Here is a 57,671-nt window from a genome sequence, read left to right on the forward strand (position 1 = left end):
TGAAGAATTGTACCAACTTCCAATGCATTCTTGTTTCATGAATTAGAAAATATATTACGAAACCAGCTTTGAATAATTAGAATTGTTCAATCCTAAATGTTCCCAGAAAAGCTAACTTTCTGGGGCATTTTTTTTGGTTTAAATTGTGCAATAGGCCGTTTTGCGTTAATTTAGTAAAATGAAAATCGAACTGAAACAATCTTCTTTTCTTGAAAAGGAAATCAACGAGCCTTATTACAACATTTTGATGTTTGATGGAGAAGCTTTATTTTCTGTCGATTTAACTGATTACGAATGCAAAGGAAAATGTCTTTTGTTTTTAACGCCATATCAATTATTACAGTGGAAAAGTTCGACAGCACCTTTCATCAATATTCTAAGTTTTCATGGGGATTTTTATTGTATTGAATACCATAAAAAAGAAGTGGCATGCAACGGAATTTTATTCAATGATATTTATAACGAACCTTTTGTAACGGTTTCCGATTTTATTTACGAAGAAATCACGAGTATTATCGAACGAATGAAAAGGGTAGAAGACTCAGAACTCGATTATGATAACTCAATTCTAAAATCGTATTTGCAAGTTATTCTAGCCTTAAGTAGCAAAGAAAAACAGCTGAAAATGCCACCTCAGATTCAGGAATCTATTGGAAACGCCGATATTTTGAAGTTTCAGCGTTTATTGGATACACATTTTCTGGAAGCAAAAGAAGTAGCTTTTTATGCATCTAAATACAATTTGAGTGTGAATACTTTCAGTAAAAGAATCAAAAAGCATTTCGGAAAATCGCCTTCTCAGCTTATTCAGGATCGCATTGTTTTGGAAGCTAAGAAACTACTGCATTTGACAACCAAAACGATAAAAGAAATTGCAGACGATCTTAATTTTGAAGATGAGTTTTATTTCAGCCGTTATTTCAAAAAAAGTGTAGGCATTTCTCCTAAAGAATTCAGAAAAGAAGTCGGTATTTCTATAGTGGCAAAATAGTCCATGAAAACTCCTTTACGTCCATTTTTATTCAGATAGCTCTAAGGTAATTTTGATGTGTATCAAAAACATAATCAAAATGGAAAAAATTATAAGATTTATTGCTGGTGGACAAAATAACTTTATTCACTTTTTAAGAATTGCCATATTTGTTGTAATGGCATGGATTGGCGGATTAAAAGCCTTTAAGTATGAAGCTGACGGAATTGTTCCACTTGTTGCTAATAGTCCGTTTATGAGTTTCTTTTATAAAGATGCCAATAAACAAGTTTTGAATGAGGATGGTAAAACCGTAAAAGCCTACACACTTTACAAAAATGTTGAAGGAAAAACTGTTGAGAAAAACATCAAATGGCACGAAGCAAACGGAACTTATATTTTCTCTTACGGATTAGGAACTGTTATTGTCACTATAGGTTTATTGGTTCTTCTAGGAATTTGGTTTCCTAAAATTGGTTTTGTGGGCGGACTTCTAACATTCGGAATGGCATTTGTAACCTTATCATTTTTAATAACAACGCCAGAAGTTTACGTTCCGAATTTGGGCGGAGATTTTCCAACACCAGAATTTGGTTTTCCATATCTTTCTGTAGGAGGCCGTTTGGTTCTCAAAGACATTATCATGATGAGTGGCGGATTGATTGTAGCTTCAGATAGCGCAAAGAAAATTTTAAAAAGATTTTACGCTTAATAAAAAATAAAAAAGCTGTGCAAGGGCTCAGACTTGCACAGCTTTTTAACTAAACTTAAACTAATTACTCATATTTTAAATACTTCAGCACATCTACTTTTGTTGCCTGATAGGCTTTTGCTAAAACAATGCATAATGTTAGAAATAATAAAAGCAAAAATGAAAGTAGAAACGGCAGCAGCGGAATTTCGATTCTAAAGGCAAAATTATTCAGCCATTTCTGCAATAAAACATAGGCAGGAAATACAGCAATAAGAAAACCTATTGCACAATACACTACATATTGTTTAGACAGTTCTTTCAATAAGATATTGGTCTCTGCGCCCAAAGTTTTTCGAATCGCAATTTCTTTCATTCTTCTTTGAATGGAATAAGATGCGAGAGCAAAAAGTCCAAAAAGGGCAATAAGAATCACAATAACATTGAGCAGAGAAAAAAGATTCTTCTGTTTTACGTAAGATTCGTAAGTTCGAGCGTATTCCTTATCGGCAAAATCATATTGAAAAGGATATTCGGTATCGACCTTTGTTTTCCAGAATTTTTCAATTTTAGCAATAGAGCTTTGAATTTGATCTGCTTTCAATTTTACGTAAATGCGATTCATTTCGTTAGCCATATCCAGAGATTTTATATGATAAAAAGTAATCGCCGGAACATCGACTTCTGGACTTAATAGATTAAAATCTTTTACCACGCCAATAATCCTCATTTTCTGATTTCCAATTTTGATCTCTTTACCAATTGGATCTTTTATCTGCATTAAACTCAATGATTTTTCATTAACTAAAACAGAATTTATAGTGTCTGAAGCTATATTTGGACTAAGATTTCTGCCTTTTATTACTTTTATATTAAGCAGATTTAGCATGTCATAGTCAAGCCCGATGGCTTTTTGTTTGAAAAGCACATCTTGATACCAAATTGGCCATTGCGAATCGTCGGCTCCGTCAAAAGAAAGAAGACCGGTTGAAACATTTTCAACGCCTTTAATTTTTGAAAGTTCTTGTTTTATAGTGTTATATCTTTCAAAAATATTCTTTCCAACATTTTCTCCCTGATAATAGGAAGACGGAAGATTTAATGAAATTGCCATAACCTGATCGCCTTTAAAACCAAGATCTTTGTTGTTTAGATATTTAATTTGCTGATAGACAATTACAGAACCAATAATAAAAAAGGACGCAATGGCAAATTGAAAAATCAGCATTCCATTTCTAATCCAAACGCCGCTTTTACTTCGAGCATAATTGCCTCTTAAAACTTTTAAAGTCTCAAAATTAGCAACATATAAAGCAGGAAATATTCCAGCAAAAACAATGGTTATAATGAAAACTAGTATTAATTGAAGATAAAATTGACTTTCGACTATTCTTAGATTTTTTTCTAAAAAAGAATTGTAATAAGGAAGTGCAATTTCTACAATCATTAACGCTAATAAAACCGAAAAAGCAGTCATCAAAACGGTTTCAAAAATGAATTGCCAAACAATCTGGTTTTTGGAAGCGCCCAATACTTTACGAACTCCAACTTCCTTAGCTCTTTTAATCGAATTTGCCGTTGCCAAATTGATATAGTTGACAATAGACAGAATAAGAATTAAAACTGACAAGCATGCCATAATTACCAAAAACTGATAATTTCCTCTTCCTTCAGGATAACCGTCGGTTACAGAATGCAATCTGGCAGATGAAAGTGGTTCCATCAAAACCTTGAAACTTCCCATTTTCTTGACCATTTCTGCAGGTGTAAAACCCGCTTGTTTGGCGGTTCTTACAATAACCTCGTCATAAAACACTTGATCCAGCATTTTTCGAGTAGATTCTACTTTTGATGGATCTTTTAGTTTTACTAATACTTTTAGAACAAAAAGACCCGGATTTTTAGCAGGATCTGCCAAGTCTTTCATGCGGTTTATCACTATGTTTGGTGCGATCGATGAGTTTCCAGGAATGCGATAAACACCTGAGATTGTAAACGTAGAATCCAAACATTTGATTTGTTTGCCTATCGGATTTTTATTTCCAAAAAATCGCTCTGCAAATTTCTCTGAAATAGCAATACTATTTTCGTCTTTTATAGCCGATTTGGCATTTCCATATATAAATTCAAAAGGAAAAAGAGAGAAGAAATCTTTTTCGGCATTTATGATTTTGTCTACAAATTCCTTTTGTCCATTGTAAACCACTTTATCTTTTTGATACCATTCATCTGCAAAAACAACAGCTTCTACGTTGGGATCATTTTCTAAATGAGGTTTTAAACGCACAGGATTATTTGCAGTAACTGGCATATCACTTAATTGCGCTAATATCTGATAAACATGATCTTTTTCTGGATTCCAGGCATTATAGCTGTGTTCGTCGTTCCAGTACAGAAGCGCAAAAATTAAACCTGAAATTCCTATTGATAATCCGAGAATATTGAGTGCAGTAAATAATCTACTGTGTTTTATTTGATAGATAAATATATTGATCCAGTTTCTTAGCATATTATTCGTATTTCAAATATTTTAAAACATCTACTTTGGTCACTTGATAGGCTTTTGCTAAAACTATGGTCAATGTTAAAAATAACAGCGAAACAAAAGCAACTAGAAAAGGCAGGAACGGAATATCGATTCGAGAAGCAAAATTCTCTAGCCATTTCTGCATTAATAAATAAGCAGGAACAATTCCGATTAAGAAGCCTATTACACAGAAAATAACATACTGTTTAGACAGCTCTTTTAGCAAAATATTGGTTTCAGCGCCAAGCGTTTTTCTGATGGCAATTTCGCGTAATCTTCTTTCCATAGAAAAAGAAGCCAAAGCAAATAATCCGAAAACGGCAATTAAGATTACCACAATATTCAGTAAAGCAAACAAGTTTCTCTGATCTTGATATTTTTTATAAGTTCTCGCAAAGTTTTTATCTACAAACCCATACTCAAAAGGATATTCTTGATCGACTTTAGATTTCCAGAATTTCTCAATTGTGGCGATAGTTTGGGGCATTCCTTCAGCCGATATTTTAACCGAAATAAATCGTAAATAATCTTCCATCCACGGTACAGATTTAATGTGAAAGAAAATCATAGGCGCCACATTATATTCCAATCCGATGTAATGAAAATCTTTGACAATGCCGACAACTTTATATTTTTGACCACCAAAAGTAATTTCTTTATTTATTGGATCTTTTACCATTAGCGTTTTTGCCGCAGTTTCGTTCAATAAAGCACTTGTAATACTATCAGTTGCCAATTTGCTGTTTAAATCTCTTCCTTTCACTATTTTGATTCCCAGTAAATCTAACTGTCCAAAATCAAGTCCCAATTGCTGCGTAATAACTTCTTTATTAGATTTATAATGAAGCCCTTGCCAAGAATTTTCATTGCTTCCAATAGAAAAAGCTCCAGTAGAGACCGCTTCAACACCTTTTATTTTTGAAAGTTCTTGTTTAATTGTTTTATATCGATCGTACTGAACTTTTCCTTTTACAGGTCTAAAAACAATATCCATAACTTGCGCGCCATCAAAACCTAGATCTTTGGCAATCATATAATTTACCTGTTTGTGAACGATAAAAGAGCCTATGATAAAAAGCGTCGCAATCGAGAATTGTAAAACCAGCATTCCGTTTCTAAGCCAAACGCCACTTTTACTTCTTGAAAAGTTTCCTTTCAGTACTTTAAGTGTTTCAAAATTTGAAATGTATACCGCTGGAAATATTCCCGAAACGATAATTACAAAGAAGAAAATCAAGATAAGTTGTAAGTAAAATTGAGTTCCGATAAGCGTTAAATCCTTTCCTAAAAACGAATTATAAAATGGTAGTGAAAGTTCAACAATTACCATTGCTAACAAAACAGAAAATAAAGTTATAAGCGTGGTTTCAAAAACAAATTGCGCAATAATTTGATTTTTCGAAGCGCCAATAATTTTGCGCACGCCAACTTCTTTAGCTCGTTTCACCGCATTTGCCGTTGCCATATTGATATAATTGACAATCGATAATAGTAAGATTAAAATCGATAATCCCATCACGATTTTCAAGAACTGTAAATTGGTATTTTGTTCAGGAAAAGCATAATTTCCTTGACGAAGCCTTGATTTAGAAAGCGGAAACAGTCTTGCTTTTATCGGGTCTCCGTATTGTTTAATGAATTCATCGAGCGAAAGTCCAACTTCTTTTGCTTGTTGTTTATAGTTTTTTTCAAGGAAAATTTGATCTAAGTTTTTAATTACGGCAGTTGTATCGCTTTGTTTTTTTAGCTTTAACATTAATCCATAACTAAAGCCCCAATTGTCTTTGTTGCTTTCTAGTTCGTCCTCTACAATAGGAGTGATGACATCAGGCAATATAGACGATTTTTTAGGCATTTTGTATACACCGCGAATAACAAATATTTTATCCGCATATTTTACTTGTTTCCCCATCGCGTTTTCATTCTTGAAAATCCTAGCGGCGGAGGCTTCTGAAAGTGCCATACTGTTGCGATCATGAAGAGCTGTTTTGATATTTCCTTGAACAAATTCAAATGGAAAAAAAGAAAAGAAACTTCTTTCAGCAGAAAAAATCTTATCAAACAATTCAATTTTTCCCCTGTACTGAATTGTTTCTGTCGTATAATTTATTCTGTAATAGCAGTATTGGTCTAAATAAGGAGTAGTTGCATTTAACGTTCGAGCTGTAATAGGAGAATTTGTCGTCCAGATATTTCCGCCACCAAAATCGTTCATTACACTGAAAATTTTATCTTTCTCAGGATTCCATTGATCATAAGAATGTTCGTCGTTCCAGTATAGAATTGCAAAGATTAAACCTGCAATTCCTATACTTAAACCCAATATATTAAGGGCTGTAAAAAATTTGTTGTTCTTTATATGATAAACAAATATGTTTGTCCAATTTTTTAGCATGACCTTAGTAGTTTGAATTTACCAAAACATCAACATTTCTATGATTTACTTTTTCCGAAAGGATTTCGCCATCTTTCATTAAAATAGTTCTTTGAGAAAAAGAAGCATCATAATCGGAGTGCGTTACCATCAAAATTGTCGATCCGCTGGCATGAAGATCGGTTAGTAATTCCATTACTTCGTTACCGTTTTTACTGTCTAGATTTCCTGTTGGCTCATCGGCCAAAATAATTTTCGGGTTATTGATTAAAGCTCTCGCTACGGCCACACGCTGCTGCTGTCCGCCCGAAAGCTGTTGCGGAAAATGTTTCAATCTATGAGCTATTCCTAAGATTTTTGCCATTTCGTTTACTCTTGATTTTCTTTCGGCAGAAGGAACATTGCTGTAAATTAAAGGAAGTTCGATATTATCAAAAACTGATAATTCGTCAATTAAGTTAAAGTTCTGAAAGATGAATCCGATGTTTTCTTTTCTGGTTTGCGATTTCTGTTTTTCCTTTAAACCAACCATTTCCTGATCTAGAAGCTGGTAACTTCCGCTTGAAGCACTGTCTAAAAGTCCAATAATGTTCAATAAAGTAGATTTTCCGCTTCCAGACGGTCCCATAATAGAGACAAAATCGCCTTGATTGATGGTTAACGAAATTTCACTTAATGCTTTAGTTTCTAATTCCTCAGTTCTAAATACTTTTGAAAGTTTTGTAATGGTAATCATAATTTGACTGTTTTTGATTTTTGATTGATTATTGTTTTACTTTTTTTAATTGCATTTTGATTGTGTCTTTATACAATACCATATTCCACTGCATAGAATTGCTGTCGAAATTATTAATTAGAACAGGAATTGTATCAGGATTTTGCAAGTTTCTTTCATACGAAATTACTTTAAAGGTATTTTTTACATCATCAAATCGATATTTCATATAAATAGAGGCGCTGTCGACATACATATTTGGATTTGGGCAGAAAAACATCTTTTCTCTTTCTTCAATATAAATAGTTTTCCATGCAGAACTATCTTTTTCCCATGCATTGTCAGGAATTATTTTGCCATTGCGCGATATGCTTTCAACTTTCCATTTTCCAAAATATCTTTTAGAAAGCTGAACTTTATGGCTATAATAAAGTACAAATAAACATGGTATTATAATGCAAAAGGCTCTTGTTGCAATACGCAATGCTTTATTTTTTACCATAGAATAAGCTTTTGAAGAAGTATTAAAGAGAGCAATTATGTTTTCTTTATATTGCCATAACAAATAAGCTAGACCTAGCATAATTATTATTGAAGTAAAACAAGTAATTGGGCCAATATTGTAAAATATATTAATCAGTAAAATATTAAACATTACTGGCATTAGCAATACTAATCCGAGTAAAACAGATCGTCTGAATAGTAATGCGATACCTCCCGCAATTTGTAATAGGGCAACTATTATAGAAAGACCATAAGAATAGCCATAATATTTCCAAGTTAGTTCTTGGCCTGTTAGCGTGCTTGCCAAAGAATCATTTATATGATAAGAAAAAGAAAAGTTAACGTCTATAATCTTTTCAAAACCAAAAATGCAAACATGAAAGGCAATCCAAAACCGTAATAATGCAATAAGTAGAGTTTTGTATTTTTCGGAGCACGTATTGTTGCTTTTTTCTTTATAATTCCAATAGAATGAAAAGAGAAGCGAAAACAGAATCGCCAATAACAAACTCAACATTCCAGCTACATTTATAAACTTTGATAGATTGTATGGGAGAATAGGTAGTATCACAAAAAGTAAAGCGTTTACTCCGCCTACGATTGAGAGGAAACTTAAATAAAATTTTGATAACCAGCTAGATTGAATTGTTGAATGATTGGTGGTCATAAAAGATAATGGTTTTAGTTGTTTTATTTTTTAGGTTTTAAAATATTTGCAATGTGTAATCGCTATTTATTTTGTTATTTTTACTTCCGAAAGAGGTTAATAATTAATGATTTACAAGTTTTAATGTGATTTTCGTGCCAGTAAATTAAACCTTGTAAACACCTTGTTTTTAAGGGATTATTTTTCTGAATAAATTTAAACTGTCCATAAGTGGACACCTTTCGTCCAAAACTGAACAATAATGAAAAAGACCAACGCATCTATTTTAATCATCGACGATCAGGAAGACATTCTTTTTGCATCAAAAGTCTACCTGAAAAAGTATTTTGAAAACATTTATACGCTCAATAATCCGAAAAATATTGTCGAATTACTGGCAAAAAATGCTATTGATGTTGTATTGTTAGATATGAATTATCGATTAGGATTTGAAGATGGAAGGGAAGGTTTGTATTTATTGAAAGAAATAAAAACGCTTTCGCCCAAAACGATAGTAATTCTAATGACTGCTTTCGGAAAAGTAGAAACGGCCGTTGAAGGCTTAAAATCGGGCGCTTTTGATTATATTCTGAAGCCTTGGGAAAATAAAAAGCTTTTAGAATCGGTAAAACAAGCCGTAGATAAAGCTCGAAAAGAACAGAAGAAAAATAAAGACGTTGAAATAAAAGAAGACTTTTTTGTTGGAAGTTCTGAAATCATAAAAAAGGCTTATTCGTTGGCAGATAAAGTGGCAAAAACAGATGCAAATGTTTTGATTTTGGGCGAAAACGGAACAGGAAAATTTGTTTTGGCACATCATATTCACACACAATCGGAAAGGAAAAATCGGCCGTTTATTGCTGTGGATTTGGGTTCTTTGAATTCTAATATTTTCGAAAGCGAATTGTTTGGTTATGCCAAAGGCGCTTTTACCGATGCTAAAACGGATACGGCTGGACGTTTTGAAATGGCGCAGAACGGAACCATTTTCTTAGACGAAATAGGAAATGTGCCGCTTCATTTGCAATCAAAACTATTGCAAGTTATTCAGACCAAAACGGTAACAAGATTGGGCGAAACAAAAGCAAGACCTTTAAACGTTAGAATTATTACAGCGACCAATTTGAACTTAAAACTAGAAGTTGCCGATAAAAGCTTCCGTGAAGACTTGTATTATCGTATCAATACAATGGAAATTGTTTTGCCTCCATTAAGAGAACGCCATGAAGATAAAATTCCGCTTGCAGAATATCTTTTGGATAAAATGATTGAAAAATACATTCGTGACGAAATTACTTTTGATAAAAAAGTCTTGGAACAGATTGAAAAACACGCGTGGAATGGAAACATTCGCGAAATGGAAAATAAGATTGAACGTGCCGTTATTCTCTGCGAAAACAATACCATCACGGTTTCTGATCTGGATTTAGAAACGATAACGCCTTACGAGGAAAACTCAGATGATATTCAGCTTTCTTCGGTTGAAAAAGCAACGGTTGAAAAAGCACTTCTTAAAAACAACAATAATATCAGCAAAACTGCCGAAGAACTTGGTTTGTCAAGAGGCGCACTGTACAGACGTTTGGAGAAATTTAATATCAATATCGACTAATTATGCTAAGGACTTTACAAACTTACAAACTCCTTTTTCTGCGATTAATTTTTATTGTGATCGGAATCGAATTGTCGCTGTATTTCTTTAGAATTGGTTTGCTTTTTACTGGAATTTTTGGACTCTGCATGGTTTTTCTGTTGGGAAGGGAAATGTATTTTTATGTTAGAAATATGGTCTTGATTTATAATAAAACCATTTCTTCGATATTGCAGGATGATTTTAGTTCCGATTTTTCTAAACATAAATTCAATAGTACTTATAATGAGTTGTTTACTTTGTATGAAACTTTAAAAAGTAAGCAGAATGAGCAAGTTACGAGAGATATTATTTACCGTTCGATTTTAAACAATATAGAATCGGGTGTAATTATTTTGCAGAAACAAGAAAGTGATTGGAGTATTTTTTTGATGAACGATTATTTTTCGAGCCACTTTAATGTTCCGAAAGTTTCTAAATGGAAATATCTTAAAAATCAGCTGCCATCTTTGTGTGAAATAATCGAAGAAGATGATTTTCATGAAATAAAAACTTCAATCGAACTTAGCATAAACGAACAAAGCAAACAGACGTTTGTTTTGCAGGCTTCTCGTACTGAAATTTTTGGACAGGATTATTTTATCGTTTTGTTGGATTCCATTCAGAATGTGGTTGAGAAAAAAGAAAAAGATGCATGGATTAATCTGATGAAAGTGATTTCGCATGAATTGCTAAATTCCATAACACCAATTCGTTCAATCTGCCAAAATTTGGAAGATTTAGTAGAACAAGATTCACTTTCGACAGAAGACTTAGAAGATATAAAAAACAGCGTTCAGACGATGCTGAGACGTAGTGACCATTTGCAGAAATTTGTGGAAGGGTATCGAAAACTAGCTATGTTGCCTTCGCCTAAAAAAGAAAAAGTAGCATTGCCACAGCTGGTTGAAAATTGCATTCAGGTTATGAATCCGTTATTTAGGAAAAGTAATATTGAAGTCAAGAATGCCGTTACCCAAAACTATCTGATCAATGTCGATTCGCAGCAAATAGAGCAGGTATTAATTAATTTATTGACCAATTCGATTAATGCTTTAGAAAACAGTGATCCAAAGCAAATTTCGATTTCGGCGGAAGCCAAAAACAATCGTATTTTTATAAAAGTTTCGGACTCAGGAAAAGGCATTGAAAAAGAAATTGAAGAAAAAATATTTCTTCCGTTTTTTACGACCCGAACCGAAGGAGCAGGAATTGGACTTACTTTGTCTAAAAATATTATTGAAGCGCACGGCGGTTATATTTCGCATAAAACTGAAGGCGGAAAAACATTTTTTGAAATTAGTTTAATTGAAGATTGACAGAATGACGGTTAAAAAGCATTTTTAAAATTCGGCTAATTTTTTTTGTTTAAATTTGTGAAAGAGGAGTTGCCAATTGACTCTTGTAAATAAATAATATTAAAATAATGAGCACAAATCCAACTTCTTCAGTAGCTTCAAGCTTTCTTAATGATCTAAAAACACGAACTGCTGATTCTCATAAAAAATTAGAAGAGCTTCCGGTTTCCATGTCAATTATGTCTCCCGATATGAAAATTGATGAATATGCAAAATACTTAAATCTGATGCATGATGTTCATCAAGATACAGAGGAAACGATTTTTCCTTTATTTGCCAATAAAATCGACGATTTAGAACAAAGAAGAAAAAAACAGCTTATAGAAGCAGACCTTTCATTTTTAAATTACGAATTAACTCCTTTTGAGACAGTTTTTAAGACCAAAGAAATTTCGGTTCCTTTTGCACTTGGTATTTTATATGTTGTTGAAGGTTCAACATTGGGCGGAAGATTTATTTTAAAAAATGTTTCAAAAGTGCCACAACTTTCAGGAGATAAAGGCGTTTCTTATTTTAATGGTTATGGAGAAAAAACAGGAAGTTTCTGGAAAACTTTCTTGAGTTTTCTTTCTGAATATGAACAAGAAAATAATTGTGGAGATGCTATCATAGAAGGAGCTGTATTTGCTTTTGATAGTATTTATAATCACTTTGAGAGTAGATAAAAAGAATGAAGATTAAGGATATAGTTAATCGCGATATCGTTACGTTAACCAACTGTGAGCATGAGCCTATACACATACCAGGTAAGATTCAGCCTCACGGTTTTTTAATTGGTGTTACTTCCAATTGGAAAATAGATTTTTGTACAGAGAATATTTCAGTCTTTTTAGATTTGCTTCACACGCAGGTTTTAGGAAAAGATTTCGCGGCTGTGTTTGGTGCAAATGCAGAAAAGCAAATTCTAGAATATATTAATGAAGATAAAATTCAGGATGTTTTTCCGCTAGAAATAGAGCTCTTCAATAAATTATTTCAAATCAGCATACATAAGAGTCATGATATTTATGTTTTAGAGGCTGAACCTCAATTTCCTGGTAAAGAAAAACTGGCAGACGTTTATACACAGACTATTCAGTTTGTGACGCAGATGAATAATACCAAATCGCTCAAAGATTTGTGCGCACTTGTCGCACAGGGAACACGCGAAATTACTGGTTATGACCGTGTCATGATTTATCGTTTTGACGAACAGTATAACGGCGAAGTTTTTGCTGAAAATTGCCGAGAAGATTTAGAACCTTTTTTAGGATTGCATTATCCGCATACAGATATTCCAGCTCAGGCGAGAGAATTATACATTAAAAATCAGCTTAGATTAATTGTAGATATTGATTATAAGCCAGTTCCTATTTATACCGTTGATGATAAAGAAGGAAAAAATCTCGATTTAAGCCTTTCTATATTAAGGAGCACATCGCCGATTCACGTAGAATATCTAAAGAATATGGGAGTTGGCGCAACCTTGACAATTTCATTAATTCACCATGATAGATTATGGGGATTAATTGCCTGTCATCATTATTCAGAAAAGAATATTTCGCCAGAAATTAGGCTTGCCGCCAAACTTCAAGGGCAATTTATTACGTCTCAAATTGATATTCGCCAATCAAATGATGAGAATATAAATGCGCAGAAAACCAATGTGGCATTCGAACAGCTAACCAGTCTTGATCTTCCGATTTTACAAAATTCATTGGAAACAATTGCGGCAATGCCTCAATTGCTAGAACTTTGTAATGCTGCTGGTGTTTCTATTGTATCCAGAGAAAAAATCTACAAAAACGGATTAACGCCTTCTGATGAAAAGATTATAGCGTTGATTGAAGCTATTACAAATAAATTTCCGAACGAAATCTTTGTAACCAATAAAATCAGCGATGATTTTTCTGAAACAGTAGAAGATTCCAGTTTTGCAGGTATTATTTATCATTCTTTAGGAAATAATGATCATATAATATGGTACAGACCAGAGACCATTTCTGAGATTAATTGGGGAGGCGATCCTGAAAAAAGTATTATAAAGGACAGTAACGGACTTCATCCGAGAAATTCGTTTAATATCTGGAAACAGATTGTCAAAAACCAAAGCAGTAACTGGAAACAATACGAAATTAATGCGGCGGTTAAGTATGCGCATGCTTTACACAATCAGCTTATTTTGATTATGTTGAGTGAAGAAGAAGAGAAATACCGTAGTCAAAGCGAACTATTAAAAGAAACCAATTCGGAACTTGAAAACATCAACTGGATAAGTACACATGATTTGCAAGAACCGTTGCGTAAAATTCAGCTCATTACTTCGAAAATGCTTTCAGAATTGGATGTTATATCTACAGAATCAATTTCAAATTCTTTACAGCGAGTTTCTAAATCTGCCAACAGAATGAGCGGTTTGCTGGAAGATATCCTGAAATATACCCGTATAAAAAACACAAGGGACAAGCTGGAAGAAGTAGATTTAAACAAAATACTGAAGTCTACAATTAAAGAAATGCATGAAACAATTGCAGAAAGTAAAGCTATTATCGAACATGAAAATCTTCCCGAAGTTCACGCTATTAGATTTTTAATGCGCCAGTTGTTTATTAATATTCTTCAGAATTCAATAAAATATGCTTCTTCAGAAAGACAGCCTAAAATTGTAATAACGGCTTCTCAGGAACCTGTTTTGATTCATGACAGATACAAAGTATATTGCCATTGGGTTTGTTTTTCTGATAACGGAATTGGTTTTGAACAGCAATATGCAGAATCTATTTTTAAAGTTTTTACAAGGCTCCATACGCAAGAACAATATACAGGTTCGGGCGTTGGACTTGCTTTATGTAAGAAGATTATGCAGGCAGTTGGAGGAGATATCCGTGCAGAAGGAAAACCAAATCAAGGTGTCGATATTATTATTTATTTCCCTTGCGATCCCGAAGATACACTTTTGGCTTTGTAAACAAATTTTTTTCACGCAGATTCAGCGGATTTAAGCAGATTTTAATAGATTATAAAATAGAATCTGTTTTGATCTGCTTAAATCTATTTAAATCTGCGTGAAATCTTTTAAAAATATTAGCTTTTTCTAATCAGCATTTTTAATTTTTTACTTTTAAAATTGACTTCAGAAATAATAGTCGCTGAGAAAATTAAAGTTCCGCCCAAAAGCAAGCGCCAAGAAAGGTTTTCTCCTAAAATGAAAAACGCTCCAATTGCCCCGAAAACAGGTTCAAACAAATAAATAACCGCTACACGTTCTGCCGATAAATAGCTTTGTGAAATGTTTGAAACCGTGTACATAAATGCTGTAGAAAACAAAGCGCAATAAACGGCACCAAGCCAAAACGTATCGTTTTTAGGAAACCAAACGGCTTGCGAATCTGTGAGGGCAATACAAAAAGTAAATAAAGCGCAAAACGCAAACATAGGAACAATCGAGTACAAAAGATTTTTGGCTGCCGAATGTTTTTCAACCGAAATCAAATAAACCGCAAAAGCAAATGCACCAGAGATGGTAAACAAATCGCCAACGTTTATGGTAAATTTATCGGTTATAGCAATAATAAATAATCCTGTTAAAGCAGTGAGAGCGGCAATCCAGATTTTTAAAGGAGTATTGGTTCTGTAAATGGCTAATTTCAACATCGGAATAATAATTACTGTTAGTCCTGCGATGAAAGAACATTGTGAAGCATCGGTATATTTGAGTGCAGTTGTCTGTAATTGAATCCCTAAAAACATTGGAACTGCAAGCACAAAACCGGTTTTAGTAGCTTCTCGATTGATGTCTTTAACGTATTTCCAGAAAACAATGCTCAATACAGCGACTGCTAACAAGAAACGATAAAATAAAAATATATTGAGCGAATAATTGCCAATTGCCATTTTGGTAACCGAGTAAGAAACTCCCCAAAAAGCAGTGCCAAGAATTAGCAGAAACAATAAAAGCTGTCTTCTTTCCATTTTAAATCAATACTTTTTTCATCATTAAATCAGTTTGTTCATCGTCACCTAATCTAAAAATATGAGTGTCAAATTGTACAAAACCATTTTTAGTATAAAAACTTACAGCTCTGAAATTCTTTTCCCAAACACCAAGCCACATGTATGTTACTTTTAATTCTTCGGCGATTTCTTCTGCTTGAGCATATAATGCCTGAGCCACTTTTTTACCATGAAATTCTTTAGCAACATAAATGCGTTCTATTTCTAAGGCATTTAAATCTTCTTTTTCGGTTTGGGCATCGGCTGTGTTCAATTTTAAGTAACCGACTATTTTTTCATCTAAAACAGCTAAATAGAAATACGATGACGGATTATGCAATTCGGCTGTTAATTTTGCTGTTACAAAGCTTTCATCCAGATATTTTTTCATGTTTTCTTCGCTGTTTACATCGGCAAAGGTTTCAGAAAAGGTTTGTTTGCCAATTGCTTGAAGCTTTAAAACGTCATCAGTTGTGGCTTTGGTTATTTTTAGCGTGTTCATTTTTATTTCTTTAATGCGTTTAAAGCTGTTTTTTATTCTTGATAAATGCGTAAATTGCATCAATGGATTTACAGCAGATAAAATATTTTTTGGCTTTGGCCCGCGAACTTCATTTCTGGAACACCGCCGGAAAAATGAATATTACACAATCAGCACTTAGCCGTCAGATTCAGTCTCTTGAGAATCAGCTTGGCGTGCAGCTGTTTGAACGCAATAAACGCAATGTCAAACTTACTGCAGCTGGCCAATTCTTAAAAGAAAAATGGGAGGTAGAAATGAGTAAATTGGAATTTATTCATCAATCTGCCCGCCAGATTCAGTTGGGGGAGAGCGGTACGATTACCATTTCTCATCCCGATTCTATTTCGGCTTCTCTAATGCCCGAAATTTTGTCGCGCATTTCAGAAGCTTTTCCAAAATTAAAAATCAAGCTGGTTCAGGTGCTGTACGAGAATCAGCAGGATTTTCTGCGAAATTATAAAATAGATCTGGCGATTACCAGAGATATTAATAATGCAAAAGATATTCAATCTCAAAAAATCTATACCGATCACTTAGCAGTTGTTGTTCCCGAGAATCATCCGTATCAAACATTTGAAGATTTAAATAAGGAAACCCTCGCTTCTCAGAAATTTATTTTGCCAACCAATGACGAAGGAAGCAGTTACAGCGACCTTATTCAGAGATTATTCAACTCTTTGGAGAATGCGCCAGAACCTTATCTTCAGTCTGAATTTGGTTCTTCGATAATCGCTTTGGTTCGAAAAGGACTCGGAATCGCAATTTTACCCGATTCATATGTCTTTCATGAAATTCCAGGAATCCGATTTATCAAATTACCGCTAGAAACTGATTTATATGTCAATTGGAGAACCGAAGATCATAATCCGGTACTGGCCAATGTTTTGAAATTGATTATTCCGTAAATATTAAGCTCTTAGCATTCCGATATGCGGAATTCCATCTTCATCATACACTTCTCCTTGTTCTGCAAAACCTAACGATTGATAGAATTTAGAAAGATGATATTGGGCACTGATTCTAATCGGACATTTTCCAAACTTTTCTTCGCAGCCCGCAATCGAAGCTTCCATTAGTTTTACTCCTAAACCTAATCCGCGGTGAGATCTTGCAATTACAACTCTTCCTATTGAAACTTCATCATACGAAACTCCTTTTGGAAGTAAGCGCGTCACACCTGCCAATTCGTTATCGACGTAATACAATAAATGAAAACCTTTTTGGTCTTTATTGTCTAAATCAAGATATGGACAGTTTTGTTCGACCACAAAAACGTCGCTTCTCAATCGGAGCATATTGTATAATTCGTGATTGGTTAATTCATCAAAAGATTTAATGGAATGGCTGAATGTCATTTTTTATTTTAGGCTTTAATTTTTGACAAAGATAAAAGAGAGAATAATGATTAAAAATGCTATTTTTTTATCATGTGATGCTGAAATTGCATTAGTCGTTTTAAATTCCAAGATGAAAAGACAAAACGAATGTGGAAACTTTGTAAAAGTTTAAAACTTTGACAAAGTTCAAGATACAGTTTGTCATTCCGAGGAACGAGGAATCACACTAGAAACTCCGCACAGAATGTCTACAATCTTTGGCGAATCCCGTGTGCGATTCCTCGTTCCTCGGAATGACAAGATTGTGGTTATGAGTAATGGAAAAAAAATAGGGTAAATAATATGTTTAAAAAACAAAAAAAACTTTGTCAAAGCTTTAAAACTTTGACAAAGTTGTATCCAATTCGTGTAATATATTTTTTAGTGAGAAACTGCCTTTAACCCAACAATAGAACCAACTAATGTTGCCAAGAAAAACAATCTCCAGAATGCTGCAGGTTCTTTAAAAATAAAGATTCCAACTAAAACAGTTCCTACAGCGCCAATTCCTGTCCAGACAGCATAAGCAGTTCCTAGCGGAAGGGTTTCTGTAGCTTTCATTAGTAAAAGCATACTTACAGTTAATGAAATAAAGAAACCAATATACCAATAGTACATTTCTGTTCCTGTTGTTGCTTTTGCTTTTCCGAGACATGAGGCGAAGGCTACTTCAAATAGACCTGCAATGATTAAGATAATCCAGTTCATATAGTTAAATTTTATGCTGCAAAGTTCTTTTATGGAAATCAGAAAAAAATTAACAAATGATAAAAAATGAAATTATTTTAATTCTGCACGTATTCTACTTAAACTGACTTGTGTTATTCCCAAATAAGAGGCAATATGTCCTAATTGTACTCTTTGCAGTAATTCAGGATGATCTTTCATTAATTCCAAATAGCGTTCAGATGCATTTTTGAATTGTTTAGAAATCAAACGTTCTTCGGTTTTTATCAATTCTTTTTCGGCAAATTTTCGTCCCCAATTGGCAATGTGAACATCTTCATTAAAGAGTTTTCTCAGATTTTCCGTTTTTAGTTCGTATAATTCACAATCTTCCAAAAGCTCGATGGTTTCATATCCGGGCTGATCTTCGACATAACTTTTCATTGAAATGATGGTTTCGCCTTCTTTTCCAAACCAGAAAGTAACTTCATTATCTCTTTCTACATAAGCTCGCACCAATCCTTTTTTTATAAAGTAAATATTCGATTCTACTTTATTGGCTTTTAGCAAAATATGCCCTTTAGCAAAAGCAATTTCAGTAACATTGTTTTGCAAAGCAAGCTTAGATTGTTCAGGAAGTTGGTGTATGTAATCTAGAATTTTGGAAATATCCATCAACGGAATTTTAGTATTTTGGAATAAAGGTAAAAAGTAAACGGTAAAATGAGTGTTGGTTTTATAAAAAAAAATCCCGTTTCAAAATAGAAACGGGACTTAAAAACAACCTCTGCGATGAGCTATTATAAACAGAAGCCATTTTTGACCAACATATAAACTAATTTATTCCTCCGCCTAAAGCTTTGTAGAGCAATACTTGTGAGTTTGCATTTCGAAGTTGGATATCAACAAAATCCAATTCGGCCTGCAATTTATTTTTTTGCGCATTGATGATTTCCAGATAATTGGCATAACCGCTCAAATACAAATCGTTTGAGACATTTACGGCAATTTCTAGATGATCAATTTCGTTCAATTTATATTTTAAAACATCTTCGTAAGCTTCGTTTCTATGTAGCAAAGCACTTAACTCATTGAAAGCTGTCGTCACTGCATTTTGATATTGAAGGAATGAGATTTCCTGTCTTCTGTTCGAAACATAAAATTCCTGTTTGATTTGTCCTTTATTGAAAACAGGAGCCGTTAATCCGCCCAATAATTGCCAAGCAAAAGAACCTGCGTCAAATAAAGTGTTGAACGAAAACGAATTGAAACCTGCATAACCGCCCAGATTTACAGTTGGGAAAAAGGCAGCGCGAGCCGATTTAGCATCTGCGTTACTTGCTAATAATTCGAAGTAAGCTTCAGACACATCTGGTCTTTTATGAATGATAGAATCTACGCTTATTTTTTGGTTTAAAACCTCTAAATGTCCAGCTAAGAAATCACTGCTTCGGTCAATTTTTCCGCCATATTCACCCAAAAGCGTCAATAAAGCTTTTTCAGTCTGATCGATGCTTAATTTCAATTCTGAAGCTTCGGCATGAATGTTATTGTTTTGCGCATTAAACTGCTGTACAGCCAATTCTGTAGCTTTTCCAACCGATCTTTGTGCCGAAACAATATCAAGAGCTCTTTCCTGCGTTTTTAAGTTGTTATCGTAAATTGCTGCCTGTTTGTCTAGAGCGACAAGTTTAAAATACAAATCAGCAATATCGCCTAAAAGCCTTGTCTGTAACAATCGCATTCCTTGCTGAGAGGCAAAAAATCGCTGCTGCGCGGCTTTTTTACGATTGCTTAGTTTTCCCCAAATGTCAGCTTCCCAAGAAACTTTTGCTCCTAGAAAAAAGTTAGGAGTAACATCTTCGTTGATTCTCTGTTTGTCTGTAATATTCTGAGAGAAGTTAGTATCGTAATTACCAACACCTTCCATCGTATATTTTCCGTAGTGCGTTCCAGAAGCATCTGCCACAAGATCTAAAGAGGGAAGAAGTGCCAGTTTTGCTACTTTTAAATGCGAATTGGCAATAAGAATTCTTTCCTGCATGATTAAATAATCAGGATTTTTGGCAATAGCTTTCTTTAATAAAACTTCTAGTTTTGGATCTTTAAAAAAGGTTTCTGTCTTTAACGGAATAAATGTCTCGTTTGATGCTTCTTTTCTTTGTGTATCAAAATTTTCTGGAAGCTTTGCAGCGTCTAGTTTGTTACTGACTTTAGGTGCAGAACAAGCTGTCAAAAGTAAAATTCCGGTTATTACAACGGCACTTTTGGTTGTCCTTAGAAACTGCACATCAGCATTTTTATATTGATTTAATATCTCTTTCATTGTTTAATTTATTTGTTGAATCTGTTTTTTAACACATAGAAACATAGATTTTCTTTTTTTTGAAAAGGGAGTTGAAAGAAACTAGTTTCTAATACATAGTCTATGTGTGTTTATGCTAGTGAAACGCCTTTTTTTACGCTTTTTTATTCTATGAATCTATGTGTTTAAAAAATTACTCATTAAGATTTGCTCATTCGTTTTTCCAATTTCGCAAACAGTATGTAAAGTCCTGGAATAATCAAAAGACCAAATACAGTTCCAATTAACATTCCACCCGCAGCTGCTGTACCAATCGAACGGTTACCAATTGCACCCGCACCAGAAGCAATACACAACGGAATCAATCCTGAAATAAAAGCAAAAGAGGTCATCAAAATAGGGCGGAAACGAAGTCTTGCTCCTTCAATTGCTGCTTCGACAATATCACGTCCGAGTTTGTTCTGTGCCATTGCAAATTCTACAATCAGAATGGCGTTTTTGGCGAGCAGACCAATCAGCATGACGAGTGCTACTTGAGCGTAAATGTTATTGTCAAGTCCAACCATTACAAGCGCAATGTAAGAACCAAAAACTCCAACCGGAAGACTCAATAATACTGGGAACGGAAGCAATAAACTTTCGTATTGTGCGGCAAGTAATAAGTATACAAATAGTATACAAAGCGCAAAAATGTATATGGTTTGGTTTCCTGATAAAATCTCTTCACGCGTCATACCAGACCATTCCAGTTCAAAACGGCTTGGTAGTTTTTCTGCAGCAATTTTTTCAACAGCGGCAATGGCATCTCCAGAGCTATAACCTTCGGCTGGTTCACCGTTAATCATAGCCGACATATACATGTTGTAACGCGTTAAAACTTCTGGTCCGTAAACTCGTTCTAATTTGATGAAGGTAGAAAACGGAACCATTTCGCCTGCTTCATTTTTCAAATACATATCCAAAATACTTTCTGGATTTTGACGGAATTGCGGACTTGCCTGAACCATTACTTTATACATTTGAGAAAAACGGATAAAATTGGTTGCATAAAATGAACCTAGCATGGTCTGTAAAGTTGACATGGCATTGTCTACCGAAATTCCTTTTTTGGCTGCTAAATCATAATCAATATGAATTAAATACTGAGGGAAAGTGGCATCAAAACTCGAGAATGAATTCTGGATTTCTGGCGAAGCATTTAATTCTTTTATGAATTCTTTGGTTACCTTATCGGTGTTTGTGATGCTTCCTCCAGATTTGTCTAGCAAACGAAGCTCAAAACCACTGGTATTACCAAAACCAGGAACAGTTGGCGGTGCAAAAATCTCGATTTGTGCGTCGGAAATGTTTTTGGTTTTTTCTGTAAGTTCTGCCATGAATTCGGTTACCGAAATATCACGTTCGCTCCAGTCTTTTAGGTTGATCATTCCCATTCCGTATGAAGCTCCAGCGATTTCGGTTACAATACTGTATCCTGCAAGAGTCGTTACGTTATCTACACCTTTAATTCCTTGAGCAATTTTGGTTACTTCGTCCAAAGCTTTTTCGGTACGTTCTACCGTTGCTCCTTGTGGCGTTGTAACACTCACGTAAACCATTCCTTGATCTTCAGTTGGGATGAATCCTGACGCTAAGAATTTGGTTGTTCCCCAAGTTAATACGCAAAAAAGCACTAATAAACCAACGGTTACAGTGTTGCGATCAGCGAATTTCACTAATACTTTGATGTATTTTGAAGTAATGTTATCAAACCAATGATTGAATCTATGGAAGAAACGATCTAAAAGCGATTTTTTCTCTTTATTAGGATCGTGCGCTTTCAGCATAATAGCACAAAGGGCAGGAGTAAGCGTAAGGGCGTTAATACCCGAAATCACGATACTAATTGCCATTGTCAATGAGAACTGCCTATAGAAAACCCCAACAGGACCACTCAAGAAAGCAACTGGAATAAATACGGCAGCCATTACAATCGTAATCGCTATAACGGCACCTGTAATTTCTTTCATGGCACTAATGGTAGCTTCCATTGGCGACATATGTTCTTCGGAGATTTTTACGTGAACGGCTTCGACGACGACAATCGCGTTATCGACCACAATTCCGATGGAAAGTACCAAAGCGAAAAGTGTCAACAAGTTAATCGAGAATCCCATCATCGACATAAAGGTAAACGAACCAATAAGCGCGACAGGAACTGCTAATACTGGAATCAAAGTCGATCTCCAATCTTGAAGGAAAAGGAAAACGACGAATGCTACCAGAATAAAGGCTTCAACTAAAGTTCTTAATACTTCATGAATCGAAGCGTCAAGGAAACGCGAAACGTCGTATGCAATATTAAATTCCATTCCTGGAGGAAAAGAAGAGACTTTCAATTCTGCCATTTTTTCTTTTACGCTGGCAATAACTTCAGATGCATTTGAACCTGGACGCTGTTTCAACATGATCGATGCCGAAGGTTTTCCGTCGGTTTTAGAAACCATTCCGTAACTCATTGCGCCAAATTCGATTTTTGAAATGTCTTTTAATCTTAAGATCGTTCCGTCTGAATTGGCTCTCAACGGAATTTCTTCGTATTGTTTTGGCTCAAAGAATTTTCCGCCGTACTTAATTACGTATTGCAGTTGATTGTTCATTTGCCCTGAACCTTCACCCACTTTTCCTGGAGCGGCAGAAATGTTTTGTTTTTGAAGTGAATTTATGACTTCATTTGCTGAAATGTTGTACGAAAGCATCTTTTCGGGATCTAGCCAGACACGCATCGAATATTCTTTTTGTCCCATGATTTCGGCACGTCCGACACCATCAATACGTTTTAATTCCTGAAGAATATTAATATCGGTAAAGTTGAAGATAAACTGCTCATCCTGAGTTTTGTCGGTACTTGTAATGTTCAAGTACATCAACATACTGTTTACCTCTTTTTCGGTTGTAACTCCGGCACGAATTACCTCTTCTGGAAGTTCGTCCAGTATTGTGGTTACACGGTTCTGCACGTTTACTGCAGCTAGATCGGGGTCGGTTCCTACTTCAAAGAAAACCTGAATTAAAGTCAAACCATCATTAGAAGTTACGGTTGACATATACGTCATTCCAGGAACTCCATTTATGGCTCTTTCTAAAGGTAGGGCGACGGCATTGGCAGAAACCTCTGCGTTTGCTCCTGTATATTTTGCTGTAACGGTTACAGACGGTGGTACAATATCTGGGAATTGGGTAATAGGAAGCTGAAACAACGCCAGCAATCCCAGAAGGACTATCATAACCGAGATGATTAATGACAATATTTTCCTCCTGATAAATAACTCTATCATTTTAAATGTTTTAGATAAATAATTAAATAACTGTTTTACAGATCGATAATCTACATTTGTTTCATGTTGATCTTATCGCCGTCTCTCAATGATTGTGTGCCTTCTTGTACAATCAGGTCGTCGCTTTTTAGACCTTCGTTCAAGATGTAAACATCATCCAGAGTCGTTTCAATTGTAACATTCGTCATTTTAACTACTCCATCTTTGTTCACGCGGAAAACGTATTGTTTGTCTTGAATAGAAAAAACAGCTTTCTGCGGAATTAAAATTGCATTGGTTTTTGGCTCTGAAATAATCAGTTTTCCAGAAGTTCCGTGTTTGATAAATCCTTGCGGGTTATGGAATTTTGCTTTGTATTGAATAGAACCTGTCTGTCTGTCGATTTCTCCATCAGCGGTTCTTAATTCTCCTTTTTGATCATAAACTTGTCCGTTTGGCAATACCAATTTGATATCGCCATGCGTGTTTAAAGTTTTGTCTTCCATCATTTGGAAATAGGTATTCTCAGGAATTGAGAAATAAGCGTAAACGTCGTCCAATTGAGAAACAGTGGTCAATAATGAACCGTTTTCAACTAAACTTCCTTCTTTGAACGGAATACGGTCAACTGTTCCGTCAAATGGCGCGCGGATAGTGGTGAAGCTAATCTGTTGGTTGATTGCTTTTCTTTCTGCAGCAGCGTGAGCCAATTTCGCGGAAGCGGCATCATTTTTTGCTTTAGATAATTCTAATTCTTTATCTGCAATTACTTTTTTATTGAAAAGGGTTTGAGCCTGTTCCAATTCTACAGTTGCAATTCTTAAATCTGCTTTTGCACTTTTGTAAACGGCTTCGGCTTTTAGAAGCTGAATCTGAAGTTCAACATCGCTTATTTTGAAAAGGATTTGCCCTTTTTTTACTTTTTGTCCTTCGCTAACGTAAACTTTGTCTAGTAAACCCGGAATACGAACGTGAATTTCTACATTGTTTTTAGCATGTACATCGGCAACAAATTTGCTCGAAACTATAGTGTCTTTTAAAGTTACCTTGTAAACAGGAACCGTTTTTATGTTGTTTGAATCTTTTTTTGCTTTATCTCCGCACGAGACTAAAACGAATAAAGCCAAGGTGCATAAAAGAAATGGATTTTTATAAATGCTCATCATTAGGTTTAAATTTTTGAATAAATAGATGTGCTCCCTTGATACCAAAGTATCGGGAGTATGAATTTGGATTTTGAAAATAATAGAGTGTACGGATGCTTTTGTTTGAAAAAGTACCGTTTTAGGGAAATGTTTTTATAGCAATAACTGCTCAATCACATACGTAAATGAGGTATTGTTCCAGAATACTAGAATATAAAAACGACGAAATTTTGCAACCTAGAAAAGTTGGTACAAATGAAGGTGGGGATGCCTTTCGATATGGTATATTGAAGCTATACCATAGATTAAGCTTTCTTTATAAAGCTTGAAATTAACCAAATTACTGAAATACGGAGCTTTGATCGTACTTTGTTCTAAAGTAGTTGCTCTGCATTTCATTTTCTTTTTGAGCTTATAATGAACTTCTAAATTTTTAGAAGAAGAAAAGTCAGAAGAAAATATCTGTGTGTCGTCTGCCGCAACACTATCTAAGGTAATACAGCTGCTGAAAGTATAAATCGGCGAATACGTTTCGGTGCCTCTGAAAAAACAAAGCATCGAAAGTAAAACGATATATATGAACTTAGTGGGTTTCATACAACTACAGCAGGAATTACAATTTTGTTCCTTAAAAAGTGGATTAATTATTCTTTAAAGTGCGCCAAATATAGCAATTTGAAAAATAAGGTTTCTTAAAATTATTCTAAAAACCGTGAGATTTAAAAATTTGATAATAATTGAGATTGGTTTTTAGGGGACTTTTTTCTCGATAAGTTAAGACTTGTAAGAGTATAAAATATACTTATGGTGTTTGGTCAATTTATAATTTATAAAAATTACTTCTAAATGAGGAAAACCGTAAAACTATTTGGTGTTTATTTTATTAGTTTTGCGCGCGATTATTTTTTGTTTTTATTAGCAAATAAAAACTTACATTTAATGAGTTTTTATTTATTGTCAAAATAGTATTTAAATGTGAAGTTTGATAAAATAAGTGGATACTTAAAATAATCATAGAAATTTAGAAGAAAGTATAAAAAGATTTGAAACATGATAATTATTAAAAAAATAACATTATTGGCCTTATTAGTAGTGCAAAGTAGTTTTGGCCAGAACCCTATGAATATCGGAAGTCTTAAAATTAGTAATGATAATATCTATAATACATGGTTGGACAGTGGAGGTGTCGCGAGGATGTTTATGGGATTTGATGGAGCCAAAGGATATATAAGTTTTGGAGCACATACAGGAGGTGGTCATCGTGATGATATACTGTACATGAGAGGTAATGACGGAAATGTGGGAATTGGAACTTCCGATCCTCAAGCTAGACTGCATGTTAACAATGGAGATAATTCTTATGGAATCATTTTAGCAAATAGTAGTGAGGCTCCTTTTTCTCTATACGCGAAATCCTTAACAACTCAACCTATAAATGTAGAAGCCTTTAGATTAGGAATGAAGTATAGTGATGTGGAAGAAAATGGTTTTATATCATTCTATCGTGGAACCTCAATGAGGGGCGGTTTTTTAGGTTTTTCAACAAACGGTATTGAAAGAATTAGTATTAGTAGTACTGGCAAGGTTGGCATAGGAATGTTGAATCCTACAAATGAATTGGATGTCAACGGTACAATCCATTCCAAAGAAGTTAAAGTTGACATGACAGGCTGGACTTGGCCTGATTTTGTATTTAAAAAAGAGTATAATCTGCCAACATTGGAAGAAGTTGAAAAACATATTACTGAGAAAGGCCATTTAAAGAATATTCCAAGTGAAGAAGAGGTATTTAAAAATGGAATAGATCTTGGCGAAATGAATGCTAAGCTTTTACAGAAGATTGAGGAATTGACTCTTTACATAATTGAAATGAAAAAAGAAAATGAATCGCTCCAAAGAAATCAACGAAATTTAGAAGAAAGAATGAAAAAAATTGAAACACGATAATCATGAAAAAATAATAGTACTGACTTTCTTGATAATACAACAAAGTAGTTTCAGACAAAATCCTTTTAATTTTGGAAGTTTTTTTTTATAGTCAAGCACTTATTTAGCTAGTTTTAATCATTTTGTTCATTTACGAATAACTTATTCGAAAAATAGATCTTAAATAAATATTTGAATAAAAGCTAATGCTTTATGGTAAACCCTAAGGAATTATAATGGCACCAAATTATTTTCGTGACATTTTAATTACTAATCTCAAATTTTTAAGAGTGTGGACACATACTTTTTACATTGCTTTTTTCCCTAAGTATTTTTGTATTCCTAAAATGAAGCCTTCTAGAAACAATTTATAGATATAATATTTAAAGGCTAGATTTATCTATTGAATAAAAAAAATGAAAACTCAAATTCTAATTTAGAAAAATATCGCAATTATAACAAAAAAACAAATAAATCGCAGAATGCAAAAAAAACTATTTATTATAATGTTTGCATTAGTTTGGCTTAATGCACATACTCAAAGCTTAAATCCAACTTCTAGCATTTCATCGCCAGGAAGCGCTGATAATTTTAGAGGAGGCTACACTTTCGCATATGTCACATCTGGAACTCCTTGGAATGGTTCCTTGATGAGTTATGGTGGGTTTACAAACGATTATGATACACAAATTAGTTCAGATTATGCAAGAAATCGCATCTCTTTTAGGACTAGAAACAATGAGTACAATTTATGGAATCCATGGACTGAACTAGCAAGCCGATCAAGCAATGATTTTATTGGAAATCAAAATATTTCCGGTTCATTAGGAATTACTTCCACAGCATTAACGTCTCTATTGACCGTTGGAGAGTTTCATGGGGTAAAACTATCGGTTGGAGGTGCAGGTTGGGCAAATAAGAATATTCTTCAAACCAGCTGGATCTCTGGAATTGGCGATTTTACAGAGTTAAATGTTGTTGGCAAAATAGCAAATAGTGCTTTTATTCGGCTAATAGAAAATGGAAATGTAGGTATTGGAGCCCAGAATCCAGACTCAAAACTGACCGTTGCAGGAAATATTCATGCTCAGGAGGTAAAAGTTACCGTTAATGCAGGAGTTGTACCGGACTACGTTTTTGCCAATGATTATAAATTAAAATCGCTTAATGAAGTAGAGCAATATATTAAGAAAAATAGCCACTTGCCTGAAATCCCTTCAGCTAAAGAATTGGAAAAAAATGGATTAATGATAGCGGAAATGAATATGAATCTGCTGAAAAAAATAGAAGAGCTCACACTCTATATAATAGAACAGGATAAAAAAACAGAAACATTAAAAACTATTATATCAGACCAAAATAAACGATTAGAAAAACTTGAAAATAAACAATGAAAAGAATAATTACGCTTTTATTATTAGGGTTTTGCGCTTTTGCAAATGCCCAGCAGAAAATCACTTTCAGCTATGATTCGGCCGGAAATCAGATTTTGAGAAGTTTATGCATTTCAGGCTGCAATCCAACAGGAAAAACGACAGAAGAGGTTAAAGAAATGGCAGCAGTTACTGATGATGACCTGCTTAAATTTGCAAAGGAAGATGTTATTTCCTATTATCCTAATCCCGTAAAGGAACAGCTTTATTTAAAATGGGAGCTTATAAATGACAACAAGGTTTCTTCCATTACAGTTTACGGACTATCAGGTCAGGTTTTGCAGAATTTTTCACGTACAGAAAGCACCGATAACCAGATTATTTCTTTTGGAAATTATCCAAGAGGTGTTTATTTAGTGGTTCTTAGCTATAAGGACGGAGATCAGAAAACAATCAAAATCATCAAGCAATAAGCAACATGAAGCATATATACTTTTTTCTAATATTTATAAGTTTTAATTTATCGCTGTCAGCGCAGTCAGCAGAAGTCGGCATTACGCCAGGAGAATTATCAGTCTCCTTATCTGGAGCCGCAAATTATACAGTTCCAATTGCAGTTCCACCAGGAATAAACGGAATTGTTCCACAAATTAATATTGTGTATAATAGTCAGGCTGGAAACGGAACTGTAGGATATGGTTGGAATATAGGTGGAATATCGACAATAGGTCGAGTTGCCTCAACAAAGTTTCATGATGGAGTTATTGATCCAGTGGATTTTGATAACCTAGATAGATTTACTTTTAATGGCCAGCGATTAATTGTAAAAAGTGGAACTGGCTGGGCTTATGGAGCAGATGGAGCGGTTTATGAAACGGAAAATTTTTCAAATGTTAAAATAACTTCTTACGGAGTGCATCCAAGCGGAAGTAATTATGGACCAGCTTATTTTAAAGTTAATTACCCTGATGGTTCAACAGCTTACTACGGTAACTCTACCGATTCTCGTTCAATTACAGATTGGGCAATAACTTACTGGGAAAATGCACAAGGGGTTAGGATCAGCTACAGTTATTCATTAACTAATAATATATTAAATGTCACTTCTGTAAAATATGGTTCTTTATCAAATACAGCGCCGATTAATGAGATTAAATTTAATTATGACTCTACATCAAGAGATGAACAGGGGTATGTAGGTGGAAAAAGTTTGGTCAAGACGAAAAAATTAGCGAGCATAAATACAGTTGGTAATGGCGTAGGTTTTAGAAATTATTCTTTCGATTATACTACAACTTCAGAAGGTTATGATCTGCTATATAAAATTACTGAGAAAAGCGGAGATCTATCCAAAAGCTATAATCCCACTGTATTTGAATACGATCCAAGTTCTGAGGTTATTTTGCCTAAACCGAGCACTTCATCTATACCTCTTGGCAATGTTAGTGCCCAAAACTCAGCTACTGTGTCAGGAGATTTTGATGGCGATGGAAGAATGGATTTTGTGTTATATCCGACGACTGGCACAAATGCAAAAAAAGAGTTTTGGTTATTTTCTGATATAGGCGAGAACTCGTCGCAGACTCCTCTGAAGCAGTCTTTAGGTTATTTCGAATCAATTTTCCCTTCAACTGGTTTGACAAGCAACGGCAAAATGTTTCATTATCAGGGAATCACTGTTGCTCAGTTTGATACAGATCCTAATGCAGTAAATTTTACCACATATTATAATTCCACGTATGGGATTGCACCAGAACAGATAAAAAAAGCAGTATTTCCAAATAGAGATATCCAGTCCTGTTATGATTATTACAGCCAAGGGCAGAAGAAGTTTTTTTTCAGCGGGGATTTTAATGGAGACGGTTTAACCGATGTTGTAGCTCTTGATATGGATGTAGATGAATCCTATTGCCAAGACGACCCATATACTGGTGAGGTAAGATATATATGGTCAAAGAACAGCACAGGCGGAATATATTTTGTTGACCTTGACCGACGAAAAACCACAAACTTTGTTAATTATGCTGGAGCACTGCAAGATTATTATCTTACAGGTAGCAGCAGGATAGAAACTTTCGATGTTAATGGTGACGGGAAAACAGATATTCTTCATTTTCAAAATGGAAAAGTCTCTGTTTACAGCTTAAATAATAATAATCAACTTGAATTACTGTGGCAGAAGCCAGATACTGATATTAAAATCAACCAATCCATTTTGCCAGGCGATTATAATGGCGATGGAAAAATGGATTTCATTATAACCAAAAGTTTTGGGCTTTATTCATTTGATTATATTAAATATATCTCTAAGGGGAATGATTTTGAAAAAATCCCACAGACCTATGCGTTTAGCAATATGGGGAATAGTGAAGACAGCCAAGCGATATACACCTGTACACTTATTCCTTTAGATGCCAACGCCGACGGGAAAACTGATATTGTGCAATTAAGATCAGTTTATGCTAAAGCACAAGGTGCTGGAGCAGCAATTATAAATGTTTTTAAAAATATTAATTCAACATTTACAGCTTCTGCTGTCCCTACTTTTCAGACACCGTACTCAAATACAGTGAAGAGCTATCCAATTCCTGTATTTTTGTCGCCTAAAACAAACAATCAGTACGCATCGGTAGGATTGATAAGCAACAATCAGATATATGCTTTTGATTCACAAGATGATTTTAGCAGAAAAGGTCTTATAAAAAGTATTACCGATGGAAACGGAGTAAAGAGGACAATATCGTATAGTCCACTTCAACAAGATCAATACGAACCATTTTATACACCACATATATTTATTGAGAATTTTCCAAATATTGATATTGTTGCCGCTCCAAATTTTAAAGTAGTGACAAAACTGGAAGAGCAAAGTGTGGGACAATATAAAAAACAGATTTTTACTTATTCTGGAGCAGTATCAAATGCAGAGGGACTAGGTTTTCTTGGTTTTAGATCAGCAATGAGGACTAACTGGTATGAAGATGACTCTAAGATGATTTCTAATATCTCTAAGTTTGATATTTCGCAGCGTGGAGCAAACATTGAAAATTATCAAGTGCTTGGTTTTCATGATCCATTATTTCCAAAAACAAATCAAATACCAAGAATAATTACGAAAGAACAGAATTATACTGTTAATAGTTCGGATAATTTAGTGGCTACTCAGAGAATTATTTTGAAGCCCAATACTTTAATTCAGTCTGGAAGCACATTTTCTGCAAAAATAGTTGGAGAGGAAAACAATTCAACAAATGCCCCTTCCAATTACATTACAAAATCAACGCTTACATATGAAAGTGATCTATTAGCCAATAAGGTTTTTAAAATACAGAACACGGTTGTTAATCAGTTTAATAATTTAGAAGGGACAAGCACCGAAACCATCAATGCTTATGACGATTATAATAATGTTACAGGTTCTAAAATTTTATATAAAGATGGGACTTCCGTTGTCAAAACTGCTACATCTGATGTGGTTTATCAGGCTCCAATACAAGCTCCATATATTGTAGGGCGACCAAGTTCTAAAACGCAAAGCGTCTCTGTAAACGGGGATAGCATGACTAGTAATGAAGTTTATTCTTACAACGGTAGCCAACTGTTAGAAACAGTTGAGAAATCTGGACAAGGAACATCACCTATAAAGGAAAAGAATGATTATGACAGTTATGGTAATATTGTAAGAAAAACAATAAGTACACCAAATTTGGCAGCTAGGATTACAAGTTATGAGTATGATGCTTCTGGTAGATTTTTAATAAAGAGTACTGATGTTGAAGGATTAACTAAGACATTTGTATATAATTCCAGTTCTGGAGTGTTGGATAATGAGACAAATCAGAATGGATTAAAAACTTCTTATTTGTATGATAGCTGGTTTAAGAAAAAACAGACAACAGATTATTTAGGTAAGAGTAATTACTATGTATACACTCGAAGTGCTGAAAAAACAATTGTAACAAATACTGGTGATGATAACAGCAGCATTGAGGAGACCTTTGATGGTTTGGGCAGGAAAGTTAAAGTGAAAATTAAAGATGTCACCGGTAATTTTTCATCGGTAGATTATTCTTATGATATAGAAGGCCGAAATTATAAGACAAGTGAACCTTATTTTGGAGGAAGCCCTTCCCAGTTTAGCGAGACCAAATACGATGTGTATGGCAGAGTAGAAAATACGATTTCGTTTACTGGAAAAAAAGTGGATTATACTTATTCTGGATTAACGACTACTGTTAGTGAAAATTCCAAAACTAAAATATCTGTTAGAAATGCTGCAGGTAATGTCATATCTATGACAGATAGCCCTGGAGGTACAGTTAGTTATACGTATTTTGCTAATGGAAATTTAAAAGAGTCCGACTATGGAGGAGTAAAAACTACGATAACGCAGGATGGTTGGGGAAGGAAAACCAAGCTTGTAGATTCTTCTGCAGGAATATATAGCTATGAATATAATGATTTTGGCGAAACAACAAAAGAAACTACACCAAATGGAGTGACTACCTATACACTGAACGATTATGGAAAAGTAAAAGAAAAGACTATATCTGGAAACCTTACAAATAGTAAGACGACGTATCTTTACGATTCAAGCTCGAAGCTGCTGCTTAAAAGCGAGTTTCAAGATTTTGCAAATGGTGGAAGTATTACAAATGAGTATTTTTATGATTCTTACAAAAGGATTAATAGAACAGTTGAAGCTACACAATATGCATTATTTACAAAAGACTTTGAATACGACGCCTTTGGAAGAGCCAGTAGTACTACGTTTACTGCACAGGCAGCTGGAAAAGGAAGCACAAGAAAAGTAAAAAACACTTATAGTAATGGAGCCCATTGGCAGATTTTGGATGATGCCACTTCGACTGTCTTATGGCAAACCAATACTTTGGATGCAAGAGGAAAACTTTTAACAGCAGTATGCGGACCGGTTTCGATAGTAAATTCATACGATACTTATGGATTTGCTAAGGAGTTTAATTATAATCTAGCGGCTAATACTGCTATAAATATTCTAAAACTAGGTGCCGAATTTGATCCTATAAAAGCAAATTTGAAAAATAGAACCAATAGTCTTTTTAACAGAAATGAAACTTTCAAATATGATGCATTAGATCGTTTAACAGAATTTACAAATTCGCTTGGAAATCAGGAAAGTCAGACATATGATGATAGAGGAAGGATACTTCAGAATAGTGTCGGATTATATAATTATACTAATACTAATAAACCCTATCAAAATACATCTGTAAATGTTACTGGGGATGCTTTGGCATATTACTCTGGAAGGCAGACTCTAGATGTTACCTACAATGTTTTTAAAAGCCCCGTAGAAATTGTGGAAGCGGGTATTGACAGAATCAGCTTTAATTATAATGATAGCAATTCAAGAAGCGCCATGTTTTATGGAGGTCTCCAAGAGAATAAATTCTCAAGGAATTATGCGAAATACTATTCTGCAGATGGTTCTATGGAGATTAAGCATAATCTAACAAATGGAGCTGTTGATATTATAACATATATTGGAGGTGATGGCTATACCGCACCAATTATATTAAAGAGCAATGGAACATCTCAGAATTATTTATATTTGTTGCGAGATTATCAGGGTTCGATTGTTGCTATTGCAGATCAATCTGGTGCTGTTGTAGAGAAAAGGCTTTTTGATGCTTGGGGAAATATTGTATCTGTACAGGATGGAGTAGGGAACTCTTTAGCAGGACTAACTATCTTGGATAGAGGCTATACAGGGCATGAGCATTTGCAGAGTGTAGGTATTATACACATGAATGGACGTTTGTATGATCCAAAACTGCACCGTTTCATGCAACCTGACAATTATGTTCAGGATCCTTTCAATACTCAGAATTATAACCGTTATGGCTATTGCTGGAACAATCCTTTAAGATACACGGATCCTAGCGGTGAGTGGATTCATATTGTGATAGGAGCGGTAATTGGAGGAGTAGTGAACTGGGGAGTTCATGGCTTCAGAATGGATATGGAAGGGCTAAAAGCGTTTGGAATTGGAGCTGGAGCAGGAGCTCTTGGAGCAGCGACAGGCGGAGCTGCTTTTGCTATGGCTGGTGGAGCTGCTGGTGGAGCTGGGGGATTTGCTGCAGGTGCGTTTGGAGGTGGTGTCGGAGCATTATATTCTTCAACGTTTTTAAGTTTAGGAAATAATGCAGCATTTGGAGATCCTATGATTTCTGGGAAAGATATGATTGTTGGAGTAGCTTTTGCAGCATTGACGGGAGGGATATTAAATGGAGCAATTGCATCAGCAAATGGAAAATCTTTCTGGACTGGAAGCGCTCCTAGAGCTGCTGTTCAGCCAGTTACATTACCACAGCCAGCAGGCTTAGCAGATGTAGATAATACAGCTGAAATTAAGACAGGAGATTATAAGATTTCAAGTTCTACAAAAGCTTCAACATCGCCAACATCGTCAAATAACGTATCGAATAATATTGATATAGAAAAAGGGTATGTTGATTTAAGAAACAATCCTGAGTTTAATAAAATTCAAGGCTTTGGTAATAGTGATGAAAACCTTTATTTTAAAGTGGAAACAGGTACAAGTAAAGCGGGCCACATAAGTACTCCTAATTCAGTATATAGATATCAAGGCAGTGATGGTACACCAGTTTCAAATTATTTTTATAATGAAGAAGGAAAAGTTATTTTTCAACTTGACCTCCAAAATCATGGAAGTTGGAATGCTGGTCACGGACATTTTATGAGTACTCCAGGTATCCTTGGTAGTGGGCATACTACAATTAATCATATTGAGCCAATGTTGGTTCCTTTTAAGTATTTAAATTATTAATTTATTAAAGAAGTGATGATAGAACTAATTAAAGAGAGATATAGGGGATTTCCCGATGCAGTAATCTCTGAAATTTTTTACAAACGTTATTTAAGTGTTGCAGGGTTTGATGAAGGTGTTGTCGAAGTCTATTTAAGAGCTGAGAATATTGATGGAGATTATGAGATAGTCAAGTTGATATTTAGTGATATAATTTCATTTAGATTTATAGAAATTGAGAACTCATCAAACTTAGTACTAAATGGAATCTTTCTAGAAAAAGATGGTAATGTAATAACTTGTGATTTTTTTCCTTTAATTTATAATTATGGCGTTGTTGAGAATAAGGATTCTGATTTTATGATTAAATGCAAAAGTTTAAACTTTGAAATCAGTGACCATTATTCTAATGGTTCAAAATTCGTTTAGTAAATCTAATGGTGATATTGAGGAATAATTTTACAAAGCTTAGCAAAGAGTTCTAAAACGGAAAAGTGCGTAATGTCTCTGACTTTGCGCATTTTTTTCCTTGGAAATGAAAAATCATAAAAACTAAAAATTACCTAGCTCTGCAAAGAATTCCAGACTTGAATTGAAAAGCTGCGCAAATGTCTATGACTTTGCGCATTTTTATGTCTTAGAAATTGTAAATATGATTTTTCGTGATTACATATCAAATAAAAGATTAAAATCACTCCACAATACTAGAAGAGGCCTTAATCTCAAAATCGGCATATTGCCAAGCATCATCAAAAGAGTTTTTAATTTGTAAAGCCTCTTTTTCTTTTTTCTGAGCAACTAAAGAGTTGTAAAGTCCAATTAAGGCGAAGCCGTTTTTTGGGAGCGTTTGTAAATCTTGTTTGTATACTTTTTCTGCTTCGGTATATTTTCCTGCTTTAAGTAAAACAGTTCCGAGATAATGTCTAACAGAGAAAAACCAGTCTGGCGGTTCGTTGTAATTTAATTGAACTTCAATTTCTATTGCTTTATTTAAAAGAACAATAGCTTTATCTAAATTGTTCTTTTTTGTTTCAACACCTGCTGAAAGAACGTTATTAGCAATCTGAACAAGATCCTTGCTCTGCAAAGAGTTTCAACCTTAAATTAAAAAGCTGCGCAAATGTCTCTGACTTTGCGCATTTTTTTGGTCTTAGAATTTCTAAACCTAGTAAAAGTCTCCGACTTTTTACGATGACATCTTAAAAACTAAAATCACTCAAAAATACTAGAAGAATCCTTAATCTCAAAATCGGCATATTGCCAAGCATTATCAAAAGAGGTTTTAATTTTTAAAGCCTCTTTTTCTTTTTTCTGTAGCGATAGAGCATTATAAAGTCCAATTAAAGCGAATCCGTTTTTTGGGAGTGTTTGTAAATCTTGTTTGTAGATCTTTTCAGCTTCGGCATATTTTCCAGTTTTAAGTAAAGCTGTGCCTAAATAATGTCTAACGGAGAAAAACCAATCAGGCGGTTCGTTGTAATTTAACTGATCTTCAATTGCTATTGCTTTATTTAAAAAAGTAACGGCTTTATCCAAATTATTCTTTTTGGCCTCAACACCTGCTGAAAGAACGTTGGCAGCAATCTGAACAAGATCATACGTGGTGTTGATATTCCAAATAGTAACCTCTTTTAAGGTTTTATCTTTGGCTAGTTGGTTCAGAGAAGCAAGCTGTTTTTCGGCATTGGCAATATCATTTTTTCCGAGATACGCCATTCCTTGCGCATAGTGCCAAATGGCATTCGGATATACTAGATCTTTTTCAGGTTGTGGAATCTCCATAATTTTATCCCACATCGAGAATTTTACGGCGATATAATACGGTATACTATAATAATGCTGTAAAGTTCCCCAGCCAGCTTCACGCATAATTTTGGGAGACATATGCTGCTGTAATATTTGTGCCGATTCCCAAGCCAATTTTGAATTTCCTTCTAAAGCCGCTGTAGCCACCAAAAAATGATAATTGTGCGGATAATAGGCTAGAGGATAAGCGCCTTGTGCATTACAGGCGGTGGAATACAAACTATCAATTCGAACAGCCTCAATATTAGAAAGCGTGCCTTCGTGATAATCTCCCGTACGAATGTAAATATGAGAAGGCATATGTACCAAATGTCCCGATCCTGGAACTAGAGTTTCTAGTAATTTGGCACTTTTTAGTCCGTTTTCTGGATGTGCAGAAGCTTCTACCGCATGAACCAAAAAATGATGCGCGCCGGGATGCTTCGGATTTTTTTTAATTAATTCGTTTAGAACAGCTAGTATTTCGGGAGTCCATTTTTTAGGTATTCCGGTGCCTTTTTCATACAAATCCCACGGATGTAGATTCATTTGAGATTCCGCGTAAAGCGCGCCAATATCTGGATCTAAGGGAAACTGAGCATATACTTTTTTCATGGCTTCAGCATAAGCAATATCAAGTGGTTTTCTGTCTGCAGGAGGATTTTTAGCATAACGCACTAATAATGCATCAATCATAGCGATTTCTTTAGGAGAACACTTGGCAGAAAGTTTTTTAGCTTTTTGAGCCGCATCATAAGCACGCTGAAAATTATCTTCTTCCATTCCCGCATTATAATTTGGACCAACAACATAAGCAAAACCCCAATATGCCATAGCACAATTGGGATCTAAACGCGAAGCTTCATAAAATGATCTTGCTGCTTCGGCGTGATTGAATCCGTACGCCAACATCATTCCTTGATCGAAGTATTCTTGCGCTTCGGGATTGTTGGTTGTAATTTTAAAATTTACACCATCAAGACCTCTAAACTTAGGCGCTTTTTTGTTTTGGGTGTACCAATCTTTATCGTTCGTTTTCGGAATATAACATCCTTGCGAAGCGCTGACTTTAACTGATTTGGGTTCTGTGTTTTTTTCTTTACAGGAAATAAAAAGAAAAAAAACAGTAATTAGAAAGTAATTATATTTCATCGCAAAATGATTTGAAATTATATAATCAGTGTAAAAGCTCGAGAAGAATAAAAAAGATGCTTATAGTATAATGGTTTGATACGGAGAGTATTAAGCAAAATTAAATAAAAAAGAAATAAGTTTTTTTGTAAATATTTGTTTTTTCAGTGTTTTGTTGTAAATTTTGAATTTATTTGAGCATATAGTTCTCCCGCAGATTTAGCAGATTCAGCAGATTTTTTTAATTATAATATCTGCCAAATCTGCAAGATCTGCGAGAGAAAAAAAATTATCAAAAAAATAAGGTCTACACTTTTCAGCATAGACCTTAAATTATATGGAAATAAACAATTTATTAGTTAGTTCCCGCAGCAACTTTATCCACTAAAAACAATAATTCGCCAGAAACTGGCTTAATCAATTGCATTGGATATAAAGTGGGATTGTATTCGCCAGTTGTAACTTCCTTCAAAGCATGGATTTTCTTTTCTCCAAAAGCTACCACTACAATTTTTTCTGCCTTATTGATTATTGGAGCAGTAAGCGTGATGCGATACATTTTTTGAGGAGCCAAATAATAAGCATCGACCCATTTGGTTTGCTCTTCTAGAACCGCTTCACCAGGGAAAAGAGAAGCTGTATGTCCGTCATCGCCCATTCCTAAAAGAATCAAGTCAAATTTACCTTCTTCGCCTAAAATATTTCTGATAGACTTTTCGTATTCAGCTGCGTATTCCTCAGGTTTAACACCGTCTTTATACATTTCAAAAATGTTTTCTTGAGGAATAGGAACGTGGCTCAATAAAGTGGAGTAAGACATTTTTGCATTACTCAAATCATCATTAAGCGGAACCCATCTTTCATCACCCCAAAAAATATAAACTTTACTCCAGTCTATTTTGCTTTTGTAAGCATCAGAAGCTAATAATTTGTAAATCCCAGAAGGAGAAGAACCTCCTGTAAGTACAGCTGTAAATTGGCCTTTTACAGCAATTGCTTTCTGAGCCGATTCTACAAAAAGATCTGCTGCTGTAGTATTAATTTCTTCTGTGTTATTATAAATCTGTATCATTTAAAACTTCTTCTTTTGTTTGTGTATTCGGAATCCATTTGTGGCCTTGACGTGCTAATAATTCATCAGCTTCTTCAGGCCCCCAGCTTCCTGCTTTGTAATTTGGGAAATTCTTTGGAGGCGTTGTTTTCCAAACTTGCTGAATCGTTTCAATTGCATCCCAAGCTTCTTCCACCTGATCCCAACGCATAAATAGGGTAGGATCTCCCAATAATGCATCTGCAATTAAGGTTTCATAAGCTTCTGGCGACATTGTAGAACAAGAAAAATAATCAAAAACCATTTCTGCAGGTCTTAAAGACATGGATAAACCTGGTTTTTTGGTCATAAACTGCAGTTTAATGTCCATTGAAGGTTGAATGTTGATAATCAATCGGTTTGGTGTCATGCCTTCTTTTCCGTATGAGAATGAAGAATGCGGCACTGGTTTAAATTGAATAATGATTGAAGATTGTTTTTCTTCCATTCTTTTTCCAGAACGCAAGTAGAACGGAATTCCCTGCCATCTCCAGTTGTCCAAATAGATTTTCATTGCTACATAAGTTTCTGTATTAGAATCTGGTGCAATGCCTTTATCTTGACGATAACCCGGAACAGGAACTCCTTTTATTTCTCCAGCATCGTACTGACCTCTTACGATATAATGATCAACTTCTTCTGGTTTAATACGACGAATTGACTTTAAAACATCTGCTTTTCGATTACGAATGTCATCAGCATTTAAAGAAGCAGGCGCTTCCATAGCTGTCATACATAAAATCTGAAATAAGTGGTTCTGAATCATGTCTTTCAAAGCACCAACACCTTCGTAGAATCCGCCGCGTTCTTCAACGCCGACTTCTTCTGCTACGGTAATTTGCACGAAATCAATGAAATTACGGCTCCATAAAGGCTCAAACATTGAATTTCCAAAACGGAAAGCCAAGATATTCTGAACCGTTTCTTTTCCTAAATAGTGGTCAATTCTATAAATCTGCTCTTCTTTGAAAGTCTGCGAAAGCATTTCATTCAACTCGATTGCAGAAGCTTTATCGTAACCAAAAGGTTTTTCGATAATAATGCGATCTTGTTTCGCATTAGCAGCAAGTCCGATTTTCTTGATATTGCTTGAAATCGTTGAAATGAAAGAAGGCGTAATCGAAAGATAGAAAAGTCGATTAGCGCGTTCTCCAAAAGCCAGATCAAAATTGTTTATTTTTTCATTTAATCCAATGTACGATTCTTCTTTATCGATATCAAGGCTGTGGTAAGAGATGTGCGAAAGAAATTTTTCTGTTTCTGGATCATCAACTCCTTTTCTTCTTGAGAACAGATTTAGATTTTCTGCTACATAAGCGCGAAAATCGTCATTGGTTTTTTCAGCTCTTCCAAGAGCAATAATCTGAAACTGTTCAGACATACGTCCGTCAAGATACAGATTTTGAAAAGCGGGGAATAGCTTTCTCTTTGCCAAATCTCCAGTTCCTCCAAAAATAACAATGATTGTTGGATTCTTTAGTTTATTTTTAGTCATTGTGTGGTTTAGTTGTGTTGCTTTATGTTGTTATTCAGTCCATTGTGTATGGAAAACGCCTTCTTTATCGATACGCTCGTAAGTATGCGCTCCAAAATAATCACGCTGTGCCTGAATTAAGTTAGTTGGAAGATTAGCAGAACGGTAAGCGTCAAAATAGGCCAACGAGTTCATTAATCCAGAAACCGGTAATCCTTTTTGAATTGCAAACTGAATTACAGCTCGCATTCCTGCTTGGTTTTCTACTAATTTTGAAGCGATTCCGCCATCCAAAAGTAAGTTTGGCAAATCTGCTTTTGTCACATATGCTTTTCTGAAATCTTCTAAAATTGTCGCACGAATGATACATCCGCCACGCCAGATTTTAGCAACCGTTTCCAGATTTAATCCGTAATTATATTCTTTAGAAGCCGTGTGAAGTTGCGCTAAACCTTGAGCATAAGTTACCACGATAGAAAAATATAAAGCCGATTTTAAAGCTGCAATTGCTTCGCTTTGAGAAACATTTGTTTCATCAGCATTCCAAACTAATTTCTTAGCAGCTTCAATTCTTTCTGGTTTTGTTTTAGACATATCGCGCATGTTAACCGCTGCGTCGATAGTTGGAACTGGAACTTGTAAATCCATTGCATTTTGCGAAGTCCATTTTCCTGTACCTTTAGATCTTGCCCAATCTGAGATTTTGTTGATTAACTGTGTTCCGTCTTCATCTTTTTGTTTTAAGATGTTTCCGGTAATTTCAATCAAATAAGATCTTAAATCATCGGTTTGATTCCACTCAGCAAAAGTTTTCTGAATCGTTTCATCATCCAAATTATAACCTCTTTTCATAAGGTCATAAATCTCAGAAATCAACTGCATGATTCCGTATTCAATTCCGTTGTGAACCATTTTTACATAGTTTCCAGCAGAACCGTTTCCAAGATATTCTACGCAAGGTTCGCCATCTACTTTTGCTGCAATTGCTTCAAAAATAGGACGTAATCTTTCATAAGCTTTTTGATCTCCACCTGGCATCATAGCAGGACCGAAACGAGCGCCTTTTTCACCGCCCGAAATTCCCATTCCGAAGAAGTGGATTCCTTTTTCAGACAATTCCAAAAATCTCCTGTCTGTATCAGTAAAATAAGTGTTTCCACCGTCAATAATAATGTCTCCTTTATCTAAGTGAGGCAATAAACTTGCAATAGCGCTGTCAACCGGTTTTCCTGCAGGAACCAATAACATAATTGCTCTTGGCTGTTGGATAAGTTCTACAAAATGTTTTACATCTGTTGTAGCTTCAATAGTGTGATTGGCGTCGGCTTCTTGTTGAAGAGAATTGACTTTTTCGGTGTCTAAGTCTAAACCTGCAGCCGCAAAGTTATGGCTGGCGATATTTAAAAGTAAGTTACGGCCCATTACACCGAGTCCTACAATTCCAAAATCAAATTTGCTCATAGTTTTCAATTAACTAAATTATTAGAAGAAATGTTTTAGCAGCAAAAAGTAAGAGAAAGTATGGTAATTCTTTTTCATTCAATGTTTTGCAGCAAAACAATGGTTATTTTAATCTTACATTTCAAAATGTAGACCGCTAAGTTAGAGAAAAATGCTGAAAAATGAGGGGTAAAATCGTTCAGTTTTGGTCTTTATTGTGATACTTTTTATGTGTAAAAATAACATTTATTACTGCTGTTTTTTATCAGTTTATGTTACTAAAACGTTGTAATAGTACGATTGTTTGGTTATGAGTTTCTAATAATTTACTTTCGATATGATTTTCCTTTATTGATGATATAATCATAGTAAAGGAGAAAATTTGAAAATGTTTATAAAAATTGAAATTTATTCGCATTTTTTAATGTGTACAATATGAATAATAATTTGAAATTTTGAAAAAAATACTAATCTCCTTTTTAATTTTCGCTTTTGTTTGCAATGTAATAATATCATTAATAATAACAATTGGAAGCATCTGTTCCCATAGCTATTTGAGTGAATATGAAAATTTAAAAAGCTTTAGAAATAAAAAATTATACATGAGTGATGATTTTTTAGTGATAAAAAAAATTTCTGAAGATACAGGAACAGGTGAAGGAACTCGATTATCTTACCTTGTAAAAGGGATAGTTTTGAGTAACAATTCTAAATTAGAATTAAGAGTAACTAAACTTGCTTACCTTGAATCAAGTTTTAATAAACAGCCTCTTTATAAAAGTAAACTAACTGGAGATTTTTTTTTAAAGAATGCTCCTGAGGAATATTATAATTCTGAAATAAATTCTTTTTATGTAAATATTTATTTTAAAATTTCTTTTTATTTAATAGTTGGACTAATTGTATTTCTCGTAATTCAGTACGTAAAAAAACGAAGATATAGAATATGAGAAGCGAACTTCTCAATTGTGATTTTTTTTGTCTTATTTTTTGCAAATACTTTTATTAGAAGCAGCTTGATGCTCGTAAGAAAAAAGAAGTAAAAAATTATAAAAATGGTTATTGAAAATATAGGAATTGGGGTAATTTTGGAAACCCAATCATTGGATCCAAGATTTAATTCATTAAAGTATTATATCCTTTTTATGCCAAGAAACATAAAGTTTGTTTTTACAGCCGTCTTTTTAACCCTTACTTCGGGTATCTTTTTTAAAGCAAATGCACAATCGGTACTAGAAAATGAAATTTCTATTCAAGCAGATAAGAAACCATTAGGCAGTGTTTTGGACTTAATGGAAGAAAAAGGAAATTTTAGATTTGCTTATTATGGCAAACTGGCTGTAAAAGATAGCGTCGTTAGCATTCATACCGATAATAATACCATAAAAGGAGTTTTAGATCAGTTGTTAGGTGCTAAATATGAATTTAAAGAATCGCCAGGATTTGTTATTGTTCGTTATGCGCCTTTAGAACTTGCTTTGGTGTTAGAAAAAAACACTGTTATGAGTGACGGACAGCAAATTGTTATTGGTTATATTGTAGATACACAAACCAATAATCGTATTGAAAATGTGAGTGTATTAGAGAAGAATGCGCTAGTGTCTACCTTAACCAATAAAGATGGTTTTTTTGAACTTCGATTAAAAAATGCACCTCAAGCTATAGAACTTACAGCCGTTAAGGAGAATTATAAAACGGTAACGATGGTATTTCTTTCTGAAATTAAAATTCAGATGGGAGACAAAAAAAATAAAACAGATTATATTGATGGTGATTTCTCTGAAATTGAAAGATCAGGAATTGGCCGTTTCTTTATTTCCTCCAAACAAAAAATACAAGCGCTCAATCTAGGAGGATTTATTTCTAAGGTTCCTTTGCAGGCTTCTTTAATTCCGAGTATCAGTACAAGAGGAATGCTGAATACGCAGATTGTCAATAATTTTTCGCTAAATATATTAGGAGGTTATAATGCTGGAGTTCGCGGGCTTGAAATGGCAGGACTTTACAACATCAATCGTATGAATGTTGACGCGCTTCAAATAGCCGGAATATTTAATACCGTTGGAGGATCTGTAAACGGAGTTCAGTTAGCCGGAATCTATAATAATGTTTTTGGCAATTTAAGAGGATTGCAAGTAAGTGGTATTCATAATAGTGTCAAAGGTTCGCAAGTCGGTTTGCAAATGGGCGGTATCTACAACAATGTATATAAAGATTCTAAAGGACTTCAAATTGCAGGAATTGGCAATACAGTAAAGGGTTCGCAAAACGGATTACAGCTTTCAGGAATTTACAATATTGGAAAAGATACCGTGCGAGGCGCTCAAATTACAGGTCTTTTTAATTATGCTAAAGAATTACATGGAGTCCAATTTGGATTAGTCAACATTACAGATTCACCGTCTGGCTATAGTTTTGGTCTGTTAAACTTTAAAAAAGGCGGTTATAAAAAAATCAGCATAACAAGCAACGAAATTTCAGATATAAATCTTGCTGTAAAAACAGGAGATCATAAAATGTATACTATTTTAATGGCGGGAAGAAGCGATAGAACCGATGAAGAAAAACTATTCTCTTTCGGAATCGGACTAGGAAAGAACATTCCGTTAGGGAAACGTTTTACTTTTAATCCCGAATTTAGCACGCAGTATCTTTATTTAGGAAATTGGGACATTTATAATTCCTTATCTAAATTTGATTCTCCCTTTTCTTTTCAATTGTGTAAAGGTGTAGCGCTATCTGCAGGACCTTCTTTAAATTTCTATTGGTCTGAGAAACAAGATAAAAATGGCAATATAAACGCTTCTACATTCGTTCAGGATCGTACCAAACGCTACACTATAATCAACAATAACAGCAAAGATATTCTCGGATGGATAGGATGGAGTTTTGGATTGACGCTGTTTTAAAAAATGATAAAAAAAGCCTGTAAACATTAATTTTACAGTTTAAAGTCGCCAGGAATCGAATCCGAGTATACATTTAAGCAACTAAAATTAATTGAAAGCTTAAGGATAAATCATCAAAAACATATAAGCAAACAAATTGACCAAAAGCACAACGCCGTAAACGATATTCGATTTTCCTTTGCTAAGAGAAAGCATTACCGTAAAAACAGACAGTGCCAAGAGAACAATAGATTTAATATCAAGTCCTAAAACAATAGGAATTCCCAATAAGATACAAACGAGCGCAACAGTTGGAATAGTTAAACCTATACTGGCAAGTGCAGAACCTAAAGCTAGGTTTAGACTCGTTTGCAATCTGTTCTTTTTGGCAGCAATTATCGCTGCGATCGCTTCTGGCAATAAAATGATGATGGCGATTATAACCCCAACCAAAGATTTTGGAAGATTGTGACTTATAATAATAGTTTCAATAGTAGGTGAAAGGGTTTTGGCCAGTAAAACCACAATTCCTAAGCTCACTAATAAAAAGACTAGGCTAGTGTAAAATGTTTTGTTATTGATTTCAATTGGATGTGTTTTAGATTCGTCTTCGTTTGTAGTATTGGTTAGAAAATATTGGCGATATCCTTTGGTTTGTGCAAATAAAAAAGAACCGTAAATAATAAGACAGGCAATCGAAGCAAAAATAAGCTGAGGGGTTGAATAATAAGAACCGTGGACACTTTCTGTAAATGTTGGAAAAACTAATGTAAATACAATAATCGAAATAAGCGAAACCAAACCAATGGTTACCGAAGAAGGAGAGAAATTCTGTTCGTAATGTTTGATGCTTCCAATAAGAAGACACAAACCTATAATTCCATTTAAGATAAGCATAGTTGCCGCATAAACAGTATCTCTGGCCAAAGAAGCTGCCTCTGAACCTTCCGAAAGCATTAAAGAAACAATAATCGAAACTTCAATTACAGTAATCGAAATGGCCAAAATAATCGTTCCGTAAGGTTCTCCAACACGTTCTGCAATAATTTCTGAATGATGTACCGCCGACATTACACTCAAAATAAGCAGAACACTCGCAACGATTTGAAAAATAGTACTGTTTTCTATCAATCCGCTAAATAAGAGTGCCCATGAAAGAATCGGAATTATGATGGTCCATTGTAGTAATTGTTTCATTTTTTATAGTTTTTAGAATAATAGGACAAAAGAACAGGCGTTTGCCTTTTTTGTAAGATAGAACTTTTATAGCTAAAAATGATAAAAAAAGGTAGTTTTAAGCACTTTTTAAGTTTATTTGGACATATTTCGACTCAAAAAACAGATTTTTGACTAAATAAAATTACAGCTTTATTTAAGAATTTTGAATGATTTCTTTCGTTGCGATTTTCTAAGCTGTTTAAACTTTGTCAAAGTTAGCTTCGTGCTGAGACTATGTGTTAGAAACTAGTTTCTTTTTAAACTCTTTCTCAAATAAAAATAATCTATGTTTCTATGTGTTTAAAAAAGATTAAGAATTTCGGATAATCTCCTCTCGATGCGATTTTCCCCATTTGATCATTTCTTCGATTACAGGACCAAAAGATTTGCAATAAGGCGTCGATTCGTATTTTACCTGAATTTCGGCATCGCGATCTTTGGTTCTTTTGATCAGCATATTGATCTCCATTTCTTTGAGTTCTCTAGAAAGCATGCGTGTTGTAATTCCCGGAATACTGCGTTCGATTTCCCTGAAACGATGATTTCCGTTGCAGATCGAATTGATGATGGGCAAACGCCACTTTCCGCCCAAAACATACAACGTGTCCTGAAGCGCCTGTACTTCTTCTTTCTGGTTTCTTTCCATAGTATTCAATTTTTATCAAAGTTTTTCCGCCACGAATTCACGAATTTTTTCTTTTTCAAAGTTTTTTCTCAAGAATTATATTGATTGATATTCAATCAATACAATTCGTATAATTAATCACATTTTTCGACATAGATTATAAAAATAAATTCGTGAATTCGTGGCTATAATTTTTTCCATTGAAGAATCGAATTAATTAGTTTGGTATACTCCATGATACTGGTTACAAAGTTATACCAATTTGAATTTAAATTTGCTAAATAAATTTTAAATAATCAAAAAGATGGAAAATCTTAAAAATAAAACAGCCGTTATAACAGGCGGAAACAGCGGAATAGGTTACGCAACAGCCAAACAATTAAAAGAACAAGGCGCAAACGTAATTATTACAGGAAGAAGAAAAGAAGCCATAGAAAAAGCAGCTTTAGAACTAGGCGTTACAGCCATTACAGCAGACCAATCGAATATTTCGGATATCGAAAAACTGGCCACTCAAGTAAAAGCCGATTTCGGTTCGGTTGATATTTTGTTTATTAATGCCGGAATTGCAGGTTTAGGAACAATTGAACAAACTACAGAAGAATTGTACGACAGCATTATGAATGTGAATCTAAAAGGCGCTTTTTTCACTTTAAGTAAATTTATCCCGATTTTGGAAGATGGCGCTTCGGTAGTATTTCTTTCTTCGAATACTGCGAGTATGCCGGGTCCGGGATCTTCGGTTTATTCGGCGAGTAAAACGGCTTTGAATTCGTTTATGAGATCGGCTGCTTTAGAGTTAGCGCCAAGAAAGATTCGTGTCAATTCGGTTAGCCCAGGACCAACTCAAACCGAAGTCATGAACAAAGTAGGCCTCGACGAAACCACCGTAAAAGGTATTATGGATGTTGTAGTAGAAAAAGTCCCACTAAAACAAATGGGAAGGGCAGAAGATGTGGCTAAAATGGTTTCGCATTTGAGTAGTGAAGCTGCTGTGTTTGTGACTGGAGCCGATGTTATTATGGATGGCGGGATGAGTTTGGGGTGAATTATTGTTGTTTGATTTAAAATGAAAAATGAGCTTGCAGAGAATGTAGGTTCATTTTCTATTTTAATTGATTTTAATATTTTGAAATTAAAAATACCTTAAAAAAGACTAATGCTAAAGAAAGATAAAAACACGTATAACTACTTGTTAACTTATTTGTTTTTATTTATAAAATTGTTATTGCATTATATTTTAATGTATACGGATTTCCATAAAGTAATTTCATGATAAAAGTTAATTTTTGTTTTTGATAAATCTAAAAGGACTTAATAAAGTAGTAAATACTAAAATTCAGAGCAATGAAGATATACTTTACAGATTTTTTTAATGTTGAAGTTGAAACATTAGAAAGTTATGGAGCATTTAATATTTCTTTAATAAATGATCTGCCTTTATTTATTGATCCATTTTTATTGTTTGGAAACAAGAAAAAAGAATATCAAAATTTACATGATGATATTATTAAGTACTTGACTTTTTTAAAAGGAAAAGCTGAAACTGGAAGAAATAGAAAACATCAAGTGCAATCATGGTATTTATTTCCTGAAGTTAAACAGAATTGGTTTGGATATAGTAAAATTGGTAATAAAGGAAGTGGATTAGGGACAAAATTTGGAAATGCCTTTTCTTCATCCATAAGTATTGTATTTGATGACCTAGGCAAAGAAAAGGTAAATCAGACATCTCATCTTGAAAAAGCTGGCTTGTTTGAGATAGGAGTAGGAAAAGATAATATTAGTGATTTTACAACAAATTTAATTAAGCAATTTTTATTAGAATACACTGAGAAATTTTCATTAGAGAATATTGAAGATAAATTTCTACGCAAAGTTTATGTAGAGAAAGTATTTTTTGATTATAAATTTGAAAGATGGATGCCTAAAGAATATACTTTACCATTTATTTATGGAGATTATGTTATACTAACGCCTAGAGACTTACTTACAAAAGATGATAATTGGATAAATAGCAAAGATTTAAGAGGAAATTTCACGGGAATACTTACAGGAATCCCAAATGAACAATTACGACATGAAGTTTTCAATTATTATTTTCAAGCTTTACCTAAAGTTGAAGAAAATAAGAAAAACTCTCAAAAAGAAATTTCTTCTGCGATTCATAAAACGATCAAACAGTTTCCTGAAATTATAAAATACTATATAAAGATTAAGGAGGAAAATAAAGAGGGGGCAAAAAGTATTTCTGAATCAAAAGTAGATGAAGTAGAAACTTTATTTATAAGTCAAGTTCAAGATTTTGTAGAATTATTATCAAATACTGAGTTTTATAAAATTCCCGCTAAAAGTTCTTATAGTGAAGCTTTGAATAGGTTAGTATATTTAAAAAAAGTTATTGAGGATAATGATGGCTACAGACTTTTTTATATCAACGGAGTTCCAATTAAAAGAGAAGAAGATTTACAAATTATTTATAGACTCACATGGTTTGCTTCTGATTTTGATGTAAATAGAGAAACTAACAATGGGCGTGGTCCTGTTGATTATGCAGTTTCAAAAGGAGCAAAGGATAAGACTCTTATAGAGTTTAAATTGGCTTCTAATTCGAAGTTAAAACAAAATCTTGAAAACCAAGTTGAAGTTTATGAGAAAGCAAACAATACTAATAAATCTATAAAGGTTATTTTATATTTCGATATAATTGAATACAATAAAGTTATATCAATATTGAAAGAGTTAAAACTGAACAAATCACCAAATATTATTTTAATAGACGCAGGTAGAAAAGTATCAGCATCTAATGTAAAATGATAAGTACATTCTTAGTTATTTTTTTAGTTAATTATTTATCAAATATCTTTATGGCATATATAACATTATCAAATACAAATAAAATTATATTTAAAAGTAATTTAAAAAATCTAAATTTAGTTGGAGACTTATATAAAATTCCAATATACTTTTTTAGTAAATATGAAGAAAGTGCACTACTAGCAATACAAGAGTTGTTAAAAAATCCTGAAAAATATTTTAATGAAATTTATATTCCATATGAACCTGTTGATACTTTTACATTAGTATATGAAGGTAAAAAGCCTTCTTATCATAAATTTTCGGACTGTCCCCGCCTACATTCTGTTTACGAAAATTTTGAGATTCCATCTGAAATTGTGAAGCTTGGGAAGGAAAAAGTGAATGAGTTTAGGAATTGGTTCGAAACAGTTAAGAATCTATTAGATGACCCACAAATATTTGTAATGCGTTTAAAACTAAAATGGGGAATCGAAACAAATCCCAATGCTATATTAATTCGTAATTCAGGTTCAACAGAAGTGGAAAATTTAAGTATAGAAGAATTGGAAAATAAAATTGATTTAATAATAAAAAATGCTGGAAAGTTTTATTATGACAGTGAAAAAAATAAAACTATTTTATCTAAATAACTCCAAGTTCACTTATTTAGCTTACAAATCAAAGAAAATTGAAAATAATGAGACTGTTTATTCAGATGAAGAAATAAAAAAATTACTTGAAAAGTATGATTTTGAATTTAAAAGACCACTGAAAAGAATGCTTATTGAGTATTATAGGTTAAAACATAATCCCGATATAAATTTTGAAGGATCTATACTTGAAAAATTAGGATTTAAGGAATGTGGATATTGTCATTACGAGGAAGTAAATCGGAATCTTCAAGAAATTTTCAAATAACTTTTTTAACTTTCCGCTAGTTCAATTAGTCAATAGAAATTATCTCTTCATTTGGTTCCTTGCTTTTATAATGATTTTATTTCATTTCTTATTGCTAATCCAATTGTCGTCAAATTTGCAATAAAACTACCATTAGGAGATCGATCTAACTTTAGGACTTTTTTATCACTTAATGTCATTAAAAATTCAGGCTTTACATCATTATTATTTTCTTCTGCTAATCTTCCCGCTTTAGTAAACAAACTATCTCGTAGAAATACAAATTCTTCAAGTGTAAGTTGATCAACAGCCGTTTGGATAGATTTTGCAATCGCTGGTTCAAGATGTAATGTTTCAATTACAATTCCTTTTTTAAGTCTTCCAAGATCATCTATATAATTAACATCTTTACGGCTTCTTTGCAAAGCCCTAACCGTATCAGTTGCTGTTTTTAACTCACTGTTTAAACGATCAATTGTAGCTTTACTTGAATCCTGAATCTGTATAACACTTTCTTGAAGACTAATGTTTTTCTCCTCAAGACCTTTAATCTGGTCATTCAATTCTTGGATAGTTTTATTACCTGATTCTTCACTTTTTAACAAGAACTCCTCTTTAGCAACTTCTGTTTTTTCTTTTACTTCATGCTTTTTTATTTCGTACCTTCTTGTAATTCGTTCTTGTTTTGTGTCAGCCAAATCATTATCAATTTGAAGCATGATTTTAGGTATCAATAATGTATAAGCTGTTGCAATTACGAGAGGCCAAAAAATAGCCCAGAAAGAGCAATACTCATGATTGATTACTATAATTTTATTTTCGATTGTTGTATCTGAAAATAATAGCATCAAAATTGGTCTCCAATTGTAAATAACAAAAGACCATAAAAAAGCTCCTGAAATTGGAGTTTTTAATCTTTCTTTTGTAGAATCAATAAAATCTTTAATTAAATCAGCTAATGTCATTGGTTAGATTTAGTGAAACAAACATAAGAAAAATAGTAAATCAAAGTAATAAAAAATCCCATCAAAGGAAGAGAACAGTCTCCAGAAAGAATGTAATATTCAATATTAATAGTAGCTACTTTAAAAACAAAACCCCCAATCTTAAAAGACCAAGGGTTTTAATTTTTTTTCAAAAAGCTGTATCAATTTCCATCTTTTTTTCATCATAAGCTAGTGTAGTAAAGCCAAATTCTTTAAAATTAATATCTAAAGTTAATGGTTTTGTCCTTTTTTTTTGTTTTTCATTTTTGACACATCCAAATAATAGTAATGATAAAAATATAACGATGCTATTTCTTATTAGTACATTTTTCATAATCTAATATCTTTTTAATAATAATGCATACATTTTTCTACTGTCTAATCCGTATGGTTTATCAACATATCTATTTACCTCTCTTGAAACTGTTAGAATATCATCTTTATCGGCATATTGACTAATATTTCCTGTTTTAGCTCCAATATTATTCCAATAATAACCAGAAGCTTCGCAAGCCAAATTTATATCCATAGCTACATTTGTTGCAAATTTGAACAATTCGTCAGCACTTGGTTTCTTTTTATTTTTATATTCATACAATTTGCTGTAATTGTAATCATGAGTAAGTTGTATCAAGCCTCTGCCTCTAAAATGTTCTCCTCCTTTTACATTTGAATTTGGGCTTTCTTCATATGTTTTTCTAAATCTTTGTGATTCATGATAACTTTGGGCTAAAAAATGTATTTTTCTTAAACATGTGTCAATTTGAAAATCATTTAATGACTTATTTAGAGCTTTGGTAAAAGATGTAATATTAGCCTGTGACGTTTTAATTTTTTCTTTGCCGATATCAAATATTTTTATTCCTTCTTTATCAAAAGCATTTTTTTGCAAACGATATTTGTCTACCGCTTCAGGTGGTCTTCTACCAATATCTGTACTGGATATAACTTTTCCTTCTTTATCAATATATAATGTATTATCACTTTTATCAAACTGTATTTGATAATGTATATCGTCACTTTTTCTTAATTGAGTTAAAATATTTGTCATTTCTTCCTCTGTAAAATCCCGATTACAATAACAGGTAATGCTTTCTCTTAAATGCTTTAACGCTGGATTTATACGACAGGTAACTTTTGAAACATCAACTATGGGTAATCAATATTATTATTTAATTTAATTAAATTTCCTTTTTGTTTAAATTTTCCCTTTCTAATATAATTTCGATGATTTGATGAAGAGTAAGCATTATTGTAAAATTCTTTAAATTTAAATTCATTATTCTTTTTAACAAAAACTAATGAATCATCAAATGGATGGTATATTTGAGTAATTAAAAGCGATATTTTATTATTTTCTTCTTCTTGAAGGACAATATTTACAGGCATTGTACAAGCGCCTATTCTTCTTTTTATAATAAATGGTTTTTTAAATTCTCTAGAAGTTAAATTAATGGTCATTAATAAATCATTATCTGTACACTCAATTGGTAAAATGATTCTTCCATATCCTATTTTAGAAAAGTCAACATCAAATGAAAGATTAGGTTTTATTTTTTTTGTTGATTTATAAATAACTGATTTATCAATTTTAGGATTATCATATGTTTTTTTTTTGCATGCAAATAGAAATACTATACAAACTAGAATAAGTTTATTTTTTATTAATGCATTTTTCATATTTAAATATCTTTTTTAATTCATTTGTATATCTAACCCTTTCTTCATAACCATTTGGGAGGGCATTATTTTTTTTATAACCATTTATCTCTTTAGAAACAGTTAAGACATCGTCTTTGTCAGCAAATTGACTTATGTTACCTTTTAAAGACCCAATGTTTTTCCAATAAAATGCAGATCCAAAAACAGCTAAATGTAATTCTTTTGAAACTCTCGATGCAAAATTATCTAGCTCTTTTTCAGTAGGTATTTTTTTAAATAAATCAATATAGAATTTTTCATAATTATAATCATGGGTTAATTGTAATAATCCTCTTCCTCTGTAGTGTTCACCACCACTTAAAGTTGATATGGGATTAGATTCATATGTTTTGTGAAAACGCTGTGATTCTTCATAACTTTGAGCTAAAAAATGTATCTTTCGAATGCAGGTATTAATTTGATATTTTTCGAATGCCTTATTTAATTCATCTGTTAGTGTATTTATATTTGCATCTTTTGATTGAATTTTTTCTTCCATCTTAAAATCAAAAATATTAATTCCTTCTTTATCAAAAGCATTCTTTTGTACGCGATATTTGTCTACAGCTTCTGGGGGTCTTCTACCAGTATCTGTACTGGATATAACTTTTCCTTCTTTATCAATATATAAAGTATTACCACTTTTATCAAACTGTATTTCATAATGTACATCGTCACTTTTTCTTAATTGGGTTAGAATATTTGTCATTTCTTCTTCTGTAAAACCCCGATTACAATAACAAGTAGAAGCAGCACCAATCGTAACTCTTCCACAATGTTCCCAGCTGTCTGGTAATTCTCCCTTAAGGTCTAACCAAGCATCAGTGTTGTCTTTATAATAAAAATCAATGTATTTTACAGATTGCATTAAGTTTTTACTAAATACAATCTCAACAATGCCGTCGTATCTTTTTACTCCTAAATCGTGTTCAATTTCTTTTTTATTATAGTTCGAAACAAAAACCTGACCATTTACGGCAGTTAGTTTGTATCTTAAATAACCGTCGGGATCACTTGCATATTGATGTGCTTGTTTGAGTTTAAACTTTAAAATCGTTTTCTCTTTTTTGATTGTTTCAGGTTTAAACTCAATTGTAACCTCAGATTTCTTTTTGTAAACTTCTTTTATTGCGGTAGATATTAAACTTGATTGTTTTGAAGAAATTACTTTAAAATCGTCATTGCTTTGTAACTCTGCAAAAGGCACAAAGTCATAACTGCTTACATAATCATAAAAATTAATCGCCATTGCTATTTGTTTTTAGTCGTTTTGATGCAATCAGTTGTACATCTCCAAGAGTGGTTTTTAGAACTATTTTTGATGCATTTTTTGATATAGTTTTATTCACAATAATGTTACTGTTTGACTGCACTTTTATTATAATATTTTTTGCTTGTTTTAGTATTGCCATAATCTTTTTAATTAAAGCTTGAATTTTCTGCTGAATGTCCGTTTATATTTTTTGCACTATATATATTAATGTCGTCTTGAGTTGTACTAATATTTATTTTTCCAGCAATTTCTCCCGCAGTTCCGCCTACTTCTTTCAAATAGTTTTCATCTGCAATTTCTGTTCGGTTATCAGATTTTTCGAAAAGATTTCCGCTAGCGTTTATAGCAATGTTATTTCCTGCGATTTGTGTTATATTATTATCTGCATTATTATCAATGTCATATCCTGCTTTCAGTGTAATACTTTCAGAAGCCTCAAAAACAATATTTTTAGCGCGTATGGTAACTGTTTCAGGAGAGGTAACATTAATATTTTTGCTTTCTTCATCTAGCTGAATTTCATTTCCGCTTGGGTCAGAAATCCAGATTCCCACTTTTTCAATAAACTTGAAAAGCTGCCCAAAAGGGAGTTTCCAACCTTTAATTCGGTTTTTGGTATCAAAGAAATCGGGCATTTCTTTTCCGTTATAATAGGTGCCAGAAATATATGGGCGTTCTGCATTGTTGCCTTCAAAACTTACTTGAACTTCTTCTCCAATTTCAGGTCTGAAATAAAGCCCTTTTCCAGAGCCTGCATAAGGCTGAACGACACGCATCCAATCGCTTTTGCTTGCCCAGCCATTCCAGAAAAACTCCACTTTTATGCGTCCCATTTTTTCGGGATCGTTATTGTCAATCACGACTGCAGGCTGGCTTTCGGCAGAAGCAAATGCATTTACGTCTGTGTAGTGCGGCGCTGCCACATCGGCAGGAATAGCTTTAAATTTGCAGGTGTAATTTCCGTTTACTTCAGAGCAATGTTTAATTTCAATTGCTAGTAAATGGTGCTCCACGTTTTTATTTTCAATAGAAAAAGTCTGTCCCAAACCAATAGGCAAATAGGAGGTACCGCTATAGAATATGCTATTGGCATCCCGTCCTGCGGTTTGCATTTTCACCATTTCATCAATCTCGTCCTTATTCTGTGCGTTGGTGGTATATGCGCCGTTTTCGAGTCCAGGTCTTACAATATAAGGCTGTTTAAAAACAGCTAGCGAGGCAAATCGGTCTCGGCTTCCTTCGGAGGTTTTTTCTGCACCATTTTTTATATTAGAAGCATTTTTGTAGTCATAACTGCTGAACGAAGTTTTATGAGAAATTAAATTGGCTTCAATACTAAAGTTATGTAGCGATGATTCGTTTATAAGTTTTATTTCGGTATTTTTAATTTGACCAAACTGCATTCGCATTCCGTCAAAATAAAACCATTGGGCATAACGTGCAGAAAGGCGTTTAAGGAAATCAAAGCTTGTTTCATTGTACTGAGTTTTAAAGCTGAATTCTTTTGTATAAGTAGGCACAATGGCTTCTCTCTGATAGAATTCTCCCGAATTTTCTTCTGCAAAAATTTCGAGTCCAATCTGTTGGAGGTTTTTCTCGCGAAAGATTCTGGATTTTGGCATATCATCAAGAGCAATGGTATGACTTGTTCCTGTTACATGCAGTCCGGCGGGACTTCCGTGCAGATCGATAGATCCTAATTTTGTAATTCTTCCTTTAGACATCAAGCGTATATCTTTTACTTTAAAGGTGAAAATTACTTCGCTGCCAATGTAATTGCTAAAAGCTTTCTCCTGATCTTGTGGTGCAATAATAGGTTTTCCTGTGTATTGCCAAAAGAAAGAAAAATGGTGATGGTCTGCCATTTTTTGAGAAAGCTCGAGATTGTAATAGATAACATTTTGAGTAAAGCCTTCTATAGTAATATGTACCTGTTCTGTGAATTTTGACATTTTTTTTAGAAATTTAAATAAGGTAATGATTGGTTAAATTGAAATCTATTTTTTAAAGAACTTGGCATTGCCGAAAACCGATTCTTTGGCAGTCAGTTCTATTGATATAAGCATTGGAATTTTGCTCATGCTGGTACGTTTTTCTTCGTTGATTTGTAGTTTGCTAGAAAGCTCATTCGGTTTATTTTAAGATTGATTTTATGCAATAGTTTTGCGATCCTTTATTTTGATATAGAAGAGAATAATGGGATTTCTAAAATGTAGTTGGATTTACTGCTGGTATATGCGCAGTATTTTTAGTGCGGTATTATGGTAAATATAGACAGGGAGAAATAATAATGACGACCACTAAAAGACGAAAAAATAATAGGATAGGGTATTTTGAGAAGTTCTTATTATTTTTAAAAAACATCATTTAGAAATAACAAACACAAAGTTTTCTTAAAAAACTAACAATAAAAAAGACCAACTCAGTACCTTAGCAACTCTGTACCTTAGAAACTAGAAAACATGACCATTCAGCAGTTAAAATATATTGTTGCCTTAGACGAAGAACGGCATTTTGCAAGAGCTGCCGAAGTTTGTATGGTAACGCAGCCCGGACTTACCATTCAATTAAAAAATCTGGAAGAAGAAATCGGAATTAAGATTTTTGATCGAAATAAAGTGCCGTTGACACCAACTGTTTTAGGAGTTGAAATTATTAATAAAGCCAAAAAGATACTTCGAGAAGTGGATGAAATTCGTGATTTTGTGATCAACGAAAAAAATCTGTTGGAAGGAGAGTTGAAACTTGGCATTATTTCCACTTTATCGCCTTATCTGATTCCGCTGTTTATTCAGGCAATGAAAGAAGCGGCGCCAAAGGTGCATTTTATTATTAAAGAAGGTTATACGGGACATTTAATGCGCGATTTGGAAACTGGGGCAATTGATGTTGCGATTATGGCTACGCCAACAGGAAACCCGAATTTAATAGAACATGTTGTTTTTAAAGAACCATTTGTTGCTTATTTAAATCAGACGCATCCTATGGCGAATGATGAATTTTACGAAATGCAGCCCGGCGACAAAACCGAACTTTTATTATTGCATCACGAATATTGCTACAACGCACAGTTATTAGACATCTGCGGACTAAAAACATCAGATAAAATAAAAGAACAATTTACGTACGATATTAATTCGATCGAAACCTTAAAAAATCTAGTTCGAGCCCATTTAGGATTTGCAATTATCCCTAAACTTTCCACCTTAAACGAATCAGGCGCACTTTTTAAACCTTTCAAAGAACCTGTTCCCGTAAGAGAAATAAGTCTTGTAGTGTCTGATTCTTTCTCCAAGAAATTATTACTAGAGAAAATGAATGAAGCGATCTGGAACTGCCTTCCTGAATCACTCAAAAAAGATTTCAGTTATAAAAAAATCCGCTGGAACGATTCGCCTTATTTTATTAAAGCGATTAGCAAGCTTTAAAAATTTTCAATACTAAAATTCCAAATTCCAAGCATACAGTAATTGGAATTTGGAATTTTAGTATTGGAATTTCCCCAATCCATTGGAATTTGGAATTTAAAACATTGGAATTTAATTTTTACTCGCTT

The 57,671-nt window shown here is 33.7% G+C and carries 47 protein-coding genes (2 of these 47 only partly in view); 19 read left to right on the forward strand and 28 right to left on the reverse strand.

Annotated elements, in window-relative coordinates; genetic code table 11:
* From JI750_RS11915 to JI750_RS11925, 3 genes are all read left to right on the forward strand, one after another.
* Positions 1-46, forward strand: partial view of an NAD(P)-binding domain-containing protein gene (locus JI750_RS11915; RefSeq protein WP_202001925.1) — the end only. The gene continues 509 nt to the left of window position 1, outside the view; the window shows 46 of its 555 coding nt (coding positions 510-555); its start codon lies beyond the left edge, outside the window; it ends in the stop codon at positions 44-46.
* A gap of 132 nt (positions 47-178) precedes the next feature.
* A complete protein-coding gene (locus JI750_RS11920; protein WP_202001928.1) occupies positions 179-991 on the forward strand; it encodes a helix-turn-helix domain-containing protein in 813 nt (270 codons plus the stop codon).
* Between the two features lie 79 nt (positions 992-1,070).
* Positions 1,071-1,682 carry a DUF417 family protein gene (locus JI750_RS11925; RefSeq protein WP_202001931.1) on the forward strand — a complete coding sequence of 204 codons (612 nt, stop codon included), beginning with the start codon at positions 1,071-1,073 and terminating at the stop codon, positions 1,680-1,682.
* Between the two features lie 64 nt (positions 1,683-1,746).
* On the opposite strand, the gene JI750_RS11930 is transcribed toward JI750_RS11925, so the two are convergent.
* Genes JI750_RS11930 through JI750_RS11945 form a run of 4 tightly spaced genes read right to left on the reverse strand, consistent with a single transcriptional unit; the run spans position 1,747 to position 8,448 of the window.
* Positions 1,747-4,170: an ABC transporter permease gene (locus JI750_RS11930; protein WP_202001934.1), complete on the reverse strand. Its 2,424-nt coding sequence runs from the start codon at positions 4,168-4,170 to the stop codon at positions 1,747-1,749.
* 1 nt (position 4,171) lies between these two features.
* The gene (locus JI750_RS11935) at positions 4,172-6,583 is read right to left on the reverse strand and encodes an ABC transporter permease (RefSeq protein WP_202001937.1); all 2,412 of its coding nucleotides are present in this window, start codon (positions 6,581-6,583) and stop codon (positions 4,172-4,174) included.
* A 4-nt stretch (positions 6,584-6,587) separates the two neighbouring features.
* Complete coding sequence (locus tag JI750_RS11940) at positions 6,588-7,298, reverse strand: ABC transporter ATP-binding protein (RefSeq protein WP_202001940.1); 711 nt, start codon at positions 7,296-7,298, stop codon at positions 6,588-6,590.
* A 28-nt stretch (positions 7,299-7,326) separates the two neighbouring features.
* Entirely contained in the window at positions 7,327-8,448 is a 1,122-nt protein-coding gene (locus JI750_RS11945; RefSeq protein ID WP_202001942.1) for a hypothetical protein, read from the reverse strand.
* 241 nt (positions 8,449-8,689) lie between these two features.
* Here JI750_RS11945 and JI750_RS11950 point away from each other — a divergent pair, with 241 nt between their 5' ends.
* The 4 genes from JI750_RS11950 to JI750_RS11965 all read left to right on the forward strand — a co-directional run bounded on the left by JI750_RS11950 (position 8,690) and on the right by JI750_RS11965 (position 14,362).
* Complete coding sequence (locus tag JI750_RS11950; protein ID WP_202001946.1) at positions 8,690-10,039, forward strand: sigma-54-dependent transcriptional regulator; 1,350 nt, start codon at positions 8,690-8,692, stop codon at positions 10,037-10,039.
* A 2-nt stretch (positions 10,040-10,041) separates the two neighbouring features.
* Positions 10,042-11,376 carry a sensor histidine kinase gene (locus JI750_RS11955; protein WP_202001949.1) on the forward strand — a complete coding sequence of 445 codons (1,335 nt, stop codon included), beginning with the start codon at positions 10,042-10,044 and terminating at the stop codon, positions 11,374-11,376.
* A 107-nt stretch (positions 11,377-11,483) separates the two neighbouring features.
* Positions 11,484-12,080, forward strand: a complete 597-nt coding sequence (locus tag JI750_RS11960) for a biliverdin-producing heme oxygenase (protein WP_202001951.1) — start codon at positions 11,484-11,486, stop codon at positions 12,078-12,080.
* Positions 12,081-12,085: 5 nt separating this feature from the next.
* Positions 12,086-14,362: an ATP-binding protein gene (locus JI750_RS11965; RefSeq protein ID WP_202001959.1), complete on the forward strand. Its 2,277-nt coding sequence runs from the start codon at positions 12,086-12,088 to the stop codon at positions 14,360-14,362.
* Positions 14,363-14,478: 116 nt separating this feature from the next.
* Here JI750_RS11965 and JI750_RS11970 read toward each other — a convergent pair whose 3' ends face one another.
* Positions 14,479-15,366, reverse strand: coding sequence for a DMT family transporter (locus tag JI750_RS11970; protein ID WP_202001963.1), 888 nt, complete (start codon positions 15,364-15,366; stop codon positions 14,479-14,481).
* Position 15,367: 1 nt separating this feature from the next.
* Positions 15,368-15,889, reverse strand: a complete 522-nt coding sequence (locus JI750_RS11975; protein WP_202001967.1) for a GNAT family N-acetyltransferase — start codon at positions 15,887-15,889, stop codon at positions 15,368-15,370.
* A 62-nt stretch (positions 15,890-15,951) separates the two neighbouring features.
* Between JI750_RS11975 and JI750_RS11980 the strand changes: the two genes are divergently transcribed.
* Positions 15,952-16,815, forward strand: a complete 864-nt coding sequence (locus tag JI750_RS11980) for a LysR family transcriptional regulator (RefSeq protein WP_202001970.1) — start codon at positions 15,952-15,954, stop codon at positions 16,813-16,815.
* Between the two features lie 3 nt (positions 16,816-16,818).
* Here JI750_RS11980 and JI750_RS11985 read toward each other — a convergent pair whose 3' ends face one another.
* The 7 genes from JI750_RS11985 to JI750_RS12015 form a co-directional block, all read right to left on the reverse strand.
* Positions 16,819-17,265 carry a GNAT family N-acetyltransferase gene (locus JI750_RS11985; protein ID WP_202001973.1) on the reverse strand — a complete coding sequence of 149 codons (447 nt, stop codon included), beginning with the start codon at positions 17,263-17,265 and terminating at the stop codon, positions 16,819-16,821.
* 402 nt (positions 17,266-17,667) lie between these two features.
* Positions 17,668-17,994 carry a DMT family transporter gene (locus JI750_RS11990; protein ID WP_091132458.1) on the reverse strand — a complete coding sequence of 109 codons (327 nt, stop codon included), beginning with the start codon at positions 17,992-17,994 and terminating at the stop codon, positions 17,668-17,670.
* Positions 17,995-18,066: 72 nt separating this feature from the next.
* On the reverse strand, positions 18,067-18,627 hold the full coding sequence (locus JI750_RS11995; RefSeq protein WP_202001976.1) for a Crp/Fnr family transcriptional regulator: 561 nt from the start codon (positions 18,625-18,627) through the stop codon (positions 18,067-18,069).
* A gap of 160 nt (positions 18,628-18,787) precedes the next feature.
* The gene (locus JI750_RS12000; RefSeq protein ID WP_202001979.1) at positions 18,788-20,278 is read right to left on the reverse strand and encodes a TolC family protein; all 1,491 of its coding nucleotides are present in this window, start codon (positions 20,276-20,278) and stop codon (positions 18,788-18,790) included.
* 179 nt (positions 20,279-20,457) lie between these two features.
* Complete coding sequence (locus JI750_RS12005) at positions 20,458-23,574, reverse strand: efflux RND transporter permease subunit (RefSeq protein WP_202001982.1); 3,117 nt, start codon at positions 23,572-23,574, stop codon at positions 20,458-20,460.
* A gap of 50 nt (positions 23,575-23,624) precedes the next feature.
* Entirely contained in the window at positions 23,625-24,719 is a 1,095-nt protein-coding gene (locus JI750_RS12010; RefSeq protein WP_236673027.1) for an efflux RND transporter periplasmic adaptor subunit, read from the reverse strand.
* A 216-nt stretch (positions 24,720-24,935) separates the two neighbouring features.
* Entirely contained in the window at positions 24,936-25,295 is a 360-nt protein-coding gene (locus JI750_RS12015; RefSeq protein WP_202001985.1) for a hypothetical protein, read from the reverse strand.
* Positions 25,296-25,748: 453 nt separating this feature from the next.
* Here JI750_RS12015 and JI750_RS12020 point away from each other — a divergent pair, with 453 nt between their 5' ends.
* The 5 genes from JI750_RS12020 (at position 25,749) to JI750_RS12040 (ending at position 35,237) form a co-directional block, all read left to right on the forward strand.
* Positions 25,749-26,645, forward strand: a complete 897-nt coding sequence (locus JI750_RS12020) for a hypothetical protein (protein ID WP_202001988.1) — start codon at positions 25,749-25,751, stop codon at positions 26,643-26,645.
* Between the two features lie 461 nt (positions 26,646-27,106).
* Positions 27,107-28,018: a tail fiber protein gene (locus tag JI750_RS12025; RefSeq protein ID WP_202001991.1), complete on the forward strand. Its 912-nt coding sequence runs from the start codon at positions 27,107-27,109 to the stop codon at positions 28,016-28,018.
* Positions 28,015-28,470 carry a T9SS type A sorting domain-containing protein gene (locus tag JI750_RS12030; protein ID WP_202001994.1) on the forward strand — a complete coding sequence of 152 codons (456 nt, stop codon included), beginning with the start codon at positions 28,015-28,017 and terminating at the stop codon, positions 28,468-28,470. The genes JI750_RS12025 and JI750_RS12030 overlap by 4 nt, the downstream gene beginning before the upstream one ends.
* 5 nt (positions 28,471-28,475) lie before the next feature.
* Positions 28,476-34,829 carry an FG-GAP-like repeat-containing protein gene (locus JI750_RS12035; RefSeq protein WP_202001997.1) on the forward strand — a complete coding sequence of 2,118 codons (6,354 nt, stop codon included), beginning with the start codon at positions 28,476-28,478 and terminating at the stop codon, positions 34,827-34,829.
* Positions 34,830-34,844: 15 nt separating this feature from the next.
* Entirely contained in the window at positions 34,845-35,237 is a 393-nt protein-coding gene (locus JI750_RS12040; RefSeq protein ID WP_202002000.1) for a hypothetical protein, read from the forward strand.
* 262 nt (positions 35,238-35,499) lie between these two features.
* On the opposite strand, the gene JI750_RS12045 is transcribed toward JI750_RS12040, so the two are convergent.
* From JI750_RS12045 to gnd, 5 genes are all read right to left on the reverse strand, one after another.
* Positions 35,500-35,895, reverse strand: a complete 396-nt coding sequence (locus tag JI750_RS12045; protein WP_202002003.1) for a tetratricopeptide repeat protein — start codon at positions 35,893-35,895, stop codon at positions 35,500-35,502.
* A gap of 125 nt (positions 35,896-36,020) precedes the next feature.
* On the reverse strand, positions 36,021-37,745 hold the full coding sequence (locus JI750_RS12050) for a tetratricopeptide repeat protein (protein ID WP_202002006.1): 1,725 nt from the start codon (positions 37,743-37,745) through the stop codon (positions 36,021-36,023).
* A 334-nt stretch (positions 37,746-38,079) separates the two neighbouring features.
* On the reverse strand, positions 38,080-38,796 hold the full coding sequence (gene pgl / locus JI750_RS12055; protein ID WP_202002009.1) for a 6-phosphogluconolactonase: 717 nt from the start codon (positions 38,794-38,796) through the stop codon (positions 38,080-38,082).
* Positions 38,780-40,309 carry a glucose-6-phosphate dehydrogenase gene (gene zwf / locus JI750_RS12060; protein ID WP_202002013.1) on the reverse strand — a complete coding sequence of 510 codons (1,530 nt, stop codon included), beginning with the start codon at positions 40,307-40,309 and terminating at the stop codon, positions 38,780-38,782. Before zwf ends, pgl begins: the two co-directional genes overlap by 17 nt.
* A 30-nt stretch (positions 40,310-40,339) precedes the next feature.
* Entirely contained in the window at positions 40,340-41,749 is a 1,410-nt protein-coding gene (gene gnd / locus JI750_RS12065; RefSeq protein ID WP_202002016.1) for an NADP-dependent phosphogluconate dehydrogenase, read from the reverse strand.
* A gap of 434 nt (positions 41,750-42,183) precedes the next feature.
* Here gnd and JI750_RS12070 point away from each other — a divergent pair, with 434 nt between their 5' ends.
* Positions 42,184-42,678, forward strand: a complete 495-nt coding sequence (locus tag JI750_RS12070; protein ID WP_202002019.1) for a hypothetical protein — start codon at positions 42,184-42,186, stop codon at positions 42,676-42,678.
* A gap of 105 nt (positions 42,679-42,783) precedes the next feature.
* On the forward strand, positions 42,784-44,637 hold the full coding sequence (locus tag JI750_RS12075) for a peptidase associated/transthyretin-like domain-containing protein (RefSeq protein ID WP_236673028.1): 1,854 nt from the start codon (positions 42,784-42,786) through the stop codon (positions 44,635-44,637).
* A gap of 99 nt (positions 44,638-44,736) precedes the next feature.
* On the opposite strand, the gene JI750_RS12080 is transcribed toward JI750_RS12075, so the two are convergent.
* On the reverse strand, positions 44,737-45,813 hold the full coding sequence (locus tag JI750_RS12080; RefSeq protein WP_202002021.1) for a calcium:cation antiporter: 1,077 nt from the start codon (positions 45,811-45,813) through the stop codon (positions 44,737-44,739).
* 331 nt (positions 45,814-46,144) lie between these two features.
* A complete protein-coding gene (locus JI750_RS12085; RefSeq protein ID WP_202002024.1) occupies positions 46,145-46,480 on the reverse strand; it encodes a winged helix-turn-helix transcriptional regulator in 336 nt (111 codons plus the stop codon).
* Positions 46,481-46,763: 283 nt separating this feature from the next.
* Here JI750_RS12085 and JI750_RS12090 point away from each other — a divergent pair, with 283 nt between their 5' ends.
* The 3 genes from JI750_RS12090 to JI750_RS12100 all read left to right on the forward strand — a co-directional run bounded on the left by JI750_RS12090 (position 46,764) and on the right by JI750_RS12100 (position 49,908).
* On the forward strand, positions 46,764-47,507 hold the full coding sequence (locus JI750_RS12090; protein WP_202002027.1) for an SDR family oxidoreductase: 744 nt from the start codon (positions 46,764-46,766) through the stop codon (positions 47,505-47,507).
* Positions 47,508-47,806: 299 nt separating this feature from the next.
* A complete protein-coding gene (locus JI750_RS12095) occupies positions 47,807-49,276 on the forward strand; it encodes a DUF8370 family protein (protein ID WP_202002030.1) in 1,470 nt (489 codons plus the stop codon).
* A gap of 50 nt (positions 49,277-49,326) precedes the next feature.
* Positions 49,327-49,908, forward strand: coding sequence for a hypothetical protein (locus JI750_RS12100; protein ID WP_202002033.1), 582 nt, complete (start codon positions 49,327-49,329; stop codon positions 49,906-49,908).
* 333 nt (positions 49,909-50,241) lie between these two features.
* On the opposite strand, the gene JI750_RS12105 is transcribed toward JI750_RS12100, so the two are convergent.
* From JI750_RS12105 to JI750_RS12135, 7 genes are all read right to left on the reverse strand, one after another.
* Positions 50,242-51,120 (reverse strand): coiled-coil domain-containing protein, encoded by an 879-nt coding sequence (locus JI750_RS12105; protein WP_202002035.1) that lies wholly within the window; start codon positions 51,118-51,120, stop codon positions 50,242-50,244.
* A gap of 169 nt (positions 51,121-51,289) precedes the next feature.
* Positions 51,290-51,475, reverse strand: a complete 186-nt coding sequence (locus JI750_RS12110; protein WP_202002038.1) for a hypothetical protein — start codon at positions 51,473-51,475, stop codon at positions 51,290-51,292.
* Positions 51,476-51,478: 3 nt separating this feature from the next.
* On the reverse strand, positions 51,479-52,192 hold the full coding sequence (locus JI750_RS12115; RefSeq protein ID WP_202002042.1) for a hypothetical protein: 714 nt from the start codon (positions 52,190-52,192) through the stop codon (positions 51,479-51,481).
* Between the two features lie 98 nt (positions 52,193-52,290).
* Positions 52,291-52,821, reverse strand: coding sequence for a hypothetical protein (locus tag JI750_RS12120; protein ID WP_202002044.1), 531 nt, complete (start codon positions 52,819-52,821; stop codon positions 52,291-52,293).
* Positions 52,796-54,091, reverse strand: a complete 1,296-nt coding sequence (locus JI750_RS12125; protein WP_202002048.1) for a hypothetical protein — start codon at positions 54,089-54,091, stop codon at positions 52,796-52,798. The genes JI750_RS12120 and JI750_RS12125 overlap by 26 nt, the downstream gene beginning before the upstream one ends.
* Positions 54,081-54,254: a hypothetical protein gene (locus tag JI750_RS12130; protein ID WP_202002050.1), complete on the reverse strand. Its 174-nt coding sequence runs from the start codon at positions 54,252-54,254 to the stop codon at positions 54,081-54,083. The genes JI750_RS12125 and JI750_RS12130 overlap by 11 nt, the downstream gene beginning before the upstream one ends.
* Before the next feature lie 7 nt (positions 54,255-54,261).
* Positions 54,262-56,067, reverse strand: a complete 1,806-nt coding sequence (locus tag JI750_RS12135) for a type VI secretion system Vgr family protein (protein ID WP_202002052.1) — start codon at positions 56,065-56,067, stop codon at positions 54,262-54,264.
* A 510-nt stretch (positions 56,068-56,577) separates the two neighbouring features.
* Between JI750_RS12135 and JI750_RS12140 the strand changes: the two genes are divergently transcribed.
* Positions 56,578-57,543 carry a hydrogen peroxide-inducible genes activator gene (locus JI750_RS12140; RefSeq protein WP_202002054.1) on the forward strand — a complete coding sequence of 322 codons (966 nt, stop codon included), beginning with the start codon at positions 56,578-56,580 and terminating at the stop codon, positions 57,541-57,543.
* Between the two features lie 111 nt (positions 57,544-57,654).
* Here the strand turns inward: JI750_RS12140 and JI750_RS12145 are convergent, their stop codons facing one another.
* On the reverse strand, positions 57,655-57,671 hold the 3' end of the coding sequence (locus JI750_RS12145) for an alpha/beta hydrolase (protein WP_202002056.1). The gene runs 748 nt beyond the window's last position; the window shows 17 of its 765 coding nt (coding positions 749-765); its start codon lies beyond the right edge, outside the window; it ends in the stop codon at positions 57,655-57,657.

This window comes from Flavobacterium tagetis, from assembly GCF_016735615.1.
GTDB classification, from domain to species: domain Bacteria; phylum Bacteroidota; class Bacteroidia; order Flavobacteriales; family Flavobacteriaceae; genus Flavobacterium; species Flavobacterium tagetis.

Excerpts from the sequence above, each read along its gene's own strand:
- JI750_RS11920 (WP_202001928.1), top strand. The coding sequence starts at position 179 with ATGAAAATCGAACTGAAACAATCTTCTTTTCTTGAAAAGGAAATCAAC.
- JI750_RS11925 (WP_202001931.1), top strand. The coding sequence starts at position 1,071 with ATGGAAAAAATTATAAGATTTATTGCTGGTGGACAAAATAACTTTATT.
- JI750_RS11930 (WP_202001934.1), bottom strand. The coding sequence starts at position 4,170 with ATGCTAAGAAACTGGATCAATATATTTATCTATCAAATAAAACACAGT.
- JI750_RS11935 (WP_202001937.1), bottom strand. The coding sequence starts at position 6,583 with ATGCTAAAAAATTGGACAAACATATTTGTTTATCATATAAAGAACAAC.
- JI750_RS11940 (WP_202001940.1), bottom strand. The coding sequence starts at position 7,298 with ATGATTACCATTACAAAACTTTCAAAAGTATTTAGAACTGAGGAATTA.
- JI750_RS11945 (WP_202001942.1), bottom strand. The coding sequence starts at position 8,448 with ATGACCACCAATCATTCAACAATTCAATCTAGCTGGTTATCAAAATTT.
- JI750_RS11950 (WP_202001946.1), top strand. The coding sequence starts at position 8,690 with ATGAAAAAGACCAACGCATCTATTTTAATCATCGACGATCAGGAAGAC.
- JI750_RS11955 (WP_202001949.1), top strand. The coding sequence starts at position 10,042 with ATGCTAAGGACTTTACAAACTTACAAACTCCTTTTTCTGCGATTAATT.
- JI750_RS11960 (WP_202001951.1), top strand. The coding sequence starts at position 11,484 with ATGAGCACAAATCCAACTTCTTCAGTAGCTTCAAGCTTTCTTAATGAT.
- JI750_RS11965 (WP_202001959.1), top strand. The coding sequence starts at position 12,086 with ATGAAGATTAAGGATATAGTTAATCGCGATATCGTTACGTTAACCAAC.
- JI750_RS11970 (WP_202001963.1), bottom strand. The coding sequence starts at position 15,366 with ATGGAAAGAAGACAGCTTTTATTGTTTCTGCTAATTCTTGGCACTGCT.
- JI750_RS11975 (WP_202001967.1), bottom strand. The coding sequence starts at position 15,889 with ATGAACACGCTAAAAATAACCAAAGCCACAACTGATGACGTTTTAAAG.
- JI750_RS11980 (WP_202001970.1), top strand. The coding sequence starts at position 15,952 with ATGGATTTACAGCAGATAAAATATTTTTTGGCTTTGGCCCGCGAACTT.
- JI750_RS11985 (WP_202001973.1), bottom strand. The coding sequence starts at position 17,265 with ATGACATTCAGCCATTCCATTAAATCTTTTGATGAATTAACCAATCAC.
- JI750_RS11990 (WP_091132458.1), bottom strand. The coding sequence starts at position 17,994 with ATGAACTGGATTATCTTAATCATTGCAGGTCTATTTGAAGTAGCCTTC.
- JI750_RS11995 (WP_202001976.1), bottom strand. The coding sequence starts at position 18,627 with ATGGATATTTCCAAAATTCTAGATTACATACACCAACTTCCTGAACAA.
- JI750_RS12000 (WP_202001979.1), bottom strand. The coding sequence starts at position 20,278 with ATGAAAGAGATATTAAATCAATATAAAAATGCTGATGTGCAGTTTCTA.
- JI750_RS12005 (WP_202001982.1), bottom strand. The coding sequence starts at position 23,574 with ATGATAGAGTTATTTATCAGGAGGAAAATATTGTCATTAATCATCTCG.
- JI750_RS12010 (WP_236673027.1), bottom strand. The coding sequence starts at position 24,719 with ATGATGAGCATTTATAAAAATCCATTTCTTTTATGCACCTTGGCTTTA.
- JI750_RS12015 (WP_202001985.1), bottom strand. The coding sequence starts at position 25,295 with ATGAAACCCACTAAGTTCATATATATCGTTTTACTTTCGATGCTTTGT.
- JI750_RS12020 (WP_202001988.1), top strand. The coding sequence starts at position 25,749 with ATGATAATTATTAAAAAAATAACATTATTGGCCTTATTAGTAGTGCAA.
- JI750_RS12025 (WP_202001991.1), top strand. The coding sequence starts at position 27,107 with ATGCAAAAAAAACTATTTATTATAATGTTTGCATTAGTTTGGCTTAAT.
- JI750_RS12030 (WP_202001994.1), top strand. The coding sequence starts at position 28,015 with ATGAAAAGAATAATTACGCTTTTATTATTAGGGTTTTGCGCTTTTGCA.
- JI750_RS12035 (WP_202001997.1), top strand. The coding sequence starts at position 28,476 with ATGAAGCATATATACTTTTTTCTAATATTTATAAGTTTTAATTTATCG.
- JI750_RS12040 (WP_202002000.1), top strand. The coding sequence starts at position 34,845 with ATGATAGAACTAATTAAAGAGAGATATAGGGGATTTCCCGATGCAGTA.
- JI750_RS12050 (WP_202002006.1), bottom strand. The coding sequence starts at position 37,745 with ATGAAATATAATTACTTTCTAATTACTGTTTTTTTTCTTTTTATTTCC.
- pgl (WP_202002009.1), bottom strand. The coding sequence starts at position 38,796 with ATGATACAGATTTATAATAACACAGAAGAAATTAATACTACAGCAGCA.
- zwf (WP_202002013.1), bottom strand. The coding sequence starts at position 40,309 with ATGACTAAAAATAAACTAAAGAATCCAACAATCATTGTTATTTTTGGA.
- gnd (WP_202002016.1), bottom strand. The coding sequence starts at position 41,749 with ATGAGCAAATTTGATTTTGGAATTGTAGGACTCGGTGTAATGGGCCGT.
- JI750_RS12075 (WP_236673028.1), top strand. The coding sequence starts at position 42,784 with ATGGTTATTGAAAATATAGGAATTGGGGTAATTTTGGAAACCCAATCA.
- JI750_RS12080 (WP_202002021.1), bottom strand. The coding sequence starts at position 45,813 with ATGAAACAATTACTACAATGGACCATCATAATTCCGATTCTTTCATGG.
- JI750_RS12085 (WP_202002024.1), bottom strand. The coding sequence starts at position 46,480 with ATGGAAAGAAACCAGAAAGAAGAAGTACAGGCGCTTCAGGACACGTTG.
- JI750_RS12090 (WP_202002027.1), top strand. The coding sequence starts at position 46,764 with ATGGAAAATCTTAAAAATAAAACAGCCGTTATAACAGGCGGAAACAGC.
- JI750_RS12095 (WP_202002030.1), top strand. The coding sequence starts at position 47,807 with ATGAAGATATACTTTACAGATTTTTTTAATGTTGAAGTTGAAACATTA.
- JI750_RS12100 (WP_202002033.1), top strand. The coding sequence starts at position 49,327 with ATGGCATATATAACATTATCAAATACAAATAAAATTATATTTAAAAGT.
- JI750_RS12105 (WP_202002035.1), bottom strand. The coding sequence starts at position 51,120 with ATGACATTAGCTGATTTAATTAAAGATTTTATTGATTCTACAAAAGAA.
- JI750_RS12110 (WP_202002038.1), bottom strand. The coding sequence starts at position 51,475 with ATGAAAAATGTACTAATAAGAAATAGCATCGTTATATTTTTATCATTA.
- JI750_RS12115 (WP_202002042.1), bottom strand. The coding sequence starts at position 52,192 with ATGACAAATATTTTAACTCAATTAAGAAAAAGTGACGATATACATTAT.
- JI750_RS12120 (WP_202002044.1), bottom strand. The coding sequence starts at position 52,821 with ATGAAAAATGCATTAATAAAAAATAAACTTATTCTAGTTTGTATAGTA.
- JI750_RS12125 (WP_202002048.1), bottom strand. The coding sequence starts at position 54,091 with ATGGCGATTAATTTTTATGATTATGTAAGCAGTTATGACTTTGTGCCT.
- JI750_RS12130 (WP_202002050.1), bottom strand. The coding sequence starts at position 54,254 with ATGGCAATACTAAAACAAGCAAAAAATATTATAATAAAAGTGCAGTCA.
- JI750_RS12135 (WP_202002052.1), bottom strand. The coding sequence starts at position 56,067 with ATGTCAAAATTCACAGAACAGGTACATATTACTATAGAAGGCTTTACT.
- JI750_RS12140 (WP_202002054.1), top strand. The coding sequence starts at position 56,578 with ATGACCATTCAGCAGTTAAAATATATTGTTGCCTTAGACGAAGAACGG.